General features: G+C 67.2%; 43 protein-coding genes and 1 tRNA gene (1 of these 44 running past the window's edge). 21 read left to right on the top strand and 23 right to left on the bottom strand.

Going from position 1 to position 57,671, the window contains the following annotated elements:
* The 3 genes in view from flgK to fliW are tightly spaced (at most 2 nt apart) and all read left to right on the top strand, a layout consistent with a single transcriptional unit that may run on beyond the window.
* Positions 1-893 carry the 3' portion of a flagellar hook-associated protein FlgK gene (flgK, locus tag HNO80_RS06200; RefSeq protein WP_175321970.1) on the top strand. 523 nt of this gene lie to the left of the window's left edge, so the window shows 893 of its 1,416 coding nt (coding positions 524-1,416); the start codon falls outside the window, past its left edge; its stop codon occupies positions 891-893.
* 2 nt (positions 894-895) lie between these two features.
* Positions 896-1,792, top strand: a complete 897-nt coding sequence (gene flgL / locus HNO80_RS06195) for a flagellar hook-associated protein FlgL (protein ID WP_175321969.1) — start codon at positions 896-898, stop codon at positions 1,790-1,792.
* Positions 1,789-2,178, top strand: a complete 390-nt coding sequence (gene fliW / locus HNO80_RS06190) for a flagellar assembly protein FliW (RefSeq protein ID WP_349627244.1) — start codon at positions 1,789-1,791, stop codon at positions 2,176-2,178. The genes flgL and fliW overlap by 4 nt, the downstream gene beginning before the upstream one ends.
* Before the next feature lie 57 nt (positions 2,179-2,235).
* On the opposite strand, the gene HNO80_RS06185 is transcribed toward fliW, so the two are convergent.
* Both HNO80_RS06185 and HNO80_RS06180 read right to left on the bottom strand, forming a co-directional pair.
* Entirely contained in the window at positions 2,236-2,745 is a 510-nt protein-coding gene (locus HNO80_RS06185) for an AMIN-like domain-containing (lipo)protein (RefSeq protein ID WP_175322102.1), read from the bottom strand.
* A gap of 319 nt (positions 2,746-3,064) precedes the next feature.
* A complete protein-coding gene (locus HNO80_RS06180) occupies positions 3,065-3,367 on the bottom strand; it encodes a DUF4193 domain-containing protein (RefSeq protein WP_056741192.1) in 303 nt (100 codons plus the stop codon).
* Positions 3,368-3,507: 140 nt separating this feature from the next.
* On the opposite strand from HNO80_RS06180, the gene HNO80_RS06175 reads away from it, so the two are divergent.
* On the top strand, positions 3,508-3,855 hold the full coding sequence (locus tag HNO80_RS06175) for a hypothetical protein (protein WP_175321968.1): 348 nt from the start codon (positions 3,508-3,510) through the stop codon (positions 3,853-3,855).
* Between the two features lie 18 nt (positions 3,856-3,873).
* Here the strand turns inward: HNO80_RS06175 and HNO80_RS06170 are convergent, their stop codons facing one another.
* From HNO80_RS06170 to HNO80_RS06150, 5 genes are all read right to left on the bottom strand, one after another.
* Positions 3,874-4,374 carry a GyrI-like domain-containing protein gene (locus HNO80_RS06170; protein WP_175321967.1) on the bottom strand — a complete coding sequence of 167 codons (501 nt, stop codon included), beginning with the start codon at positions 4,372-4,374 and terminating at the stop codon, positions 3,874-3,876.
* 116 nt (positions 4,375-4,490) lie between these two features.
* Positions 4,491-4,781: a hypothetical protein gene (locus tag HNO80_RS06165; protein ID WP_175321966.1), complete on the bottom strand. Its 291-nt coding sequence runs from the start codon at positions 4,779-4,781 to the stop codon at positions 4,491-4,493.
* Positions 4,782-4,821: 40 nt separating this feature from the next.
* On the bottom strand, positions 4,822-5,457 hold the full coding sequence (locus HNO80_RS06160; protein WP_175321965.1) for a LutC/YkgG family protein: 636 nt from the start codon (positions 5,455-5,457) through the stop codon (positions 4,822-4,824).
* Positions 5,454-7,028, bottom strand: a complete 1,575-nt coding sequence (locus HNO80_RS06155; protein ID WP_249777194.1) for a LutB/LldF family L-lactate oxidation iron-sulfur protein — start codon at positions 7,026-7,028, stop codon at positions 5,454-5,456. Before HNO80_RS06155 ends, HNO80_RS06160 begins: the two co-directional genes overlap by 4 nt.
* On the bottom strand, positions 7,025-7,828 hold the full coding sequence (locus HNO80_RS06150) for a (Fe-S)-binding protein (RefSeq protein WP_175321964.1): 804 nt from the start codon (positions 7,826-7,828) through the stop codon (positions 7,025-7,027). Before HNO80_RS06150 ends, HNO80_RS06155 begins: the two co-directional genes overlap by 4 nt.
* A gap of 189 nt (positions 7,829-8,017) precedes the next feature.
* Here HNO80_RS06150 and HNO80_RS06145 point away from each other — a divergent pair, with 189 nt between their 5' ends.
* The 6 genes from HNO80_RS06145 (at position 8,018) to HNO80_RS06120 (ending at position 15,213) form a co-directional block, all read left to right on the top strand.
* A complete protein-coding gene (locus tag HNO80_RS06145; RefSeq protein ID WP_175321963.1) occupies positions 8,018-9,763 on the top strand; it encodes an L-lactate permease in 1,746 nt (581 codons plus the stop codon).
* A 71-nt stretch (positions 9,764-9,834) separates the two neighbouring features.
* Positions 9,835-10,587 carry a FadR/GntR family transcriptional regulator gene (locus HNO80_RS06140; RefSeq protein ID WP_175321962.1) on the top strand — a complete coding sequence of 251 codons (753 nt, stop codon included), beginning with the start codon at positions 9,835-9,837 and terminating at the stop codon, positions 10,585-10,587.
* Positions 10,588-10,603: 16 nt separating this feature from the next.
* Positions 10,604-13,462 (top strand): FAD-binding and (Fe-S)-binding domain-containing protein, encoded by a 2,859-nt coding sequence (locus tag HNO80_RS06135; RefSeq protein WP_175321961.1) that lies wholly within the window; start codon positions 10,604-10,606, stop codon positions 13,460-13,462.
* A gap of 82 nt (positions 13,463-13,544) precedes the next feature.
* Positions 13,545-14,120 carry a hypothetical protein gene (locus HNO80_RS06130; protein ID WP_175321960.1) on the top strand — a complete coding sequence of 192 codons (576 nt, stop codon included), beginning with the start codon at positions 13,545-13,547 and terminating at the stop codon, positions 14,118-14,120.
* A gap of 97 nt (positions 14,121-14,217) precedes the next feature.
* A complete protein-coding gene (locus HNO80_RS06125) occupies positions 14,218-14,760 on the top strand; it encodes a hypothetical protein (RefSeq protein ID WP_249777193.1) in 543 nt (180 codons plus the stop codon).
* A gap of 93 nt (positions 14,761-14,853) precedes the next feature.
* Entirely contained in the window at positions 14,854-15,213 is a 360-nt protein-coding gene (locus HNO80_RS06120) for a hypothetical protein (protein WP_175321959.1), read from the top strand.
* A 24-nt stretch (positions 15,214-15,237) separates the two neighbouring features.
* Here the strand turns inward: HNO80_RS06120 and HNO80_RS06115 are convergent, their stop codons facing one another.
* A complete protein-coding gene (locus tag HNO80_RS06115; protein ID WP_175321958.1) occupies positions 15,238-15,603 on the bottom strand; it encodes a hypothetical protein in 366 nt (121 codons plus the stop codon).
* A 158-nt stretch (positions 15,604-15,761) separates the two neighbouring features.
* Between HNO80_RS06115 and HNO80_RS06110 the strand changes: the two genes are divergently transcribed.
* Positions 15,762-17,240, top strand: coding sequence for a hypothetical protein (locus HNO80_RS06110; RefSeq protein ID WP_217500664.1), 1,479 nt, complete (start codon positions 15,762-15,764; stop codon positions 17,238-17,240).
* A gap of 302 nt (positions 17,241-17,542) precedes the next feature.
* Here HNO80_RS06110 and HNO80_RS06105 read toward each other — a convergent pair whose 3' ends face one another.
* The 4 genes from HNO80_RS06105 to HNO80_RS06090 all read right to left on the bottom strand — a co-directional run bounded on the left by HNO80_RS06105 (position 17,543) and on the right by HNO80_RS06090 (position 21,029).
* Positions 17,543-18,586 carry a hypothetical protein gene (locus HNO80_RS06105; protein WP_217500663.1) on the bottom strand — a complete coding sequence of 348 codons (1,044 nt, stop codon included), beginning with the start codon at positions 18,584-18,586 and terminating at the stop codon, positions 17,543-17,545.
* 302 nt (positions 18,587-18,888) lie between these two features.
* Positions 18,889-19,620: a PspA/IM30 family protein gene (locus HNO80_RS06100; protein WP_175321955.1), complete on the bottom strand. Its 732-nt coding sequence runs from the start codon at positions 19,618-19,620 to the stop codon at positions 18,889-18,891.
* Between the two features lie 279 nt (positions 19,621-19,899).
* Positions 19,900-19,976, bottom strand: a tRNA-Thr gene (locus HNO80_RS06095).
* A gap of 162 nt (positions 19,977-20,138) precedes the next feature.
* Positions 20,139-21,029, bottom strand: a complete 891-nt coding sequence (locus HNO80_RS06090; protein ID WP_175321954.1) for a DsbA family protein — start codon at positions 21,027-21,029, stop codon at positions 20,139-20,141.
* A 179-nt stretch (positions 21,030-21,208) separates the two neighbouring features.
* Between HNO80_RS06090 and HNO80_RS06085 the strand changes: the two genes are divergently transcribed.
* The 4 genes from HNO80_RS06085 to HNO80_RS06070 all read left to right on the top strand — a co-directional run bounded on the left by HNO80_RS06085 (position 21,209) and on the right by HNO80_RS06070 (position 26,428).
* A complete protein-coding gene (locus tag HNO80_RS06085; RefSeq protein ID WP_175321953.1) occupies positions 21,209-22,759 on the top strand; it encodes a trehalose-6-phosphate synthase in 1,551 nt (516 codons plus the stop codon).
* Positions 22,749-23,561: a trehalose-phosphatase gene (gene otsB / locus HNO80_RS06080; protein WP_175321952.1), complete on the top strand. Its 813-nt coding sequence runs from the start codon at positions 22,749-22,751 to the stop codon at positions 23,559-23,561. Before HNO80_RS06085 ends, otsB begins: the two co-directional genes overlap by 11 nt.
* Positions 23,562-23,814: 253 nt before the next feature.
* Complete coding sequence (locus tag HNO80_RS06075) at positions 23,815-24,897, top strand: ABC transporter ATP-binding protein (protein ID WP_175321951.1); 1,083 nt, start codon at positions 23,815-23,817, stop codon at positions 24,895-24,897.
* A 118-nt stretch (positions 24,898-25,015) separates the two neighbouring features.
* Complete coding sequence (locus HNO80_RS06070) at positions 25,016-26,428, top strand: DUF4032 domain-containing protein (protein ID WP_175321950.1); 1,413 nt, start codon at positions 25,016-25,018, stop codon at positions 26,426-26,428.
* A 112-nt stretch (positions 26,429-26,540) separates the two neighbouring features.
* Here the strand turns inward: HNO80_RS06070 and HNO80_RS06065 are convergent, their stop codons facing one another.
* From HNO80_RS06065 to HNO80_RS06045, 5 genes are all read right to left on the bottom strand, one after another.
* The gene (locus HNO80_RS06065) at positions 26,541-27,911 is read right to left on the bottom strand and encodes an FAD-binding oxidoreductase (protein ID WP_175321949.1); all 1,371 of its coding nucleotides are present in this window, start codon (positions 27,909-27,911) and stop codon (positions 26,541-26,543) included.
* A 49-nt stretch (positions 27,912-27,960) separates the two neighbouring features.
* Positions 27,961-29,835: a glycoside hydrolase family 13 protein gene (locus tag HNO80_RS06060; protein WP_175321948.1), complete on the bottom strand. Its 1,875-nt coding sequence runs from the start codon at positions 29,833-29,835 to the stop codon at positions 27,961-27,963.
* Positions 29,836-29,837: 2 nt separating this feature from the next.
* A complete protein-coding gene (locus HNO80_RS06055; RefSeq protein ID WP_249777192.1) occupies positions 29,838-30,800 on the bottom strand; it encodes a sugar ABC transporter permease in 963 nt (320 codons plus the stop codon).
* Positions 30,797-32,449 carry an ABC transporter permease subunit gene (locus HNO80_RS06050; protein ID WP_175321947.1) on the bottom strand — a complete coding sequence of 551 codons (1,653 nt, stop codon included), beginning with the start codon at positions 32,447-32,449 and terminating at the stop codon, positions 30,797-30,799. Before HNO80_RS06050 ends, HNO80_RS06055 begins: the two co-directional genes overlap by 4 nt.
* 124 nt (positions 32,450-32,573) lie before the next feature.
* Positions 32,574-33,878, bottom strand: coding sequence for a sugar ABC transporter substrate-binding protein (locus tag HNO80_RS06045; RefSeq protein WP_175321946.1), 1,305 nt, complete (start codon positions 33,876-33,878; stop codon positions 32,574-32,576).
* A gap of 324 nt (positions 33,879-34,202) precedes the next feature.
* Here HNO80_RS06045 and HNO80_RS06040 point away from each other — a divergent pair, with 324 nt between their 5' ends.
* Together HNO80_RS06040 and HNO80_RS06035 are read left to right on the top strand one after the other, a co-directional pair.
* Positions 34,203-35,948: a glycoside hydrolase family 13 protein gene (locus tag HNO80_RS06040; protein ID WP_175321945.1), complete on the top strand. Its 1,746-nt coding sequence runs from the start codon at positions 34,203-34,205 to the stop codon at positions 35,946-35,948.
* Positions 35,949-35,950: 2 nt separating this feature from the next.
* Positions 35,951-36,985, top strand: coding sequence for a LacI family DNA-binding transcriptional regulator (locus HNO80_RS06035; protein ID WP_175321944.1), 1,035 nt, complete (start codon positions 35,951-35,953; stop codon positions 36,983-36,985).
* Positions 36,986-37,045: 60 nt separating this feature from the next.
* Here HNO80_RS06035 and HNO80_RS06030 read toward each other — a convergent pair whose 3' ends face one another.
* The 5 genes from HNO80_RS06030 to HNO80_RS06010 all read right to left on the bottom strand — a co-directional run bounded on the left by HNO80_RS06030 (position 37,046) and on the right by HNO80_RS06010 (position 45,857).
* Positions 37,046-37,351, bottom strand: coding sequence for a hypothetical protein (locus HNO80_RS06030; protein WP_175321943.1), 306 nt, complete (start codon positions 37,349-37,351; stop codon positions 37,046-37,048).
* An 854-nt stretch (positions 37,352-38,205) separates the two neighbouring features.
* On the bottom strand, positions 38,206-38,994 hold the full coding sequence (locus tag HNO80_RS06025) for a hypothetical protein (protein ID WP_175321942.1): 789 nt from the start codon (positions 38,992-38,994) through the stop codon (positions 38,206-38,208).
* 244 nt (positions 38,995-39,238) lie between these two features.
* Positions 39,239-39,667: a hypothetical protein gene (locus HNO80_RS06020; RefSeq protein WP_175321941.1), complete on the bottom strand. Its 429-nt coding sequence runs from the start codon at positions 39,665-39,667 to the stop codon at positions 39,239-39,241.
* Positions 39,661-45,279: a DUF6531 domain-containing protein gene (locus HNO80_RS06015; RefSeq protein WP_175321940.1), complete on the bottom strand. Its 5,619-nt coding sequence runs from the start codon at positions 45,277-45,279 to the stop codon at positions 39,661-39,663. Before HNO80_RS06015 ends, HNO80_RS06020 begins: the two co-directional genes overlap by 7 nt.
* Positions 45,280-45,575: 296 nt before the next feature.
* Entirely contained in the window at positions 45,576-45,857 is a 282-nt protein-coding gene (locus tag HNO80_RS06010) for a pyrophosphorylase (RefSeq protein ID WP_175321939.1), read from the bottom strand.
* A 255-nt stretch (positions 45,858-46,112) separates the two neighbouring features.
* Between HNO80_RS06010 and HNO80_RS06005 the strand changes: the two genes are divergently transcribed.
* From HNO80_RS06005 to HNO80_RS05990, 4 genes are all read left to right on the top strand, one after another.
* Complete coding sequence (locus tag HNO80_RS06005; protein ID WP_175321938.1) at positions 46,113-48,971, top strand: hypothetical protein; 2,859 nt, start codon at positions 46,113-46,115, stop codon at positions 48,969-48,971.
* The gene (locus HNO80_RS06000; protein ID WP_175321937.1) at positions 48,968-50,311 is read left to right on the top strand and encodes a type 1 periplasmic-binding domain-containing protein; all 1,344 of its coding nucleotides are present in this window, start codon (positions 48,968-48,970) and stop codon (positions 50,309-50,311) included. Before HNO80_RS06005 ends, HNO80_RS06000 begins: the two co-directional genes overlap by 4 nt.
* A 63-nt stretch (positions 50,312-50,374) precedes the next feature.
* Positions 50,375-54,691, top strand: a complete 4,317-nt coding sequence (locus HNO80_RS05995) for a type VII secretion EssC family protein (RefSeq protein ID WP_175321936.1) — start codon at positions 50,375-50,377, stop codon at positions 54,689-54,691.
* Positions 54,692-54,768: 77 nt separating this feature from the next.
* A complete protein-coding gene (locus tag HNO80_RS05990) occupies positions 54,769-56,748 on the top strand; it encodes a serine/threonine-protein kinase (RefSeq protein WP_175321935.1) in 1,980 nt (659 codons plus the stop codon).
* A gap of 89 nt (positions 56,749-56,837) precedes the next feature.
* On the opposite strand, the gene HNO80_RS05985 is transcribed toward HNO80_RS05990, so the two are convergent.
* Positions 56,838-57,323, bottom strand: coding sequence for an SRPBCC domain-containing protein (locus HNO80_RS05985; protein WP_175321934.1), 486 nt, complete (start codon positions 57,321-57,323; stop codon positions 56,838-56,840).
* Positions 57,324-57,671: the final 348 nt, after the last annotated feature.

The following is a 57,671-nucleotide window of genomic DNA, read 5'->3' as shown; positions in this document are numbered from 1 at the left end:
ACGCCGTGAATTCGGCCGCCGCCCAGGTGGCCGCCCTCAATGCGACCATCCGCACCACCACCGCTGCCGGCGGTTCGGCCAACGAACTCATCGACGCGCGGGCGAAGCTCACGGAAACTATCTCCCGGCTGGCCGGCGGCACCGTCCGGGAACAGGCTGATGGCACCGTGGACGTCCACGTCGGCGGCAACGCGCTCGTCATGGGCACGTCAGTGAGGGCCCTGGCCCTCTCCGGCACCGCAGCCGGGGATTCGCTCGGATCCACGGTCCAGCTCGAATGGGCTGACCGGCCGGGGCAGGCCGTACCGGTCAGCGACGGCGCAATCGCCGGCGCACTGTCCGTCCTGGCGCCCGCCAACGCCGGGGGCAGCGGCGGCGCGATCGCGGAGGCGGCGGCGTCGTACAACGCGTTTGCCGGGAAGCTCCGCGACGACGTCAACGCCCTCCACAATGGCGCTCAAACCTCCACCGGGGCCGTGGCCGACGATTTCTTCGGCGCCGCCGGCGCCAATCCGGCACTGACCCTGGCCGTGCTGCCTCGCAGTGTCGGGGAGATCGGCATCGGTGCCGGCGCCGGCAGACTGGACAACAGCATCGCTGACAAGATCTCCCAACTAGGCACGGGCACCGAATCCCCGGACAGCCTCTGGGCGAGCATCGTGACGGGGATCGGCGTCGAATCCCGCGGCGCCCAACAGCGCGAAGCCCTCGCATCCACGGCCGAGGCTTCGGCCCTGGCCAACCGTGCTTCGCAGGCCTCCGTGAGCCTGGACGAAGAGAACGTCAGCCTGCTCACCAACCAGCATGCCTACCAGGCCGCGGCCCGGGTCATGACGGCCGTGGATGAGGCGCTGGATGTTTTGATCAACCGCACCGGACTGGTAGGAAGGTAGACATGCTGAACCGGGTAACAAACCTGACCATGAGCACCTCGGCGCAGCGGACGCTACAGGCCCAGCAGGCCAAACTCGCCGGGCTGCAGGACAAGGCTTCCACGCTGGACAAGATCTCCCGGCCCTCGGACGATCCTGCAGCCACGGCCCAGGCCCTGCAGACCCGCTCTCGGATCGCCGCCGCCGCCCAGTATGGCAGGAACATCGACGACGGTGACCGCTGGCTGACCGCCGCGGATTCCGCCTTGGAACAGGCCACCAACGTTGTCCACAAGATGCAGGACCTTACCGTCCAGGCCGGCAATGGCACACTCAGCCAGGCCGGCCGGGACGCGATCGCCCTGGAGCTGGAGGGCCTGAACGCAGACCTGCTCTCCATTGCCAACAGGAAGCACCTGGGCCGCAACATCTTCGCCGGCAGCTCTGACGCCGCCAACGCGTTCACCGCCGGAGCGGCCGGCACTCCGACCACGTTCAATGGCGTTCCTAACAGCTCGGTGGAACGCCGCATCAGCGAAAACCAGACAGTCAGGGTAGATGCCGACGGCGCCGCGATTTTCGGTAACGGCCCAACCTCGATCTTCGACACGGTCAGCGGCATCGTCAACGGGCTGCGCAACAATCAGGACGTGACCGCACTTGCCGGGCAGCTTGAGGCGGGCGTCAAGAACGTCATCAACGGACGTTCGGACATCGGAACGCGCCAAGCGCAGCTGGAACGTGCCGCCAACGTCAACACAGAATTGGAGGCCACCTTGGATGCACAGAAGATGGGCATTGAGAAGGCAGATCTCGGCAGCGTGATCATGGACCTGAAGCTTCAGGAAACCAACTACCAGGTAGCCCTGGCCGCGACGGCGAAGGTCCTGCAGCCCACGCTGATGGACTTCCTGCGGTGAGCGCCCTCCTCAGCAGCACTCCCGTAACGTTCACCGCTCCGATGCCGGGCCTGGAAAACGTGCACGACTTTGCCCTGCGGAACATCGACAGCGCCCCTGGCCTGTTCGCGCTCGAATCCGGCTCCACGCCGGTGCGGCTGTTCCTTGCGGACGCCGCAGTGTTCGTTCCCGGCTACGCGCCGCCGCTTCCGGCCGCCGCAATGGAAGCCCTGGGACTCGGCGACGGCGATTCGCCCCGGGTGCTGGTGGTGGTCAACCACTCCCCCGCGTCCACCACGGTGAACCTGATGGCACCGATCGTGTTCAACCCCGCCACCGGGCGTTGCACCCAGCTCGTGCTAGACGGCACGGAATACCCGCTTCGGGCGGAGCTCGGCGCGCTGTAGCCGCTACCGCCGTCGGGCGCGCCTCAGGAGTTCTGGCGCGGCCTCACCCGCGCCAGCTCACCAGAAGTGCGCGACGTCGATGACCAGGCGGGAGCCCGAGCCGGGTCCGGCCAAGGTGAAGACCCGGAACGGCAGCCTCGCGCGGACGCCCAGTCCCAGGCTGGTGTACCCCTCGAAGCTTCCGGCCCACGCCACTTGCCGGAAGGTCTGGTACCCGCCCACGTTGCTCAGCTCGGCCTTGTTGGCCGGGTTGTAGGTGGATTTCCCGCCCGCGTCGTAGGCCGGCGCGTTGGCGGTGAGTTGGATGAAGGCCTGGCCCCGCAGCGGGATCGGCAAGCCGGAACCGTCCTGCACCACCTGGGGCACATACCGCACCGAGTAGCCGGCCGCCGGTCCGTTGAGATCGATGACAAGGCGGTCGAAGCAGTAGTGCTGGCCGGTCCGGACGTTGACCACCTTCGCCTGGCTCATCGCGGCGTCGGCCTTGGCCAGCGATCCCCAGACGAGTCCGCAATAGGGTGACGCCGCGGCCGGCCCGGGCGCCAGGAGTCCCAGCCCAGCCGCCATCAGCAAGGCCACAAACCAGACGGTGAGCCTGTTCGCTCGGGATCTTGTCACGATAGCCGCCCCCTCAAATCATCCGGACATCCACCTCACCCGGATACCTCAAGAGTAGAACCGCCCGTCTGGGTTGACGAGAGGTCGTTAGCCCCAACTAACTGGCAGCAGGGGTCGTTTTGAGGGTCGAAAACGGCACTTACTGCGAGTCAGTTGGGTTCGGCGTTGCCGGATACGGCAAAGCGCCGGGCCCTTGCGGGCGTCCGGCGCTTTGCTTTGGGTAAATCAAAATTCTCGAAACGAGCCCGGGGGTCCGGGCGGGAGGGCTTTAGCCTTCGCAGTCGCGGCAGTACTTCAGGCCGTTCTTTTCCTTGGCAACCTGGGACCGGTGGCGGACCAGGAAGCAGGAGGAACAGGTGAATTCGTCGGACTGCTCGGGAACAACAATGACGGTCAGTTCTTCGCCGGAGAGGTCGGCGCCGGGAAGGTCGATGCCTTCAGCGGTGTCGTTCTCGTCGACGTCGATAACAGCAGTCTGGGCACCGCCGCCACGGGATGCCTGAAGGGCCTCCAGCGATTCAGCGGGAGACTCTTCTTCTGTCTTGCGTGGGGCGTCGTAATCGGTAGCCATAGCGGGGTTCACTTTCGTTGCTGCACAGCGCCATTTCAGGCACCTCAGTGAAGCAGTTTAGGGCATCATCCTTGGAGATGAAGAATAGTGTGGTGAAAGCGACATTAAGCGTCGCCGGACAGGGTCACTTGGAGGCAATGATGGCTACGAAACTGAACAAACAAGCACTCTCACTCGCCCGACGCCTGGTCAAGGACGGGAAGGTCCAGCGCGACACCCGGGACGACTGGAGCGAGCACGCACCGTCAGCCGAGCAGGAGAACAAGTTCATCGAAAAGAACGGATTCGCCGAGTTCTCGCACTGGCATCTGGGGCTGGACACGGACGCCTCCGAGGGAACCAAGGGCAGCGTGACGTTTCCTTTCGGCGACTTCAAGAAAATCCACCGCTGCGCCGTCATTTCGCTAGAGAGCCGGGCCGCGCAACATGGTCACGACGACATTGCCGAGGCAGCCAGGAAGCTCCTCGAAGAGATCGACGCCGACTAGCGCCGGCTGCGTCCGGACTCAGGCCACCGGCCAGACGATGAGGGTCTTCCAGGCCGCAGGGTCCGGTTCCGTGGCGGGATCGCTGAGGTAGTACTCCCACATGGCGTCGCCCGGCGTCAGGCCCTCCGCCTGCATCCTGGCCATCACGGCACTGTAGGTCTCCGGCAGGGTGTCGTACGGCCCCACGTGCATCGCCTCGAGGGCCCTGCCTGCGGGAAGCACGCCCGCCGTCACGCCGGATTCCCCTCCCTGAGCTCCCCCGCCCGGGTACGGCGCCGCCAGCGGGAAGCCTGCTTCGACGTCGACGACGTCGGTGGGCATGCCGCGATAGAGCGCAAACGGCGGCCCGGCCAGCTGGACGTTTTGCTGCTGCACGGCCGTCATCACGGAACGGTAGGCGCGGTCGAAGAATTCGCGCAGCGCATTCATGGGCACGGTTTCCCGCAGCACCGCCGTCGGCTTTTCCTGCAGGTCGGTGGACTTGATGTCGGGGCTTGTTTCCGGATTCTTTTCACTCATAGGGCAAGACTCCGCCGCCGGACATGGAGGGTCAAGGGCCCAACGTCCCGGCGGCGCTCATCGCGTTCAGGCAGGAAACGCAGGGGGGGGGGCACCTCCCGGCGGGCCTTCTTCAGCTACTTCCCCACCAAGGAAGATGCCATCCGGGGCCTCCGGGGAGCCTGCCAGCTCTGAGCCAGCCGATATGCGAACTTCCCGTCCAGCGGACGGGGTTCCAGCCACACCTCGTAGCCCTCTGCAGCTTCGATCAGTACCCGGTCCTGGAATCCGTCGGCAGCGATCCAGAGGGCGGAGGAATCCGCCATGGCGGCATCGACCAGTCCTTCGCGGACCACCGCGCCTTCCCTGCGGACCTCCACGACGAGACCGACCAGGTCGTGCCAAGCGTGATGGCAATAGTAGGCCACGAACGCTCCCTTCCTCCGGCATTGCTGAGGACCGCCGCGGCTACCGCGCGATGATCACGTCCAGGTTGCGGGGGCCATGGACGCCTTCGACGCGTTCAAGTTCAATGTCGCTGGTGGCGCTCGGTCCGCTGATCATGGTGAGCGGCCGGGTGCCGTCGATCCGCCGCAGCGCCTCGGGGAGGATGCCGGCGATGTCGGCGGCGTTCACGACGCAGATGTGGTGGTCCGGGACGAGGCTGATGGCGCGGCGGCCCTGGTTGGGACTGCCGTCCAGGATGATCGTTCCCGTTTCGGCGACGGCGACGGCGCTGCCGGTCACGACGGCGTCGACGCCGTCCAGCTCGGCGACGGTCAGCGGCGCAGACACGGAATCCTCGCGGCGGCGGTCGCCGTCCGGGGCGGAGTGCGGGCCGGCGGTCCAGCCGGCGTCCAGCCCTGCCGGCACGACATAGCTGCGGGCGTCCGCGAGCAGCTCGGCGATCCGTTCGGGCACCTCGGCCGCATCCACTACGCAGACCCTGGCCTTGTAGTCGACCAAGCGGTCCACCAACAGATGGATCAGCGCATCCTGGTCCAGCTCGGATGTTGCGCGGTATTCCCGCGGAATCTGCGGTGCTACGGGTGCGTCCCGCAGCGCGGAGCGGATCCGGCCGAGGATATCTTCGCGTGCGCTCATGCTCCGTCTTCCTTGTCCTGGGCCTTGGCCTGGGCGTTGTTGTGGGCATCCGCGGGGGCGTTGCCCTGGGCCGGCGCGTTGGTGCCGCCGGATTCCGGGCCGTGGTGTTCCTTGGCCCACCAGTCGCGGAAGGATTTCTGCGGGGGCGCCGGAATGTCGCGGCTTTGGGTCCAGCCGGCGGCGATGCCGGGCAGCTTGGTGATCTTTTGATCCGGGCCGGCCGCCAGGCGGCCCAGGGGAAGGCCCTTTTCGAGCAGCCCGAGCCGCTTCCCGGAGGACAGCGCCCAGGATGCGGCCTTCATGCCGACGTCCATCTGGCTGGGCAGCTTCTTCTTTCCGCGCTTGCTGTCCACGTCGACGCTGCGCAGGTGCACCAGGATGTCCGGAATGTTGATTTTCACCGGGCAGGCGTCGTAGCAGGCCCCGCACAGTGAGGAGGCGTACGGCAGGGAGCTGTTTTCCTCCGATTCGATCCCGGTCAGCAGCGGGGAAAGGATGGCGCCGATCGGGCCGGGGTAGGTGGAGCCGTAGGCGTGGCCGCCGGTCCGCTCGTACACCGGGCAGACGTTCATGCAGGCGCTGCAGCGGATGCAGTGCAGCGCGGAGCGGCCCAGCTCGTCCGCGAGGGCGGCGCTGCGTCCGTTGTCGAGCAGCACCAGGTGCACGTTTTGCGGCCCGTCGCCCTCGGTGACGCCGGTCCACAGCGAGGTGTAGGGGTTCATCCGTTCCCCGGTGGAGGAGCGCGGGAGCAGCTGCATGAACACCTCGAGGTCCTGCCAGCTCGGCAGCAGTTTCTCCACGCCCATCACGGTGATCAGGGTCTCCGGCAGCGTCAGGCACATCCGGCCGTTGCCTTCGGATTCGACGACGGCCAGGGTGCCGGAATCGGCGAGCGCGAAGTTGGCCCCGGACACAGCCACCTTGGCCGTGAGGAACTTGCGGCGCAGGTGGGCGCGGGCCGCCATGGCCAGCACCGCGGGGTTATCGGTCAGCTCCGGGTCCGCGCCGGGCATTTCGCGCAGGAAGATGTCGCGGATTTCGGTGCGGTTCTTGTGGATGGCGGGGACCAGGATGTGGCTGGGCTTGTCGTGGTCCAGCTGCACGATCAGCTCGGCCAGGTCCGTTTCGAACGCCGTGATCCCCTGCTCTTCGAGGTATTCGTTGAGCCCGATTTCCTGGGTGGCCATGGACTTGACCTTGACCACTTCGGTTTCGCCGGTGTCCCGGATCAGTCCCGCGACGATTGCGTTAGCCTCGTCGGCGTCGCGCGCCCAGTGGATGACTCCGCCATGGGCGGTGAAGTTCTGCTCGAACTGTTCGAGGAGTTCGGGGAGCCTGGCCATCACGGATTCCTTGATGGCGGACCCGGCGTCGCGCAGCTGTTCCCAATCGGGCAGTTCAGAGACCACCTGGAGGCGCTTGTCTCGGATGGTGTGGGTGGCGTGGCCGAGGTTGGCGCGCAGCTGGGCGTTGCCCAGCTCGCGGTGCGCCGCCGTCGGGAACGATTCGGCGGCGTGCAGGTTGCCGGTGCCGAAGACGGGAAGGGAGGGCATGCCCAGGAAGGTGCTCATCGTGTTGCCTTTCCGGTGGAAACGCGTACGTCGCCGGTGACGGACGCCGGCGCTTCCGCGGTGCTGGCGAGGATTTCGGCCAGGTGCAGGGTGGTCACGTCGCTGCCCTGGCGGGACAGGCCGCCGCCGATGTGCATCAGGCAGGAGGCGTCCCCGCCCGTGCACAGCTCGGCACCGGTGGAGCGGACGTTGGCCGTCTTGTCCTCGAGCATGGCCGAGGACACGTCGGCGTTTTTCATCGAGAAGGTGCCGCCGAAGCCGCAGCACTGGTCCGCTTCCGGCAGCTCGGCCAGCTCGATTCCCTGGACGCTGCGCAGCAGCCGGGCCTGGCGGTCGCCGAGGCGGAGCAGGCGCATGCCGTGGCAGCTGGGGTGGTAGGTGACCCGGTGCGGGAAGTATGAGCCCAGCTGAGCGCCGGCGTCGGTCACGCCCAGCACGTCCACCAACAGCTCGGACAGCTCGTAGGTTCTGGCGCCGACGGCGGCGGCCCGGGCTTCCAGCGCGGTGTCGCCGCACGAGCGGGCCACCATCGGGTGCTGGTGCTTGACCGAGGCGACGCACGATCCGGACGGCGCGACGGCGACGTCGTAGTCCTCGGTGTCGAAGGCGCGCACATGGTTGGCGACGACCGGGACGGCTTCCTTGAGGTATCCGCTGTTGACGTGCATCTGCCCGCAGCAGGCCTGGCCGGACGGGAACACGACCTCGTGCCCCAGCCGCTCCAGGATGCTCACGGTGGCCTGCGCGGTGCGCGGATACATCGCATCCACGATGCAGGTGGCGAACAAAGCGATTCTCATGACAGCCTTTCGAGCAGCGCCGGACGTATGTGGTCTGACCATAGTAAAGCACGTGATGCCCGCCACTCCCAACGCAAACCGGGAAGTGAAGCCCCTCACACGTCGAATGAGATCTGCGCTACACTCTCATGGTCCGACCACAGTGGTCTGACCAAAGAACTCGTCGTCTCTCAACGCAGAGGAACTTCCGTGGACCACTTCACCCCCACCACCGACCCAGTGCTGAACAGCGTGGCCTGGTCGGCCATCGTCGGCCTACTGCCACTGCTCACCTTCTTCATCCTGCTGGCCGTGGTGAAGACCAAGGCCCACGTGGCCGGCGCCTTCGCCCTGCTGGTCGCCCTCGTGGTCGGCATCGCCGCCTTCCACATGCCGGCCGGCCTGGCGATCCTTTCGGCAACACAGGGCGGGGTCTTCGGCGCCTTCCCGGTGCTCTGGATCGTGGTGATGGCCGTCTGGCTTTACCAGGTGACCGTCCTCAGCGGCCGGTTCGAGGACCTGCGCCGCGTCTTTGACGTGATCGGCGGCGGCGACGTACGCCTGCAGGCCGTCCTGGTGGCCTTCTGCTTCGGCGGCCTGCTTGAGGCCCTCGCCGGCTTCGGCGCCCCGGTGGCCATCACGGCCACCATGCTGCTGGCCCTGGGGCTCCCGCCGCTGCGCGCAGCGGCCGCCGTGCTGGTGGCAAACACCGCACCGGTCGCGTTCGGCGCGATGGCCATCCCGATCACTACCGCCGCCGGACTGACCGGCCTGCACGCGACGGACATCGCCTCCATCGTGGGCCGCCAAGCTCCCCTGCTGGCCACCTTCGTGCCGCTGATCCTGCTCTTCATCATCGACGGCCGCCGCGGCCTGAAGGACTGCTGGCCCGCCGCGCTGGTGGTCGGCGGCTCCTTCGCCGTCGCCCAGTTCCTGTGCTCCAACTTCTTCTCCTACGAACTCACCGACATCCTGGCCTCGCTGGTCGGCCTCGGCGCCGCCGTCGTGTTCTTCCGGATGTGGAAGCCGAAGGGCAGCGCTGCCGCCCGCGAGCGCCTTGGCGTGGCCGCTGACGCTGTTGCCGGCGGCACCGCCGCACAGAGCCGCGGCTCGCGGGATGCCGGTAAGGCCGGCGTCGTGACCGCCGAAAAGGCCACCGACGGCGGCCTCACCCCGACGCGCACGTGGCTGGCCCTCTTTCCGTACTTCCTCGTGATCGTCGTTTTCGGCATCGCCAAGCTGTGGAAGCTCGGGGTCGACCTGCCCGCGTTCCTCGCCTCCACGGACATCAAGATCCCCTGGCCGATCCTGCACGACGCCCTGGTCAACGCCGAGGGCAAGCCCGTCTCCTCCACCGTGTACACCTTCCAGTGGCTGTCCAGCCCGGGCACGCTGCTGCTGATCACCGGGCTGCTGGTGGCGCTGGTGTACTCCAAGTACGACGACGGCGGCCGCTTCCGCCTCTCGGTCGGCGACGCGGTCCAGGAGATCGGACGGACCATCTTCAAGATGCGCTGGGCAGGGCTGACCATCATCACGGTGCTCGCCCTGGCGTACGTCATGAACAACTCCGGCCAGACGGTCTCGATCGGAACCTGGCTGGCCGGCACCGGCAGCTTCTTCGCCTTCCTGTCGCCCGTGCTCGGCTGGCTGGGCACCGCCGTGACCGGCTCGGACACCTCCGCCAACGCGCTGTTCGCCAAGCTGCAGCAGACCGCGGGCCTGAAGGCCGGCATCGATCCGAACCTGCTGGTGGCCGCCAACACCTCCGGCGGCGTCGTGGGCAAGCTGATCAGTCCGCAAAACCTCGCCATCGCGGCGACAGCCGTCAACCTTGACGGCCAGGAGTCGGTGATCCTGCGTAAGGTGGTCGGGTGGAGCGTGGCTCTCCTGCTGGTCCTGTGCACCCTTGCCTTCCTGCAGTCCACCCCCGTCCTGGGCTGGATGCTGCCTTAGCCGCCAGCCCCCACGCAATCAAGAGTGCGGGCCGCGCCACGGCCCGCACTCCCGCCCGGAAGGAAAAGCCCGTGACAGCCGCCGAAGCAGGAGCAGCCCCCCGCCGTCGTACCTATGACGCGCTCCTGCAGGACATCGAGGCCGATCTGCGCTCCGGCAAGATCAAGCTCGGCGACCGCCTCCCCGGCGAACGGACCCTGGCGGAAAGCTACGGAATCTCCCGGGCCTCGGTCCGCGAAGCCATCCGGATCCTGGACGCCATGGGCGTGCTGCGCAGCTCCGTCGGCTCCGGGCCCACCTCCGGGGCCATCGTCATCTCCGATCCGTCCGCGGGCCTGTCCTCCGCCCTGCGCCTGCATGTGGCCAGCAACCGGCTGCCCGTCGAGGACATCGTGCAGACCCGCATCCTGCTCGAGACCTGGTCGGCCCAGGCCGGGGCTGCCCGCGGCGGCACGGAGGAAGAGCTGGAGCGGGCCGCCGCGCTGCTGGACGCCATGGACAATCCCGGGATTGACCGGGCGACTTTCCACGAACTCGATGCCCGGTTCCATGTCGCGCTGAGCTCGCTCGCCGGGAACGCCGTCGTCGCCACGATGATGGAGTCCCTCAGCGGGTCCATCGTCGGCTACGTCAAGGGCGCCATGGACGCGATGGAGTCCTGGCCGGATGTCCTGTGCGAGCTGCGGAGCCAGCACCACGGCATCTTTGACGCCGTCCGGGCGCGCGACGGCGAGCTTGCGGCCCGCCTGCTGCGCGAACACATCGAGTGGTTCTACCTTCGGGCGCAGGAAGCCACCCCGCCGCAATCCCCTCCCACCCCGTAACACCTTGGAGCACCGCATGACCGCCACGGCCGCCGCCGCACCCCTGATCGACCAGCTGGACCTCGACACGGTCAGCACAAGGGACCTGGACCGTCGGGCCATGGCGCACGACGCGTCCCACTACCTGCTGATACCCCAGGGCGTCGCCACCCCGCGCAACGCCGACGACGTCGGGCTGCTGCTGCGCCGCAGCCGCGAGCTCAGGCTGCCCGCCACTTTCCGTTCCGGCGGCACGAGCCTCTCCGGCCAGGCGCTCAGCGACAGCCTGCTCATCAACACCCGCCAGCATTTCCGCGGCATCGAGGTCCTCGACGGCGGCGCCCGCGTCCGCGTTCAGCCCGGCGCCACCATCCGCAGCGTCAACGCCCGTCTGGCCGCGTTCGGCCGCAAACTCGGCCCCGACCCGGCCAGCGAAATCGCCTGCACCGTGGGCGGCGTGATCGCGAACAATTCTTCCGGGATGGCCTGCGGCACGGAGTTCAACACCTACCGCACCCTGGAATCCATGATCCTGGTGCTGCCCTCGGGCACGGTCATCAATACCGCCGACGCCGACGCGGACGCGCGCCTGCGGGAACTGGAACCGGACCTCCACGAGGGCCTGCTGCGGCTGCGCCGCCGGGTGGCCGAAAACGCGGAGTCTGTGCGGACCATCACCGCCCTGTTCTCGATGAAGAACACGATGGGCTACGGGGTGAACTCGTTCCTGGACTACGAACGCGCCGTCGACATCCTGATGCACCTCATGATCGGCAGCGAAGGCACCCTCGGCTTCGTGGCGGAAGCGGTCTTCCGCACCGTCGCGGTCAAGCCCGCCGTCGCCACCGGGCTGCTGGTCTTCAGCACGCTCGGCGCAGCCACGGCCGCCCTGCCCGAGCTGGTGGCCTCCGGCCTGGCAACCATCGAACTGATGGACGCCGCCGCGCTGAAGGTCGCGCAGCTCGCTGCCGACGCGCCCGCGGCCATCCGTTCGCTCCCGGTCGAGGGACACACCGCACTGCTGGTGGAACACCAGGGCGCCGACGCCGCGGAGCTGACCGACAAGCGGCAAAACTCGCAGCCGCTCTTCGCGTCCCTGGACCTGGCTTCGCCGTTCGCGCTGACCACGGACCCGAAAGAGCGCGCGGCACTCTGGCACGTGCGCAAGGGCCTCTACACGACGGTGGCCGGCGCCCGCCCCTCCGGTACCAATGCGCTGCTGGAAGACATCGTGGTTCCGGTTCCGGCCTTGGCGGACACCTGCGGCGAACTGACCCGGCTCTTCGCCGAACACCGGTACGAGGACTCCGTGATCTTCGGCCACGCGAAGGACGGAAACGTCCACTTCATGCTCAACGAGCGCTTCGACGACCCCGCCCAGCTGCTCCGCTACCAGGCCTTTACCGACGACATGGTGGACCTGGTCCTGGGCGCCGGCGGCTCGCTCAAGGCCGAGCACGGCACCGGGCGCATCATGGCCCCGTTCGTCCGCCGCCAATACGGGGACGAGCTCTATGAAGTCATGCAGGAGATCAAACGGCTGATCGACCCCGCCAATCTCCTCAACCCGGGCGTGCTGCTCGCGGAAGAGCCGCTGTCCTACGTTCAAAACCTCAAGGTGGCGCCGACCGTGGAGGAAGAGGTGGACCGCTGCGTCGAGTGCGGCTACTGCGAACCGGTCTGCCCGAGCAAAGACATCACCCTCACGCCCCGCCAGCGCATCGTGCTGCGGCGCGAGATGGCCGCCGCGGAACAGCGCGGCGACGACGCTCTGGCCGCCCGGCTGCGCAAGGACTACGAGTACGACGGCGTGCAGACCTGCGCGGCCGACGGCATGTGCGTCACCGCCTGCCCGGTGCTGATCAACACCGGGGACCTGGTGCGGCGGCTGCGGAAGGAAAACGCTAACGCCCTCGCGGAGGCCGGCTGGAGCGCCGCCGCGGACCACTGGGGCGCGGTCACGTCCGGCGGCGGCCTGGCCCTGACCGTGGCGAAGGCGATGCCAGCGCCGCTGGCCAAGGCAGCGACCGCCGTCGGCCGGGCGTTGCTGGGCGCGGAGACCGTTCCCGCCTACGACGCAGTGCTGCCCGGCGGCGGCTCCAAGCGCCGGCCGCGGCGGGACCCGGACAGCGTCGCCGTGTTCTTCCCCGCCTGCATCGGCACCATGTTCGGCCCCGCGGACACGCCCGGTGACGCTGCGGGCGGTGGTGCTGCGGGCGGCCCCGCGAAAGGCTCGGCCCAAGCGTTCTTGGACCTCTGCGAGCGCGCCGGCGTGGGGCTGACCGTCCCGGACGACATCGGCAGCCTGTGCTGCGGCACCCCGTGGAAATCCAAGGGCTTCTCGCAGGGCTACGCGGCAATGTCCGCCAAGGTCCTGGACGGCCTGTACGAGGCCAGCGGCCAGGGCCGGCTGCCGGTGGTGTGCGACGCCGCCTCCTGCACGGAAGGCTTGGACACCATGAAACGGCTCGCGGCCGAGGGCGGGGAACGGTACGCCGGGCTGCGGTTCGTGGACTCGGTGGAATTCGTGCACCAGCACGTGCTCGGGCAGCTGACCGTCACCGCGCCGGTGAGATCCATGGCTCTGCACCCCACCTGTTCTTCCACCCAACTGGGCACCAATAGCGCGCTGATGGACATCGCCCGGGCCGTGACCGGGGACGTGTTTGTGCCGTTGAACTGGGGCTGCTGCGCCTTCGCCGGCGACCGCGGCCTGCTGCACCCGGAACTGACCGACTCCGCCACGGACAAGCAGGCCCGCGAAATCAACGAACGCGAATTCGACGCCTACGCCTCAACGAACCGCACCTGCGAACTGGGCATGTCCAAGGCCACCGGCCACTCCTACCGGCACCTGCTGGAAATCCTGGAAGAGGCCACCCGGCCGGAGGGGTGAGGGGTCTGGCACAGCCGGCTTGGATGTCGGGGATTAGTCATAAGCTGGTCGCGCACACTTCAGTACGACAAATGGGGGAACCATGAACTCGATTATCCGCAACCTCGGTGCAGCGCTTTCGGCACTCGTGATCGTCGCCGGTACGGTCGCCTGCGGCGCGAACAGCTCCGGCCCGGCATACGCACCGCCTGCCGGATCCTCGGCCGCGGCCCCGGCGGCCGAAGTCGTCCAGCACAAGCCCGCGGAGGTGAAGAAGGTTCTCGACGCGTTCCTGCAGAGCGTTTCCAACGAGTCGGATGCCTACATGAAGGCTGCCATGGCTGGCGGTTCCACAAATGACACCCCCGAGGAGAAGGCGGCGAAGTTCAAGAGCGGGTTCCCTGAGTCTTACAAATACCTGGACCTGGACGACAAGAAGGCGGCCGGCCTGATCGGTATCTTCGCACTCGTCGCCATGCTGACCCCCGATACGGAGATGAGCGCCAACGAGTCAGGCATCGCCCTCGACGGCGAGACCGCAACAATCAGGGGAAGTGACATCAAGATCAAGGGCATTGAGAAGTCCGGGCAGGGCGGAAGCGGCGGCAAGCTCGGGAAAATCACCCTGACATTCCAAGAATCGACTTGGAAGATCACTGATCTGGAAATCCAGCAATAACCCCTCGTCGACCCGGGCCAGCCTCCGGATCCACACCCAACCGGCGCCCGGAACGCGGGCGGCTTGCCATCCGGCGGACAGTCCGTAGACTCGGCGCATGTCTGGTCTTGGGGGAACGAAGGCAGTCCGCTCCGCTGCGGCATTCACCATCAGCCTGCTGCTGGCCGCAGGCCTGGGCGCCTGCACTTACGAAGATCCGGGCGATCCGCAGCGTTCCGCTGGTGAAAGCCGCCGGCCGGCGCCCACCATTGCTGCGAAGGATCCCGATGTCCTGGCGGTGGAGGCGCGCAACTACGCCGAGCTGCACCAGCGCCTAGTGAAGGCACCCGGGACTGCACTCCTGGCCGACTCCGGCCCGGCGGACGGTCCGGGTGTGGGTTTCAGCAAGGCTGCGGCCGTCCTGGCGGCCGGTCAGCATACTGTCACCATGGCCTGCGTCGGCATTCCGCATGCCCAGATCTACCTCTCCCAGGACACGGAAAGCGGAACCGAGCATACGGTGTTCGAGGTCGACTGCTCCGGGTCGCAGACCCAGGCCGTCCAGTTGCGGAAAGGTTACGTCAGCGCCAAGCTGACGCGCCTCCACCCCGGTGGCCCCTGGACCGGGGCGGTCGCCGGGATCAGGATCACCACCGGATAGGCCGCCCTAAGGGCCCGTTTCGACGATTCCCTAGCCTGACACACAGGGTAGAGGCATCGAGTGGGCAGGGAAACGTCGAAAAGGCACCCCTTGGTGCGAGTTCCTCTGCTCGACAACTTGTGGCTGGGCCGTCCCCTGGACGTCGCGTCCTTGGCAGACTGGACCCGCGAAAAGGGAAACGTACTGGTCGTCAACGGCACCCGCAAAGTCGGCAGTACCCTGACCGTGCACCACAAGCTCGGCGGCGGAATGCGCGAATACGCCGACACCTTCCAGTGGAAGCGCGACGGCAAGCCGATCTCCGGCGCAACCGGAAAAAAGTACAAGCTCCGACCCGCGGACCGGGGGCATAAGATCACGGTGACCGGGACGGACGCGAAACCGACCGGGTTCGGCGGAATGTTCCGGTACATCCCCTATTCCCAGACAGCCCTGGTTACCACAAGGCTCTGAGGCGGCCCTGCTCTCGGGCGTGGTTTAGCGGTCGTGGGTGGCGACCCAGGCGTCCAGGGAGTCGTGCACGGGTGCGTCCATGGCCAGGTCGGCCGGGTTGTTGAAGCCGAGGCGTTCCCCGATGCGCATCATCTGGTTGGCGAACCCTTCCCGTTCCATGGTGATGAGGGCCCCTGCGCAGTGCTTCGAGTCCGGGGTGACTTCCCCGGTCCCGCCCTCCGCCTCGTAGGAGATCGTCTTGTAGCAGTGGAAGGACGCGTCCGCGTGCAGGGAATCGGCGATCTCCCGGCCGCGGTCGCGGTCCAGGAACGGGGTCCGGTCGGACCGGAACGGGCAGCCACCGCAAGGGCGCTTCAAGGCGAACGGGCGGAAAGGGGCGTCGGCTGTCATGGACCCCATGTGTGCGGAGGACCGCGGAGCCGTCATCGGCGGGGCAAAAGCGGGACAAAACTCCCGGTTCGCAGTTAGAGTCTGCACTGGGGGAAACATTCGCCGGCCGGGTCCCGGTCACGGCCCATCCCCCGCGTCTTTCGAACTAGGTGGGGGAATTGAACAACAGAGGACTTCTGCGCCGGTCTGTTGCGGCCATGGCCGCGGTACTGGCGGTCACCGCGGGGCTGCTGACACCGGCCGGACCGGCCCTGGCCACGGAGGCCACGCAAGCCGGGGCCATCGCCAACGAATCCACCGCGGAGCCTGCGATCGAGCTGGAACCCGAGCACGGGCGCGGGAACACCGTCACCATCACGATGACCAACGGCATAGGCCTGACCGCCCGGCTGAACATCACGATCGACGGCAAGGACAGCGTCTGGACCGCGCCGGCACCGGCGACGACCGCCAAGTACACGATCGTGGCCTCGTACGGCGCCACAGTCACGGGTATCGTCCGGCTCCAGGCCGTGGCCCTGAAAAGTGGGACCGAAGTCGCCTGGGGCGGCAACTGGACGGTGTGGGGACAGCCCGCTCCCCCGCCGGCCCCGCCCGCGGCGCCGGTAGCCCAGACGATCTACGTTTCTGACAACTGGGATTCCGGGTCAGCAGCCAAGACCCTGATCTTCAGCGGCTGGGACACCGGCCGCTCCGGATCGACCATCGCCCTGCAGCGCAAGGACGCCGGCGGATGGAAGACAGTCTGGACGTCGCCGCAGCTGGCCTCAACCCAGCCGGAGGCGCGATTCACCGCCTACACCTTCAAGTCTGAAGGTTCCGCGTCCTTCCGGGCGCTGCTGATCAATGCGGGCAAGACACTCGCCACATCTTCCCCGCTGACGCTCTCGTACCGGCGGCAGCCGACCTATGTTGTCGCTCTCCCCGGCGGCAGCCTGGGGAAGCCGTTCAGCACGGCCAACGGGCGGGTGGCCGCCCGGACGCAGTGGTCCCAGGCGTACGCCCTCAACTACGACCTGACGAACCGGTCCGGGCACCTGCAAGAATACCGCGGCGGTAAGTGGGTCAACCTGCAGACGCTCACCTTCACCAAGGCGAACAAATACACTGCCGTTGCAAAGACCCCGCTAACGGTCGGAACGGTGACGCGCAAATATCGAGTCACTGTCGACACCACGGCCCGGCAAAAGTCCTGGACCTCCCCCACCTCCACGATTGAGCACGTGGACCCGGCCCGGTACACCGGCTACAAGAAAGCCTCCTACGACTACATGAAGCGCTACTGCCCGAACCAGGTCATCACCTTGATCCCGGGCACCTGGAGCTATGCCTGGAGCCCGAGCCGCCAGATCCAGATAGCCACCGGCCTTCCCGACCAGACGTCGCTCAAGTTCGTCTCGCTGCACGAGTGCGCGCACATCCTCTCCTACAAGGTGTACGCCGACAACTACTCCCAGCTGGCCAACCGGATGAACGCCATCTACGGGACACGGACCGCCCCCGGCGTCGAGCAGCTGGCCGACTGCATGGCCTCGGCGATGGGCGGGGACCTCCGCCGCAGCGGCTACCGGACGACGAACTGCACCGGGGCCCGTGCGGACGCGGCCCGGAAGATCCTCGCCGGCAAGAAACCATAGATGGGCGGCATCGAATCAGTGAAGGAGAACGCCGACGTCGTCGACCTCACCGAGGAGATCTGACCGAAACCCGTCTGGCACAGAGCAGCCCGGCCGCCCATTGGTGGGTGGCCGGGCTATTCTGTCGGTTCAGTGGCTAAGAGGCCGAAGCGGCGTCTCCCTCCGGCACAAGCTCCCATTCGCCGGGTCGTGGATGAGCCGCCGGACGAGGCCGTACTCCCCGGATGCCTTCAGAACGGGAAGCTCCTCCAGGCGCCAGGTGCGTCGCCAAGGGGCAGCGCAGTTGCGTAGCGGACGCCAGATCAGACGGGATCGGTGAAGCGTCCCAAGCCCACGTAAATCTTGTTTTCCCCATTGACGCTGCTCACGGTAACGGAGAGGACGTTGTAGCTAGGGTCGTAGAGCTGAGGGAAGCCCCGGTCCAACAGCTGGGAGACCACGCTCGCGGCACTCCCGGCGCTACTGCCTTCGACGCCAGTGGTCGTCGACGAACGCATCCTGGTCGGCCATTCCATCGGGTCGATGCTGGATCCGCCGGCAGCAACGTACGTGTTGAAGGCGGGGACGCTCGGGAGCGCTGAAAGCCCTTTCTTCAGCCGCAGGGCGTTGAGCCTGCTGAAAACATCAGCAGCTGTCAGAGGACTCGGCTTGACCGTCGATACGGGTACAGGGACGGGAGCAGGCCCAGGAGCAGCGATGCGCGCGAAAGAGACGAAAACATACTTTTCGCCTTTGGTGGTACGGGTGACAACAGAGAGGGTGTTGTAGTCAGGGTCGTAAAGGTCTGCGCGAAGCCATGACTGGTCCAGCAGCAGGTCGACCACGATCTTAGCAATGCCGACGTAACTACCCCCGACTGCGCCGCCCGTTGACAGTCGATCCGCGCCGGTCGGCCACGGCACGTTGCGTACGCCAGAGGCCTCGGCGGTGAGGAAGGCCTCGAAGGCGGGACTGGCCTTGAACGCAGGGAGCCCCTTGTTCACGCGAAGGGCATTGAGCCTGTTGAACACGTCGGCGTCTACGCTCTTGACAGGGGCTGGTTTGACCACCCCAATCACCAGATTCTGGGCCTTGGAAACGGTCTTGGCTACCGTCTTGCCGTTCTGCTTGTAGGTGTAGCGGATCGTCGTCGTCACCCGGTACGAGCCCGGCAGGACGTTTACGCTTGTCGCGCTCGGGGTAATGACCTTCCCGGCGGCCGTGCGGACGGCCAGGCGCGTGCTGACCAGGGTGGCGCCCTTGCCGATCTTGTAGGAGGGCCGAAGCAGGCGCTTCGTGGTCTTGTTCGCAGCCGTTGAGTTGGGCAGGACATTGATTGTCACGACCGGGGCAACAGACGACTTCACGGTAGATGCGCTGGCAGTCACCGGGACGGCAACGGCCGGTGACATCCCGGCCAACGAAATGCAGGCTGCTATGCCTGTTGCCATCAAGGATTTCAGTCGGCCGCGTTTCATTACTCCCCCAATGTCGATCAAATAAGTGGAGCCTAGCAGCCCATTGGAGCTACTTGTGATGCGATGTGCTTCCCGTGGCGGAAGCTCGGGTCATTAGGGGGCGCCGAGTGCTGTTCACGCCCTTCCGAGTGCGGCAAATGCGCCGGAGGGCAAACGGCCCCCGACGGGCAACCTCCGGGGCCTTCTGGGGGTTAGTAGTCGATGGCCTTCTGCTGGCTGCCGGCTTTGAGGGCCGCGAGCCGCGCCTCGATCTCTGTCTGTTCCCCAAGATCCTCCAGGGAGGCGAACTGGGCGTCCAGGGAGGACGCGGCCAGTTCCTGCTGCCCGCGGACTTTGGCTTCGTCGCGGCGAATGCGTTCTTCGAAGCGGCCCAGCGCGGATGTCGGGTCGGCCGCGTTGAGTCCGCGGAGGGCTTCGTTCACTTGGGACTGCGCGGCCGCGGTCCGTGAGCGGGCGATCAGTTCGTTGCGTTTGGCGGCGAGCTCGCGGAGCTTGCCCTGCATCTGGGTCAGACCCGACTTGAGCTGCTCGACAATGGCGTTCTGGGAGGCGATGCCCGGCTCCATCGCCTTCGCGGACGTCTCGGCGGCCATCTGCCGCTGGATCGCGACCTTGGCCAGGTTGTCGAACTTCTCCGCGTCGGCGGCGTTGCCCGTGGCCCGGTACTCGTCGGCCTTGCGCGACGCGGCCAAGGCTTTGCCGCCCCAGTGCTGCGTGTCTGCGACCGCCTTGCGGTAATCGTCCTCGGCCAGGCGGAGGTTACCGATCGTCTGGGCGACAGCCGCTTCGGCTTCGCGGATGTTCTCAGAGTAGTCCCGGACCATCTGGTCGAGCATCTTCTGCGGATCCTCGGCCTGGTCGAGGAGGGCGTTGATGTTGGCCTTCGCAAGCTGGGCTATCCGGCCGAAGATGTTTTGCTTCACGGTGTTCTTTCTGTCGTGCGGGTCGGAAAACGGCGGCCCGGGCGGGTGGTTGCATCGAGGAGCCGGTTCCAGGGCTCATTGCCATTCTGCCGTTGCTCCGGCGTGGACTCCAGTTCTGCGTGGGGCGGTAACTGGGCGCTCAAGCGAGAGTCGCCTGGCGTGCTGGCCGACGGGTGGCGTCCCTGCGCCTTCAAGCCAGGATGTAAACCTGTTGTGCCGAGATCCTATGCACAAGAAACCCCTCCATCCCGGGCAAAATCACCGGAACGGAAGGGTTCGTGGGGCCCCCTGTCGGATTCGAACCGACGACCCCCGCTTTACAAGAGCGGTGCTCTGGCCAACTGAGCTAAGGAGGCAATCCGCCGTCGTCGTCTCCCCGCAAAAGGGCCGGACGCTAACCGCTAGATAAGGGTAGCCCACGCACGCCCGCCGGTAAAAAATGCCGGCACGTGGCCGGCAAAAAAGCAGCCCGGCCCGGGGAACTCCGGGGCCGGGCTGCTTCCGCGTGCCAGCGGTTGTTACTTCTTGGCGTCCACCGCGGCCTGCAGGAACTGCTCGAACGGGGTCTGGGCGCTGGCGCCCTTGCCCCACTGCTTGCCCTCGACGAAGACGGTCGGAGTCCCCGTGACACCGATCGCCGCCGCCTCCTGGGTGGTGTACTTCACGTACGGGCGATACGTCTTGTCATCCACGCACTTGTCGATGCTCTTGGCCCCGACGTCGGTTGCCATCGTCTTGAGCTCCGCGTCGGAGAGGCCCGCGCCGCCCTCGGCCGGCTGTTTGGCGAACAGCGCGTCAACGAAGTCCGAGTACTTCTCCGGCGATTCGTTCACGACGCAGGCCGCGGCGTTGGCGGCCCGGGAGGAGTAGTTGGTGCTGGAGCGGCTGTCCAGGAAGCCCAGCGGACGGTACTCGACCGTAATCTTGCCCTCGTTGCGCAGCTTGGTCAGGGTCGGGTTGTACTGAGCCTCAAAGTTCTTGCAGACCGGGCAGATGAAGTCGATGTACAGGACCACCTTGACCGGCTTGCCCGCCTCGGCCTCGGCGCCCGGCGCCTTGATGTCGGCGGGGGGCGTCGCAGCGGGCGAGGGAATGTCCGCGACATTGACGGTGGCCGGGTCCGTCTTCGCCACTGCGGTGTTGGCCAGCAGGGTGACACCGCCGTGGACGTTGCCGTTCGCCGGCGTCGGGCCGGAGTCGGCCACCGGGGCGTTGTTCTTGATGTTCGAGGTGACCACCAGGGCCACAATCACGATGATGGCGACGACGGCGGCCACGATGCCCCAGCCGATGAGCAGCTTGTTGCGTTTTTCCTTCTTCAGCTGCGCTTCGCGGATCTCACGGGCTTTCTCGCGGGCCGCGGCGGTGCGCTCCGCTTTGGACTGACGGGGTTCGTTTGCGGCGCTCATTAGTTCCTCGTGTCGATCGGCCTGGGATGGTCCACTGGGTGGCAACTTCATCATTTTAGGGGAGAAACCCGGGAGCTTGCGCTTTCAAGTTTCCTTCCGTGTGCCCAACGGACGAATAGCACAGAAGATTCCGCCCGGCTAGGGTGGATAGGAGCCACAAGCGACCCCAGGGGGCACCAATGCAAGCAACCGAGCGCGCCGAGAAGAGCGTTGAGCAGAGCGCCGAGCAGGAACCTGCACGGACAGCCGAAGGTGGGCAACACACCAAGCCCGCCGAAAAGCAGCCGGAGGCGTCGGAGCCAGGCGCCACCTTCGATTTCATGGTGGTGTCCAACCGCATGCCGGTCGACCGGTGCTCCCCGGATGAGCCCGGCTGCGAGGACGGCTGGCGCCGGTCCCCCGGCGGCCTGGTGACCGCGCTGGCGCCGATGATGACCAAGACCGACGGCGCGTGGGTGGGCTGGCACGGCGCCCCCGATGAGCACCTCGAGCCGTTCAGCCACGGCGGCATCGACCTCATCCCGGTCCAGCTCAGCACGCGGGACATCGAGCTCTTCTATGAGGGCTTCTCCAACGCCACGCTTTGGCCGCTCTACCACGACGTGATCGCACCTCCCGAGTTCCACCGCGCCTGGTGGGACTCATACCGCAAGGTCAACAAGCGGTTCGCCGACGCCGTCGTCCGCCACGCCGCCAAGGGCGCCACTGTGTGGGTGCAGGACTACCAGCTGCAGCTGGTCCCCAAGATGCTCCGCGAGGCGCGCCCGGACCTTAAGATCGGCTTCTTCAACCACATCCCCTTCCCGCCGCCGGAGATCTTCGCGCAGCTGCCGTGGCGGCGCGCAATCATTGACGGACTCCTGGGCGCGGACCTGGTGGGCTTCCAGCGCAGCAGCGACGCCGGAAACTTCATGCGCTCCGCCCGCCGCTTCCTCGGGGCCAGCGTCAAACAGCAGCAGGTCCACGTCAAGGGCGCCGACGGCGAAACCACGCACATTGCCCGCGCCCAGGCCTTCCCGATCTCCATCGATGTCAAGCAGATCAGCGAACTGGCGCGGAAGCCGGAGATCATCGAGCGCGCCAAGCAGATCCGGCGCGACCTCGGCAACCCCAAGACCATCCTGCTGGGCGTCGACCGGCTGGACTACACCAAGGGCATCCGTCACCGGCTCAAGGCCTACGAGGAGCTCCTGCAGGACGGAAAGGTCACGGTGGAGGACGCCTCCCTGATCCAGGTGGCCAGCCCCAGCCGCGAGCGCGTGGAACAGTACCGGCTGCTGCGCGAGGAAGTCGAAGGCACCGTCGGCCACATCAACGGCACCTACGACACGATGCAGAACACCGCCGTCCGCTACCTGCACCACAGCTACCCGATCGAGGAGATGGTGGCCCTCTACCTGGCCGCCGACGTCATGCTCGTCACCGCCCTGCGCGACGGCATGAACCTGGTCGCCAAGGAATACGTCACGGCCCGCACGAACAACGACGGCGCCCTGGTGCTCAGCGAATTCGCGGGAGCCGCGGACCAGCTCAAGCAGGCGCTCCTGATGAACCCGCACGACATCGACGGCCTCAAGGACACCATCATGCGCGCGGTCAACATGCAGCCCGCCGAGGCCGCGCGCCGGATGCGCGCGATGCGCAAGCAGATCCTGGACCATGACGTCGACCTCTGGTCCGCCGACTTCCTTAGCGCGCTCCAGGAAAAGGTGGTCCGTGATGACTCCTGAGCCCGACGCCGCCCGGAGCGTGCTCTCGCTCTCCCCCGAACTGCTGGAGGCCGTGCACCGCGTGGCGGGCACGGAACAGCTGTTGGTGGCCATGGACTTCGACGGCACCATGGCCCCGCTGGTGGACCATGCGGCGGACTCCCGGGCGCTGCCGCGCTCGGCCGCCGCCTTCGCCGCCCTCGCGGAGCTCCCGCGGACGACGACGGCGCTCATCTCCGGCCGGGCCCTGGCCAGCCTGCGGGAGGTCGCCTCGCCGCCGGAGAAGACCCTGCTGATCGGCAGCCACGGCGCGGAAGTCTGGATGGGCCCCGGCTCCACCGAACTCCAGCTCGACGACGCGCAGCGGGAACTGCTCGCCGACGTCCGGCGGATCCTTGCCGAGATCGTGGACGTAGCGCCCGGCACCCTGCTCGAAGACAAGCCCGCCGGCGTCGTGCTGCATACCCGGCTGGCCGCCGATGATGTCGCCGAGGATGCCGTGGCGGCCGCCAAGGCCGCCCTCCAGGACCGCGCGGGGGTCTTCCTCAAGACCGGCAACCGGGTGCTGGAAACCGCCGTCGTGCACGCCTCCAAGGGCGAGGGGATCTCGTTTCTCCGCCAGGCCACCGGGGCAACCGCGGTGGTCTTCGCCGGCGATGACACCACGGATGAAGATGCCCTGGGCAGCCTCATCCGCGGGGACCTGGGCGTCAAGGTGGGACTGGACTTCACCCAGGCCGAGTTTCGGGTGGAGGCGCCTGTGCATGTCTCCGAACTGCTGGAGGCGCTGCTGCGCGAACGGACGAAAGCCGTCGGCGCCTAAGCGGGCTGGGCGCCGCGATCGGGCCGGAGTTAGGAAGCTCACCTGTGACATCCGTAACTTTTTAGCCCGCTGACCAAAAATCTGACATACTCTGTATGTGATGTGGCGCACAACTACCGTGCGGCGTCATTGGATGCTCCTCGGCCTCGGCCGGGGAGCATGCGCATCCACCTCCGGATGCCGCAACTGAATACAAAGAACCATTCACTACGGATCGTCCGGCACGTACCTGCCGGTGAAGGGATTGATAACTGTGGCTACAGTTACTTTTGACAACGCTACGCGTCTGTACCCGGGCACAGAGAAGCCCGCTGTTGACAAGCTCAACATTGAAATCGCCGACGGCGAGTTCCTGGTCCTCGTTGGACCCTCCGGCTGCGGAAAGTCCACCTCGCTGCGCATGCTCGCAGGCCTCGAAGACGTGAACTCCGGCCGGATCCTGATCGGTGACCGCGACGTCACCGACGTTCCGCCGAAGGACCGCGACATCGCCATGGTCTTCCAGAACTACGCCCTGTACCCGCACATGACGGTCGCGGACAACATGGGCTTCGCACTCAAGATTGCCGGCGTCAGCAAGGAAGAACGCGCCGAGCGTGTCCGCGAAGCCGCCAAGCTCCTGGACCTCGAGCCGTACCTGGACCGCAAGCCGAAGGCCCTCTCCGGCGGCCAGCGCCAGCGCGTCGCCATGGGCCGAGCCATCGTGCGTAACCCGCAGGTGTTCCTGATGGACGAGCCGCTGTCCAACCTGGATGCCAAGCTCCGCGTGCAGACCCGCACCCAGATCGCGTCGCTGACCCGCCGCCTGGGCGTCACCACCGTCTACGTCACCCACGACCAGGTCGAGGCCATGACCATGGGCGACCGCGTCGCCGTCCTGAAGGACGGCCTGTTGATGCAGGTGGACACCCCGCGCAACCTCTACGACAAGCCGAAGAACGTCTTCGTCGCCGGCTTCATCGGCTCCCCGGCCATGAACCTGCTCGAACTTCCCGTTGTCGACGGCGGCGTGCAGTTTGGCGGCACCGTCTACCCGGTCCCGCACGACGTCCTCGAAGAGGCCAGCGGCAAGACCGTCACGCTCGGCTCCCGTCCGGAAGACCTCGAGCAGGTTGCGCAGGGCGAGGGACTGCAGGTCGAGGTCGACGTCGTCGAAGAACTCGGCGCCGATGCCTACGTCTACGGCCACACCACGCTGGACGGCAAGGACCACGACATCGTGGCCCGCGTCGACGGCCGCCGTCCCCCGATGAAGGGCGAGACCGTCTGGGTCCGTCCGCAGTCGGGCCACGTGCACCTGTTCGACACCAAGACCGGCCTGCGCCTCGGCGACTAGTCCCCACCCACCGGGTCCAGTCTTGATAACGACGGCGGTCCTCCTTCGGGAGGGCCGCCGTCGGCCGTTAACCGGCAGATTTTAGGCGAGGCCCGCCCTCGTACGGGAGAATTGCGTTATGACCGAGGACAACGGTGCCCAGTGGCACGACGAACCCACTGACTACGGCCAGATCGGCAAGCTGCCCCGGTACGAGGCCGCCAGCGCCAACGACGACAAGGCCGTCTCCAGTTCGCTGAGCATCACCGCCGCGGCCACGGAGCCCGAACTGCTGGACCTGCCTTGGCACATCGCCCTGGAGGACTGGCCGGCGGAATACCTCGCCGCCCTCCCCCGCGGCATCTCCCGGCACATCGTGCGGTTCGCCCACTTGGGCGGCTCGGTGATCGCCATCAAGGAAACCTCGGAGCACATCGCCCGGCACGAGTACCACATGCTCCGCAAGCTCGCCCGGCTGGATGTCCCCTGCGTGGAGCCGGTCGCGGTCATCACCGGACGCACCACCCCGGAGGGCCGGCCGCTGAATCCCGTGCTGGTCACCCGGCACTTGAAGTTCTCCATGCCGTACCGCGCGCTGTTCTCGCAGATGCTGCGCAAAGACACACTGACCCGCCTGATCGACGCCCAGGCCCTGCTGCTGGTCCGGCTGCACCTGATCGGTTTCTACTGGGGCGACGTCTCGCTCTCCAACACCCTCTTCCGCCGCGACGCCGGCGCCTTCGCGGCCTACCTCGTGGACGCCGAAACCGGCGAGCTGTACCCGGACCTGTCCACCGGCCAGCGCGAGTACGACCTGGAAATCGCCCGGGTCAACATCGCCGGCGAACTGATGGACCTGCTCGACGGCGGCCTGATCGAGGAAAAGGTGGATCCGGTCGCCACCAGCGAGCTCATCATGGAGAGCTACCGGCGGCTCTGGACCGAGCTGACGGAAAAGGAATCCTTCGAGATTGGTGAGCGCTGGCGGGTGGCCGCGCGTATCCGGCGGCTCAACGAACTGGGCTTCGACGTCGAGGAATACGCCATCAAGACCACGCAGAACGGTTCCACGATCCAGCTTCAGCCCAAGGTGGTGGACGCGGGGCACCACCAGCGCCGGCTGCTGCGCCTGACCGGCCTCGATGCCCAGGAAAACCAGGCGCGGCGGCTGCTGAACGACATGGACTCCTTCCGGGCGGACAACAACCCCGGCATGGACGAGGAATACAGCGCGCACCTCTGGGTGAGCCAGATCTTCGAGCCGATCGTCCGTTCGATCCCCCGCGACCTCTCTGGGAAGCTCGAACCGGCGGAGGCCGTGCACGAGATCCTGGAGCACCGCTGGTACATGTCCGAGAAGGAGAACCGGCACATTCCGCTGGCCGAGGCCGTACAGTCCTACATCGATTCCGAACTCCGGCACCGCCGGGACGAGGCCGCGATCATGCTGAACCCGGACACCGAACTGCTCAAGATCCTGGAAGTCGAGACCGAGGAATCCCGCTACGGCGAGGACGAGGCGATCGAAGAATACCCGGACTCGGACGACTAGGGCACCCCGCGCCCGCACGCACCCAACTAGCTAGCATTTAAGGCCGATTTGAGCAACCAAAACGGCCTTAGCTGCGAGTCAGTTGGGTGGAACCGGTTCCAGCACAGCCGGGCTAAATCGCCTTGCCGGGGTTCAGGATGCCGGCCGGGTCGAAGAGCTCCTTGATCCTGCGCTGCAGTTCGCGCACCGGCTCCTTCTGCTCCAGGCTCAGCCAGCGCAGCTTGTACTGGCCCACGCCGTGCTCCCCGGTGATGGTGCCGCCCATCGCGAGGGCGACGGTGACGGAGTTGTCCAAGGCCGCGCCCAGCCGTGCCATGGCCGCGGCGTCCACGGCATCGCCGCTCCGGTCCACCCAGAAGGTGGGGTGCAGGTTGCCGTCGCCGGCGTGGGCCACCACCTTGAGCTTGACCTCGTGCCGCACGGCCATGGCCTCCAGCTCCGCGACGTAGTCCACCAGCCGGGACCGCGGCACGGCGACGTCCTCGCCCACCCGGTATTCGTCGTCGACCTCGACGCCGCGGCTGTTGCGGCGGAGTTCCACCAGCTGTTCGGCCTCGGCACTGGCTTCCATGGTCACCACGGCGCCGCCGGCGGCCAGCAGCGGCCGGATCGCGGCGGCCTCCGCCGCGGCGCCGAAGCCGTCGGTCTGGATCAGCAGCAGCGAGGCGCCCCGGGAGGCCAGGTCCGAGCCGTGGGCGTCGTCGAGCTGGGCGAGCGAGCCGCCGTCGAGCAGTTCCATGATGGCCGGCTGCACGCGCGCCTTGCCCACCGCGAGGACGCCCGCCGCGGCGCTGCGGAAGTCGGGGTAGAACGCGGCGATGGTGTGGACTTCCCGCGGCAGGTACTTCAGCCGCACCGTGATCCCGACGACGATCCCGAGGGTGCCCTCGGAGCCCACGAACAGGCCCGTGAGGTCGTAGCCGGCCACGCCCTTGAAGGTCTGGTGCCCGGTGTGGATCAGCGTGCCGTCCGCGAGCACGACGTCGAGCGCCAGCACGGAGTCCCGCGTCACCCCGTACTTCGCGCAGCGCAGGCCGCCGGCGTTCGTTGCGACGTTCCCGCCGATGGTGGAGATCTTGTAGCTGGCCGGGTCCGGCGCATACATCAGGCCGTGCACCGCCGCCGCGGCGTTCAGTGCGGCGTTGATGACGCCGGGTTCGACGACGGCGGTCTCGTCGTCCGGGTTGAGGTCGAGGATGCGGTTCATCCGTTCCAGGCTGAGCACCACGCAGCCTTCGCTGGCGTGGGCGCCGCCGGACACCCCGGTGCCCGCGCCGCGGGGCACCAGTGGAACCCGGTGGGCGGCACAGGCGCGGACGGCGGCTTGGACGTCCGCCACGGATTCGGCCAGGACCACGGCCTGCGGGAGCTGGTAGTCCAGCACAGGCGCCTGGTCCACCGCGTACGCCGCCAGGGCCGCCTCATCCACGGTGACCTTCGCCCCGCCCAGGGCGGACGTCAGCTCCTCAACAATGCCGCGCATGCGCTCTCCAGTTCTCCGTCGAATCCGGCCGTCAGTCTTGGCCTTCAGTCTAGGGTGCCGGCAGCGCCACTCCCGGCAGCACCCAGACGGCGGCTGCGGGGCCGCCACTGTCGAAGAGCGCGCCTGCGGGATCAGGGCCCACCGCGAGGTCGCCGGCGGCAAAGGCGGGTGGTTGCGCGAGCGCGGCGAGTTGCCGGGCGGAGAGCAGGCCCGCGGCGAGTTCGAAGTCTGTGGCGGCCCTGGCCACGACCACCAGCACCGTGCTGTCCGCGGTTTCCCGCACAAAGGCCAGCGCGTCCCCCCGCGCGTGCAGCCAGCGGAGTCCGCCGCCGGTGAGGGCGGGCTGTTCCCGGCGCAGCGCGGTGAGCGAGGCATACGTGCCACGGAGGTCAGTCAGGATCCGCCCCGGATCGGTCCACGGCATGGGCGTGCGGGAAAACTCCCCGTTGTCGCCCTTGAGCCCGAACTCGTCCCCGGCAAACACCACCGGCACGCCGGGCAGGGTGAACATCAGCACGGCGCCCAGCTGCTGGCCGCCGTCGATCATGACCGTGGAGGCCCGGGCGGTGTCGTGGCTGTTCAGGGCATTCATGTTCTGCTGCCGGACATCCCAGCTGAAGGCGGCGGCCAGGTCCTGGTGCGTGGCGAGGAAATCCTCCGCGTCCATCCGGTTGGGCCCGGGCAACGGCGTGCCGAAGAAATTGACGTGCCCGGCGTCGCCGGAAAGCCAGGCCCACAGCGGGCGGGTGAAGTTGGAGTACGTCATCGCACCGTGCCAGTGCTCGCCGCTGAAGTCCGGAGCGGCGTCGTTGGTTGCCTCGGCCAGCAGCGCCGCGTCCTGGTTGATTCCGCGGACCCGGTCCGCGATCAGCCTGGCCACTTCCTGGTTGAGGTCGGTCGCCCCGAGCCGTCCTGTCATATTGCCGACGTCGATCCGCCAGCCGTCCAGGCTGAACGGCGGCCGGAGCCACCGGGCCACCGGGGATTCGTCGTCCAGGACGAACTTGTCCCGCAGTCCGGCCGAGGCCCAGTTCAGCTTGGGCAGCGACGGCACGCCGTACCAGGCTTCGTAGGAGCTGTGGTCCTCGTTGAAGTAGTAGTAGCCGGCTTCCTCGGAGTCTGGTTCGGCCAGGGCGCGCTGGAACCATTCGTGCGCGTCGCCGGAGTGGTTGGCGGTGAGGTCACCCATCACCTTCAGGCCGCGGGCGTGGGCCGCTTCCACGAGTTCCACCAGTGCCGCGTCGCCGCCCAGCAGCGGGTCCACCATGGAAAAGGTCGAGGCGTCATAGCGGTGGTTGGACCGAGCGGGAAAGAACGGCGTCAGGTAGATGATGTCCGCCCCGAGCCCCTGGATATGGTCCAGGTGTTCCGTGACACCGTGCAGGTCGCCGCCGTAGAACTGGAAGGGTGTCTCGGCGGACGCGCCCTGCACTTCGGTGCCGTCCCAGTCGCAGGGCACGGCCCAGTCCGGGACGGGGTGCGTCGATGCCCGGGCCGAGCGTGCGAAACGGTCCGGGAAGACCTGGTACAGGGTGCCCCGGCGCAGCCACGGCGGCGCGGCCGGGAACGTCGTGAGCCGGAAGTCCGCGTAGTCGGAGACATCCCGGCCGAAGAGGCCCTGCGCGTTGAGGGTCCAGTAGCGCGATCCGACCTCGATCAGAAACCGGTAGCGGGTCACGGGGTTGGTGACCGTCAGGTCCGCTTCCCACCACACCCAGCCCTCGGTCTCACCGATGTTCACGCAGCTCGTGTACCGGGGTTCGCCGTCGTGCACCGAGCGGAGCCAGACCCGGCTGGCCCGGCCCCACGCGCCGGGGACGCGGATCCGGAGCCGCGCCGCGGCCCCGGCCTCCACCGTTTGCGGTGCGTGCAGGCCGGACCCGTCGTGGTGCGGCAGCAGCCCGGCCGTGCCAGCGCCGGACATGCTTAGCCCTTCACCGAGCCCTGCGTGAGCCCGCTGACGATGTAGCGCTGCAGGAACAGGAACAGGGCCATGACCGGGATGGCGCTGATGACCGCGCCGGCGGCAAAGACACCCCAGTTCTCGGAGCGCTGCTGTGCCACGAAGGAGTAGAGGCCGACGGCGAGGGTCTGGCTGTCCGGGTCCGTGAGCACAACGGACGCGATCACAAATTCGCCGGAGATGCCGATGAAGGACAGCAGCCCCACGACGGCCAGGATCGGCGTGACCAGGCGCATGATGATCCCGAAGAAGATCTGCGTGTGGCTCGCCCCGTCAATCTTGGCGGCCTCGTCCAGGGACTGCGGCACGGTGTTGAAGAAGCCGTACATCAGGTAGGTGTTCACGCCCAGGGCGCCGCCCAGGTAGACCATGATCAGGCCCAGCTGGCTGCCCAGGCCCAGCGCGGGGATGACCTCGGAGATGCCGCTGAGCAGCAGGAAGATGGCGACGACGGCCAGCAGCTGCGGGAACATCTGCAGCAGCAGCAGGCTCAGCAGGCCGAACCGGCGGCCAGTGAAGCGCATCCGGGAGAAGGCATACGCCGCCATCGCCCCGAGGAACACCGTGGCCGCGGAGGTTACGCCGCCCACCACCATGGTGTTCAGGAACCACTGGGCAAAGGGCCGCGAGGGCATGTCGAACAGGGCGGTGAAGTTCCCGAAGTCGATCTTGCTGAACAGCGCGTTGGAACCCACCAGGGTACCGGTGGAGTTCAGCGCCGCGGAGAGCACGTAGAGCAGCGGGAAGACGGCGAAGATCGTCACGATGACGCCCACCAGGTGACGCCAGCCCTTGTCCTTGAACCAGACGCCGAAGGGGCGCCGGCGCTGCAGCGACTTGAGGTATTCGACGTCCGTGGTGCCGGTGGTGATGCCCTGCTCGGCCTGGTGCGCCGGAGCGGCGGTGCGCGGTGCTGACCCGTTCATGAGTTCACGTCCTCGAGTGCCTTGGTCTGCTTGAAACTGATGGCCGAGACAGTGGCCACGATGATGAAGATGATGATGGCGAGGGCGCTGGCGAGGCCGTAGTCACGGCCGGTGCCCTGTCCGAACGCCACCTTGTACACCAGGGTGATCAGGATGTCCGTGGCTCCGATGTCCCGGTCGGTGTCGGCGAACCGGGGCCCGCCGCCGGTGAGCATGAAGATCACGTTGAAGTTGTTGAAGTTGAAGGCGAAGGAGGAGATCAGCAGCGGTGCGATCGAGACCAGCAGCAGCGGCAGCTTGATGGAGCGAAACACCCGCCACGGGCCGGCGCCGTCCATCCGGGCGGCCTCGTCCAGCTCGTTGGGCAGCGACTGCAGCGCGCCGGTGCAGACCAGGAACATGTAGGGGAAGCCGAGCCAGAGGTTGACCACCAGGACGCTGATCTTGGCCAGGACCGGATCCGTAAGCCAGCCGATCGAGGCCCCGCCGAGCAGGGTCTGGTTGAGCCAGCCGAACTCCGGGTTGAGGATGCCGGACCAGACCAGGCCGGTGAGGAACGCGGGGAAGGCGTACGGCAGGATCATCAGGATCCGGTACACCTTCTTGCCCTTGAGGTCTTCCCGGTTGAAGGTGATGGCCAGGAACAGGCCCAAGGCGAAGGTCAGCGCGACGGAGGCCACGGCGAAGGTGAAGGTCCAGAGGATGACGCCCAGCAGGGGTCCGCGCAGGCTGGGGTCGGTGAAGGCGCGGGCGAAGTTTTCCATCCCGACGTCGATCTTCCAGCCGGTGGAGAGGGTCTCGCCGTTGTCCGCGGCGAAGGCGCCCTTGCCGTTGTCGCGGTAGACCGCCCCGGTAGTGGTGTCCGTGAAGGTGTCCGCGGCGGCGTCGTACTTCAGCGCCGGCTTGAACTGGTAGGCGTTGCTGCCGTCCGCCGTGCGGAGCGTGCCGTCCGCCGGGTTGGCCGACACCGGGACGGTGATGTCCAGGATGCTTTGCTGGTTGGCCACGATTTCCTGGAAGTTCAGGGTTTGGTAGCCGTCCAGCGTCTTGGCCTTGCCGGTGGAGTCCTTGCCGGCCCCGGACACTTCCTCGAGCGGCTTGTCGGTGCTGCCCAGCGAGACCTTGCCCTGTGGGTCCGTGAAGAGCAGGTAGAAGGAGTTGTCCTTGGCCAGCACGGAAGTCTTGTACGCCGGTGAATCCGGTACGCGCTTCTGGGCGGTGAGCTGGATGGCGGCGATCGCGTCATCCTTGGTGCTGTTGTGCCCGTCGCCGTAGTTGGTGAAGGCGATGTAGCCGCTAAACATGACCACGAAGACCTGGAACACCAGCAGGAACAGCACGCCCGGGGCCAGGTACTTGGCGGGCAGGCCGCCCTTGCGCAGGTAGATCCAGTTGATCACCAGTACGACGGCGGCGGAGACGCCCAGCGCCAGCCAGGACTGGCTCAGGAAGAGCATGATCAGGACGTAGACAGCGAGGGCATCGACGAGGCCCAGCAGCACGATCTTGGCGATGGTGCCCTTCACCCCCTCGGGGCCGGTCCGGCGTTGGCGGAGGGTTCTGGCCTGGCGGCCGGGGCTTGTGGTGGCGGTGTCCGGGGCGGACGACGCTGCGGGGTCGGTGTCCTCGCGGAGTTCGGTTTCTGACATGGCTGTCTACAGTCCTTGGGAGAAGCTGGGGTGATGCAGGAACGGGCCGGGCAGCCTGGTGGCCGCCCGGCCCGGTGCTGCCGGTTCCTGGCGCTTGGGAAAGCGTCAGGAACCGGCGCGGGGACTAACCCTTGATTTTCGCCTTGATGCTGGCGGCCATCTTGGCCCAGTCAGCGGCCGGGTCGCCCTGGCCCTTGATCAGGGCCAGTTCGGTGGCGCCCCAGTCGGCCCAGACCGCGCTCATTTCCGGGATGGCCGGCATCGGCACACCGGTGGCGCCGATCTTGCCGAAGGCAGCGACAACCGGGTCGCTGGCTGCCTTGTCGAAGGAGGCCTTCAGTGCCGGCGGGCGGCCGCCGGCCTTGTACATGGAGTCCTGGGCTGCCTCGGAGGTCAGGTAGTTGGTGACGAACTCGTTGGTGGCGAGGGCGTTGGCGCTCTTGGCGCTGATGAAGAAGCCGTTGACGCCGATGAACGGCTGGGCCGGCTGGTCGCCGGCGGCCGGCAGTTCGTCAACCGCGAACTTGATGCCCTTCTTCTGCACGTCCGGAACGTTCCACGGGCCGGTCAGGTAGTACGGGGACTCGCCGGCAAGGAACTTCTCCTTGGCGATGTCACCGGTGATGTTGGAGTTGATGATCTTTTCGCCCTTGTCGCCCCAGGCGGCAAGCTTCTTCGCGAACTCGACGCCGGCGGCGTCGCCGATCAGCAGCTGCTTCGGGTCGTAGCCGCCGTCGGCCGCCTTGCCGAAGACCTGCGAGCCCATGGAGGACTGCAGCGGGTACAGGTGGTACGGGTCGCCCTGCTTCGGATCCATGCCCACCAGGAACGGGAACTTGGCCTTGCCGTCCGCGACGGCCTTCTTGCCGTTGGCGATGACCTCGTCCATGGTCTTGGCCGCGTCCGGGACGATGGCCGTGTTGCGCAGGAGGGCGATGTTCTCAACAGCGTAGGGAACACCGTAGACAGAGCCGTTGTAGGTCATGGCCTTGACCGAGGACTCCTGGAAGGCGTCCTTCTTGTCGCCGAGCTCGACCGGGGCGATCACGCCGTTCTGGACGAACTTGCCTACCCAGTCGTGCGGGCCGACGATGAGGTCGGGGCCCTTGCCGGTCGGGACCTGGGTGATGAAGTCGTCGCGCACGGCGGCGAAGTCCTTGACGACGAGCTTGACGTCGATGCCGGTGTCGGCCTTGAACTTCGCGGTGATGTCCTTCAGGGCGGGCGAGCGCTCGGCGTCGACCCACATGGTGATGGTGCCGGCGCCGCCGGACTTGAGATCCGGCTTGGCGGTGGCCGTTGCCGTGGCCGGGCCGGTTGCCGCAGCCCCGCCGCAGGCGCTGAGTGCCAGCGCTGCAACAACGGAGATCGCGCCGGCCGTGAAGACCCGGCGGCTGGTTCCGGTCGTGAGGGTGTTCTGCACCTTCATTGGTGTCCCTTTCATAAAATCCTGCATCCACGCGGAGGGCTCTTCGGAAGTCTCCTGGGCCCGGTGGCATCGTCGGTGATGTGGCTCACAGCTGCAAGCGCTTCCAAGCTACACGGTGATGGGCGCTTTGGAAAGTCATTCTAGCGTGGCGTGTCGCGGGGCGGTGACCAGGGCGGGAGGCCGCGAGGCACCGTCAGGAGGCCTAGTGGCGCGGAACAGGTGGGTCCATGCCGCGGATCCACCGCAGGCTCTCCGAGCAGCCCAAAAAGATTTCTCGGCTGGAAGCGTTTTCAATTTCGACGTTGGGGACTTACGATTACCGGCATGTCCGTTGATTCAGTACTCACAGCCCCCGCCGCACTGGCCGGCCCGCTGACCCTGGTGCACGCCGCAGATGACACCCCCGGCTGGTGGCGTTCCGCCGTGATCTACCAGGTGTACCCGCGCTCGTTCCGGGACCTGAACGGTGACGGCGTCGGCGATCTGGCCGGCATCACCGCCGAACTCCCCCAGCTCGCCGAGTTGGAGATCGACGCGGTCTGGCTCTCGCCGTTCTACCGCTCCCCGCAGCGCGACGCCGGCTACGACGTCAGCGACTACTGCGACGTCGATCCCCTGTTCGGGACCCTGGCCGATTTCGACGCCATGATGGCCGAGGCCAACCGCCTCGGGCTACGGCTGATCGTGGATCTGGTGCCCAACCACTGCTCGGACCAGCACGCCGCTTTCCAGGCGGCGCTGGCAGCCCCCGCGGGCAGCCCGGAGCGGGACATGTTCATCTTCCGGGACGGCCGCGGCGATTCCGGCGAGCAGCCCCCGAACAATTGGCAGTCGCACTTCGGCGGACCGGCCTGGACCCGGATCACCGAACCCGACGGCACCCCCGGCCAGTGGTACCTGCACCTTTTCGACACCTCCCAGCCCGACTTCAACTGGGACAACGACGCCGTCCACGCCGAATTCGAACGCGTCCTGCGCTTCTGGCTGGACCGCGGCGTCTCCGGCTTCCGCGTCGACGTCGCCCACGCCCTGGTCAAGGCACCGGGCCTGCCCGAATGGGGCGGCCGCGCCGACGGCAACAGCTCGCACGGCTTCCCCGGACACGAAGCCCCGATGTTCGGCCAGCCGGCGCTGCATGACATCTACCGGACCTGGCGCCGGATCCTGGCCGAATACGGCCCCGACCGCATCCTCTGCGCGGAAGCCAACGTGGACCCGCTGCCCCGGCTGGCCGACTGGGTCCGCCCGGACGAGATGCACCAGGCCTTCAACTTTCCCTACCTACACGCCGGCCTGGACGTGCACCGGATGCGCCACGTCATTACGGAGTCACTGACCGCGCTGGACGCCGTCGGCGCGCCGAGCACCTGGGTGCTGTCCAACCACGACGTCGTCCGGCACGCCACCCGCTTCGGCTACAACGGACCGGCGCCCCGCGACGGCGACGGCATCGGCCCCGCCGACGTGCAGCCGGACGAGGCACTCGGACGCTCCCGGGCCGCGGCGGCCTCCATGTTCATGCTGGGCCTGCCCGGCGGCGCGTACCTCTACCAGGGCGAGGAACTCGGCCTCCCCGACGGAATCGACATTCCGGACAGCCAGCGCCAGGACCCCACCTTCGGGCGGACCGGCGGCGAGCGTCTGGGCCGGGACGGTTGCCGGGTTCCGCTGCCGTGGCGTTCCGGCGAGCCCCACGCGGGCTTCGGCGCCGGAGCGGATCCATGGCTGCCGCAGCCGGCGAGCTTCGCCGGCCTGGCCCGGGACGCGCAGGCCGCGTCGCCGTCGTCGCACCTGAACCTGTACAGGCGGATGCTGGCGCTCCGGCGCGAGCTCAGCCTCGGCCAGGGCTCGCTCACCTGGCTTGAGAACTGGTGCACGGACACCTCCCTGGCCTACCTCAACGGCACCACCGCGGTGCTGCTGAACGTCGGGCCGGAGCCGCTCGAACTGCCCGCCGGCCAGGTGCTGCTGCGCAGCTTCGTGTCCGCGGAACAGGGTGAAGACGCCCATCGGTTAAGCTCAGGTGAAACTGTTTGGCTGGAAATCTACATCGAGGACACGGAGAGCTGAAAATGCCCGGCATCAAGGACGTCGCGGAACGGGCCGGCCTCTCCATCGCCACCGTTTCGCGCGCCTTGAGCGGCAAGGGCAATGTCTCGGCCCAGAGCCGCGAACGGGCCCAAGCCGCCGCCACGGAACTTGGCTTCGTGCTGTCCTACCACGCCTCCAGCCTGGCGTCCGGGCGGAACCACAACGTCGGCGTCGTGGTTCCGTCCGTGCACCGCTGGTTCTTCTCCTCGGTGGTGGAGGGCGTCTCCGCGACCCTGCTCGACGCCGGCTACGACCTCACGCTGTACAACGTCAGCGAGGGCGAGGAGCGCCGGCACAGCGTGCTCAACGACTTCCTGCTGCGCAAGCGCGTGGACGCGGTCATTGCGGTGTCCCTGGAGCTCAGCGAGGCCGAGATCCAGCAACTTCTCGCCATCCACCGCCCGATCGTCGGGATTGGCGGTCCCCTTCCGGGCGCCTCGACGATCCGGATCAACGACTCGGGCATCGCCGAGGCGGCGGCCCGGCACCTCATCCAGCTTGGCCACAGCAGGATCGCGCACATGACCGGCGACGCCGCGTACGAGAAGGACTTCCGGCTGCCCGGAACCCGGCAGGGCGGCTTCACCAAAGCCATGCGCGACGCCGGGCTGACGGTCCGTCCGGATTGGCTGGTGTCCGCGGACTTCACCATCCAGGGCGCGTATGCCAGCGCCCGGCAACTACTCGGCAGTTCGATGGAGCGTCCGACGGCGGTCTTCGCGGCCTCGGATGAAATGGCGATCGGCACCATCCTCGCCGCCCGCGACTTCGGGCTGCGCGTACCCCAGGATCTGTCGGTCATCGGGATTGACGGCCACGAACTTGGCGAGCTCTTCGGCCTGACCACCATCGACCAGGATCCCCGGGGCCAGGGAGCCCTTGCGGTCCGGCGCCTGCTCGCCGGGCTGGAAGGCGGCGCGGAGACGGCGGCTGCAGACACCGAGTATCCGACCAAGTTCGTGATCCGCTCCAGCACGGCCGTGCCGCCGGTCGACGCCGTGCCCCTAAGGGGATAGCCGACCCAACAGGTCCTGCCCGGCAAGCGCTCCTAGCGGATCTTCATTCCCTGGGCCCCATCAGCCAGCGCTTCCCGTGGCAACATCGATGGCGACGGTCTTGAGTTCCCGCAGTAGCTTGTGGAGATGCCCATTCACCTGGCTATCAACTTTTCCATCAACCATGATTACCGAGTCGTTCGAGCTGCCCATTCCGCGGTAAGCAGACAAGATTTCCCTGGCTATATCCTTCTGCGCCTCGGGAAGGTTCTTGGTCTCACGTACAGCCGATACAATCCCTTCAAAAAATCTTGCTTCCGATTCGTAGGAGTAGCGTCCAAGAAGCGCCGCCAGTTCTGCAGGAATGTGTTCCAAGCCTGACGTCATTTGAGGCTCCATGACTCTTCGACGCTCACGTCGGAGAGGTCCATGGCTGCGCAATTACGATTTGGTCTGTTCCACCCATGTATAGGCCTCCTTGGTTTGCAACTCCGCCTTTGTGTACGACAGTGCCCGAGGGAAACTGCACGCGAACCCGTGTCCAGCGAGGCAGGCTTCCCTCCAGGCCAAGCCGCCAGTCAGCTCGGTGTTTCCTGGGAAACCGCCTTCTGGGATGCGGTGCGGCTGGCATCAAGACAGAGCGCTGACGCGGCCCGGCTCGAAGGGTGGTGGATTTGGATAACTGCCCAGAGGCCGCTACCGGGTGCTTAGCGCGTGGACAGCCGCGTGGCTTCAGCGTGGTAGCCCGTCACCCAAAGCGGTCCAAGAGGCACAGAGCCTGGATTCCTGAAAAATCATCCAGCGCCGACTCAACAAAGCCCAGATCATTGACGAATGGTGCGGATATAAAACCCGCCCTCACCCCTTCTGTGAGGGCTCTATCCAAACTGACCGGGAAGATACCCGCCCGCAACTAGAATTGATTGCGCCATTAACCACTGTCCAACAACAGCGGCAAAAACGATTCCGGGCCCCAGGATAAATAGCCCGATACGCGAGCCCTTCCGCATATGATGCGCATCAGGCTTTCTTCCTCCACGCCAGAATCCGAAGAGAACTACCAGGCAGGGGAGCACTGCGACCTGCATAGGAATTCCGTTTCCGCTCCGGTTGAAACCGGCGCCGGCCGCCCGGCCGTCGACGAGCGCTGCGGTTACACAATATCCTTAGCGTTCCCATGACATACCAGTCGGACGCCAACACCACCGGCCAGCTTAAAACGCGCCGACCCATACTCATACCTAGCCGAATTTTAGGTCAAGCACGGCATCTCCCGAGGTCCAGGCGAGCTCCGGGTCGGGGCCCCGGTAATGGAAAAAGCCGCGTAAGGCCCTACTTGCACTGTCGAGATCCACCACAGCATCGATGGGGACAAACGCTGTGCCTGACGGTATTCGAATCTCGGTTTCCTGCGTGCCGCCAGCCGAACCGAGCATCCGCCACTCGCTCTCGTCTTGGAATCTTGCTGCGCAATGCACGAGGAAGCCCGTCGATGGGTTTCCGACAGCCTCGAACAATCCCTCATTGCGCTCCACGACGAAACGTCCCGCCGCCGCACTGTCCCAAGATGCAAGCGATGCCAGAGACGTAGTCTTCGCCCCATCAGTCGACGGCATCTCAACACCATTAACGATCCAGACATCACGGATGATTTTCCGATGACTGTCAAGAATTCCGTGGCGGATCACATTACCGATCATCACACCAATTGCACTCGCAGGGACTAGCACAGGCCAGAGTCTGGACCACGGTTCGTCGGTGCGAAAGAAAGAAACCCCCAACGCAACAACAAGCACAAGTACTATCGTCGTCCAACGAGCCGGAATGAGACCCCGGATTAGGCCGCCCGCCAGTATCCCGGCCGCGAGCAGTATGCCGATCTCCCAAGCATGTGCCCCTCCGGTCAACGAAACAGTGGAAACAAATATCCCCGCCGCAAAAACCAGTCCCGCAACCCAGAGAACCCACGCGGCCCGGAGGAAAGTAAAAAACGACGACGAGTTTTGCATATTTTCCGTATCCTCAGTCACCCATAATTGGAACTTTTATGCAATCGAGACCGCCTTCGACCGAGGCCCCAATATTCGCCGATCGCCTCAGCGCTGTTCCCTTCATGCCACGTCGAAGTCCGGACATTAGTTCACGCCACCTGAGACAAAGTACTCGACCAGGAAGGACCGCCAGGCAGATGGGCTAAGCCTCCACCTATGGCAGCAGACTAGATAAATCTCGCGAGTCCAGAAGCCACTGCGCCGAAGGCACCGATAGCGAAGACTAGTCGCCGAAGAATCCCCCATTAGCCAGAATCGCCTGGCCCATGACCGCCTGGCCGACAACGCATGCCAAGATCATCGCCGTTCCGAAGACGTACACGCCGACACGCCCACCCTTACCCATATGATGCGCATCCGGCTTTCGACCTGAGCGCCACAGACTGATAAGAACCAGCAGACAGGGAACCATCGCAATCTGCATCGGGATCCCGCTCCCGCTTCGGTTGTACTTTCCCTCATAAGGCATCCGGGTGTTCCATGGAACATTCGTAAAGACGAAAATTGCAATGCCTACACATGCCACAACGGCAATCACACAAAGAGTGTCCATGAATTTCGACGCCTTTTTTCCCAGGAGCAATTCCTCCTCGGTGAATTCGCGCCGCGGCGGATCGCTTCCTGCGTCAGATTTCACACCGTCGGTTACCATGGCGCCACCCCTGTACCTGTCTCAAAAAGTTGGCCGCTAACAGATTTCACGCTTTCAACAATAGCCCCAACATGCGCTCCCCCGTACGCAGCGAAGGAATGGGTCATCCATCCAGGATTCGGGCTTAGGTCGGAAGCCCCCGGGAAGCGGGCGGTGGCCGCGCCGGCCGAGCCGTCGAAGATTATTTCGGCCACACCGTAGTCTTTCCCCGTAATTGCGTGGTCCAAGGCGCCTCCAGTCAGCGCGCCTCCCGACGCGACACCCAATTCGGTCAACCTTGAAAGACGGCCGCTCAGAGGGCTGGCGAGATGCCCGCCCTGCGAGCCCAAGGCTCCGCTGGCGAAACCGTTTACAGCTGCTCCGACGATGCCCTCCGGTGACCACTTTTTTTGAGGATTCGTCACAAAGTACATTCCGGTGTTCCCCGCACTGCCGGATATTCCGTTGGTGACTGCAGACCTGACCATATGTTGCACCGGCAATCTCGACACATAGCTCCCCGCCCCGGCGCTGACGCGAGAAATCCCCGACGTCACGGCAGATCCGACCCGTGAACCGGCGTTCGCTATTGCGGTACCGACCCTACTAGCGCCGAAAGCAGCCGCCACGTTACCAACCGGCGCCGACGAAGCTAACGCCCTAGCCGCAAAGGCCGCGCCACCGCCAACAGCACCAGCAGCCCCACCAATAAGCGCATCGCGGCCTACGTGCCCCCAGTCGACCTCTCCCGTCGAGGCCTTCTGCATCCCAATTGACGCACCTGCACTGACCAACGCCCCAGATGCTGCACCCATCAGAACCAGCCCTACCGGGCCACCCACCCCGGTGCACATCAACGCAACACCGGCCACGATCGCTGCCCCGGCAGCGACGTACTCCCAGTTGTTCTTCCACCAGTCCCCTGCCGCGGCGAACGCTCCGCGGTTGGATCCGTCGTAGGCCTTGAGTTCGTCATCGGTCAGGGGCCGCAGGCCGGTGGGGTCGGTGGTGTTGAGGGGGTTGTTGCCGGCGTAGGCGTAGGGGTTGCCGTCCCACCCCGCCCCGAGGACGGGGGTGAGGGGGTCGGTGGAGAGGAACCCACGCGTGGCCGGGTCGTAGGCGCGGGCGCCGAGCCATTCCAGGCCCGCGATGTCCAGGCCGCCATTGCCGGTGAGGGTGATCCCGGCAGGCAGAGCGCCGGCCAGCGCTGAGACGGCACCCAGACCGGCGGCACCGGGTTCCGGCGTGCTGGCCGCTGCCGCGCCGATGACGGCCCAAGGGTCGGTCTGGTCTGTCGGGCGGGCAGCACGCCAGCCCGGCGCGGTCCAGGCGTCGCCGATCCCGGTCACGCCGCCGGGCAACGAAAGGATCTGCCCGCCGCCGATGCCGGCCAGGGTGGGAATCGGGTTGGCGGTGTCCCACCACAGCTCCGAACCATCCACGGCGGCGAGTTCGCCCAGCGCGTCCACCCACAGCTCATACCGGGAAAGCTGCCCCCCGTCGGGGTACCGGTCGGCCATGCCCTTCAGCTGCCCGGTCTGGCCCCAGGCGTATTCGGTCCAGGACCCGTCCGGGCGGATCTGCCGGGTGCGCCTGCCCAGACCGTCGTGGATGTACTCCGTCCAGGACCCGTCGGGTTCGGTCACGGACAACAACTGCCCGGCTAAGTCGTACTGATACGCCCGAGACCCACCAGGGAAAGTTTCGCGCAGGAGGCGCCCGCCGGCGTCGTACTCCCATCCCGACACAGCAACGTCCGGAGAGCCGTCCCGCGTCGTGGCGGCCGCGACCATTTGCCCGGCCCCGTCATACCTGTACCGGGTCACGGCACCGGCGCGGGTCAGGCCGGTGATCCGGCCGTCCCCGTCGCGTCCGATCAACGTCACATCAGCCGAGCCCTGATCCGTGCGGTCCGTGCGGCTGTGTTCGGCCAAAGCACCGTTGCGGTAGAGCCATTCCTGCACCAACTCCCCGGCGATGGCCGCGGTAAGCCGCCCTGACGCGTCGTGGGTGAAGACCGCTTCGCCCAGCAGCGCGTTCCTCACGGCGGTAACCCGTCCGGCGGCGTCGCGGGTGTAGCGGGTGGTCGTCCCGTGCGCGTCGGTAAAGGCGGCACGGTTCCCATCGGCGTCGTACTCCCACGACATTCCCTGGCCGCCGCGGGTGCGGGAGGTCAGCCGCCCGCACCGGTCAAAGCCGAGTTCGTGCTCCACTGCCAGCCCGTCACCGCGGGTGTGGTCGGTGATGACCACGCGGCGTCGGAGCAAGTCCCGGCTGACGGAGGCCAGGAGCTGCCCGTCCACCGAGGTCGTGGCCTCCCGCCCGGCGGCGTCGTACGTCCAGGTGGTGGTGCGCCCGTCCGGATCGGTCTGGGACAGCTGGCGCCCGGCCGGGTCATACGTCGCGGTGCTCACCCGGCCGAGCGGGTCGGTCACCGCAGCCACTTGGTCCGTTTCCGTGTAGGTCCGGGTGGTCACCCCGCCGTTCGGGTCGGTGATCCGGACCAGGCGCCCGCGGACGTCGTACTCGAACCGGGTCCTGCCGCCGACGCCGTTGACCGTCTCGGTGAGCTCCCCGGCAACGTTGTATTTAAACCGGCGGGTCCCGTACCAGGTGTCTTGGGAAAAGCTCAGCCGCCCGGCCTTGTCGTAGCCGTACCGCGAGGGACCCTGGCCGGGAGCGCGGCGGGCCAGCAGCCGGCCACAGGCGTCGTATTCGAAAGTTTCGACCTCGCCGGTGGGCAGCGTCCGGGCAATAACCCGCTGGTCGGCGTCGTACGCCAGTTCCGTGACCGCGCCGAGCGGGTCCGTGGTCCGCCAGGGCCGGCCGCACGCGTCGTACTCGTATGCAGTTACCGCGCCGGCGGGCGAGGTGACCGAGGTGATTTTCCCGGCCATGTCCCGGCCCAGAGCCGTCAGGCCGCCTTCGCCGTCGAGGAGTTCCACCGGGTTCCCAGCCGCGTCATAGGTGACCAGGTCCGCGGAGCCGTCCGCACCCTGGACCCGCGTGGGCCGCCCGTACTCGTCGAAGCTGTAGGTCGAGGAGGCGAACGCGTCCGTCAGGGTGGCCGTTCCGGCCTTGCGGTCTGTGGTGGTGTCCGTGCGGACACCGGTCGGGTCGACGACTGCGGTCAGGGCGCCGACCTTGTCGTACTCGCGCACCCAGTCGTAGCCGGCGGGGTCCGTGATCCCGACCAGCCTGGACAGCGAGTCATGGGCGAAGCCCCAGCGGGCGCCGTCCGGCAGCACCGCAGCCGTGACATTGCCGAGCTCATCGAAAACCCGCTCGATGCTGCGGCCCAACGGATCTACCGTGCGGACCAGTTCACCGTTTGCGGCGTATTCGAGTTCGGTCCGTCCCCCGTCCGGAGCGATGAACGCCGTCGTCCGCCCCGCGGAGTCGTGTTCGAAGGCCCAGACGGCGCCGTCGGGGTCCTCACGCCGCACGAGCAGCCCCGCGACGTCGTAGCAGAAGCGGGTTTTCGCCCCGGACGGGCTGATCGCCGCAACGGGGCGGCCGGCCCGGTCGCGGACGATCCTCGCGACGTCCCCGGCCGCGTTCCGGGTCGCAACCAGATCCCCGAAGCCGTTATATTCGAACTCCACCGCGACGCCCGCCGGGTCCACGACCCGGGTCAGCTGCCCCTCGCGCCATTGGAGCTCGGTGCGCCCGCCCAGCGGGTCCCGGATGACCGAGGGGTCCCGCGACACCTCATCGGCGTACTCGTACGCCACGACCGACCCGGACTCCGTCACCAGGGTGGTGATGCGGTCCTGTTCGTCCCAACCGTAGGTGAGGTCTGCGCCCTCCGGGGTCACGGTCCGGGTCTTCCGGCCCCGCGCGTCGTAGGCGTGCACCGTCACCGCCCCGTCGCGCTCGGTGAAGGCGACCAGGTTGCCGTGGCCGTCGTAGGCCATCGACTGCCGCTGGTCGTGGGAGTCGAGCACACCGACCAGCCGCCCCTTGGCATCGGCGATCCACGAGTTGGAGCGGGTACCGTTCTCATCCGAGACCACGGTGACGCGGCCCGGCAGATACGCAAACCGGGTCCGGCGTCCGTGCTGGGTTAGCTGCAGGGTGACCCTGCCGTGCTCGTCGTAGGTGTTCTCCGCTTCCAGAACCCCCGCGGCGGAATAGACCGCCTCGATCAGGCCCTGTTCGTTCCACCGGTAGGTGCGCGCCCCCAGCTCCGTCGCCACGCTAGTCAACCGGCCGCCGCCGTCGTAGCCGTACTCGACCCGGCGCCCGTCCGAGGCCCGCACCACGGCAACCCGCCCGTCCACGAACTCGACGTCGAGGAAACGGCCCCGTGTGTGTTCGAGCCTGGTCACCGGGCCGGCGCTGGCACCGGATGCGACGTCGGCCAGCCCTTCCCGGCGGACGGACACCGTCCGCCCCGGCCCCGCCCCGGCGCCGAGCCACACCCCGGCGAGGCTGTAGGCCCACCATGCGCCCTGGTTGTCCCGGACCACCAAGAGCTCGGCCGTGCCGTCAGGCAGGGAGCTCAACTCAGCAAATACGGCGGCGGTGGCCCGCTGGCGGGTGAGCCAGTAGTTCTCCCCCACCGCCCTGGCCCACCCGGAGCCCTCGCGGGGGAAGTCCACCGCGCGGCCGTCGGCCAGCACCCACCGGCAGCCCTCGTCCGAAAGAGCAAGGTGTTGATCAAGGACGGAGGCCCATCCCCGGCCGAATACCCCCGTCGTCTCCAGTCCCGACGCCAGCGAGTTGTACATCCGCGTCAGCACCAACGTGGAGGCGGCCCCGGTGAAACCCAGGTCCGTTTCCGGCTCGATGAAGTTTCCTGTGGCGGTATTGACCGGGTCGTTTGCATACCCGCTGGTCGGCATGGCGCCAGCCGCCAGCGGCGGATCAATCACCAACCCGGACCGGTTCGCACTCACCCCTGCGGCCACCAGAGCCTCATTCACCGCCGCGTCCGAGAGCGTCGAGACGCTGCCCTCCCCGCCGGCGGCAGCAAAGGCATCCGCGATGGTCACCGCCCACTTCGCGTCGTTTTCGTTGGCTCTCAGGTACTCCCGGTAAGCCCTGACAACGCCCGACGCCTCGATGCGCCCCCAGTAGCAGTTGGAGGCGAACGAGGAAAGCTGCCCCTCCAAAGTGCCAGGAGCCGAGGACACCCCCTCGTCCAGGCCACGGGAGTTCGCCGCGAAGGACCGAAGGTTCGCCGGACGCGCAGAGGACGTCCCGCCGCCGTACCCGCCGCCGGGCGGCGGGGTATCCCGGGATCCGGTGGCGGCCGCAGCCGGGGCGAATGTCGGAGCCTTGCCCGGCTGGGCGTTCGGCCGCTCTCCCTCACCGAAGATCCAGTCACCGGCCTGCTCAAGCAGGTTGCGGTCATTGTGCCGACGAACCCACTCATTGTTCTTACGCCGCCGGGCGTCCTCCTCGTGCGCGGCCCCGATCATCTGGCCAACGTAGCCGGCCACCGTCCGCAATGCCGCCGCCAACGCGTCCGCGTCGCTCCTCGCCGTGGCAGCGTTGGTCTCGAAGACTTCCGAAAAGTGTCCTTTGAAGTCCTCCTTCGCCGAGGCAACAAAGGATGCCCGCGACCCGGAATGCTCCTCAAGCCGTGACGCCGCCGACTCGAACCCCGCCCTGACGGAGTCCGCCACTGCATAACTGAACCGCCCCCCGTCAGTTGCATCCGAAGCCGGCAACAACGGCACCTCAACGAAATCGGTCACAGCCAAAGCCCCCCACTGAACAAAACTGGAATATGAAAAGCCGCTACACAGATAGGCACCCGCCCGGGAATGATCACCAGCGGCGGAAACAGCCCGGAAAGAGGCATAAGCCGGGCACGGAGCGGACCCGAACCGGCAAAGAATGCAAGGCCGCGCAAAGGCCGGGCAACCACCCGTTCACCCGAACGGCGTGGCTACCCGGCCCTCACCCGCGAAAAACCGGCTCAGGCACCGCCGCCGGCTGAGAAAATATCCTGGGAGATCTTCTGCAGCTGTCCCCGCAGCTGCTCCAGCTCGTCCTTGGCCTTATCCAGGGCAGCCTTTGTCTCCGGCCACGTCGAACCCCGGAACTCCGCCGCCAGCGGACCATCCCAGACATTCGGATCCGACAAGACCTTGCCCTGCGAATCCAGCGCAGATATCTGATCAGTGAAACCACCATTGATGATCGACTGCACCTGCGCGATCGCAGCCTTCGCTTGCTCAGTAGACAACACACGCGACATAAGAAGTTCCTCCCCAAAAGACAACCATTCGCCGCCGGCCACATGCTGGCCGAGGCCCAGACCACGCTGACGCTACCAAGACTCCGCAATAAATCCAACAAAAGAAGAAACACGGCCGGCCGATAGTGTCAATTCTGGGACACGACCCCTGACTGCAGCGCGGCGTCGAGGAACTCAAAACCGTAGTTAGTCAATTTGCAGGAGCAACCCCGTATATCCTTCTCAAGGCACCATGAACGCATTAGGGGGACGATCATGCCCGTACCAACGTTTCTTCACCCGCCCAAAGGGAACCGACGCACGGCCACGGGCCGCGCGCTGGGCACCGTCATTCTCGCCGTGGGGCTGGTCGCGACGACGTCGTGCACCAAGGCCCCCGAGTCCGCAGCGGTGTCCGACCCGGTCAAGCTCCTTCAGAGCGTGCGCGTAGGCCTGTCCCCTGCGGCTGGTGTCCAGACGATCGAGGACACCACCATTTCCGTGTCCGCGGCCGGCGAATCCTCCTCTGCGTACACCAAGTACGACGCCGCCCAGGCGGTGGGGGATCTCCCGGTCCGGGTGAGCCTGCAGTACCGCGCCGGTGACAAGTCCGGCTCCGACCTCACCGACCTCAAGGGGCATTCAGGGCCGGTCGAGATCGACCTGACGTTGGAAAACCTCACGGTCAAGCCGCAGGTCATCAAATACGACGCGGCGGGCCAGTCCCGTTCCGACACTGCTCTGGTGGGCGCACCGCTGACCATCGCGGCAGCAACCAAACTTGCCGGGGTCCGGGCCGACGACGTCACCGCCGGCTCTGCGGATGGCAAGACCGGTACCAACGGCGTCCTCAGCAGCGCCGAGGACGGCGCCACCGTGGTGCAGTGGGCCACCGTCCTGGCCCCGCCGCGGTCCGGTGCGAGCACCACGCTGCGCCTGGTCGCTGACGTCAAAGACTTCCAGGTCCCCGCATTCGACGTAGCGGTCCAGCCCGGCCTCAACACCGACCTCAGCGCCGACGGCGTCCTCGCCGACGCGTTCTCCTCCGGCGCCGGATCAGAGATGGAGCTGCAACGACGCACAATCTCGCTGGTCTCCGACGTCAACACGGTGCTGACCAAGGCCGGTTCCACGATCACCGATGTCCGGCGGAACCTGCAGGCGACCTCCCAGACCTTGGGCGTGAAGACCGCTGGCGAGCTGCGCGATAACTCGAAGGCGCTGGGCTCCACCATGGTGGACCTGAGGGGACAGCTGAAGACCCTCGGCGCCGATCTGGAGGCCGCAACGAAGTCGACGCAGTCCTCAACGGCATCCCAGCTGAAGCTGACCGTGTCGACCGTGGATGCGATGCTGGGCGACACGACGACGGTGCCCGCGACGGCCCCCATCAGCGGCGACGGCTGCACGGCCGAGGTGGCCAAGTCGGGCAAGTCGGCCACGGTCTTCTCCAGCATCCAGACCATGGCTTCGCAGCTCGACGCCTACGCGAAGGTGAGCGCCGGCTGCCGCGATACCGTGGCAGGCGCGATCGAAGCCACCATGGGCCCCGAGAATCCCACGGCCAAAGACTGCGCCGAACAGGCCTCGATGACTTGCTCGCTCTACGGTTCCGCTGTGACCGTCACCGGCGCGTTGCTGGGTCTGGTCAAGAAGGGAGACGAGCTAGTGGCGGAGCTGCAGCCGCAACTGGTCGAGGGCGCGATCAAGGATCAAGCCGCCTCCGCCGCGACTCTGGCGAAGGTGCGCGCCGATTTCGCTGCTGTGCTCGACGGCGCCGAGACCACCGAGGACTACAAGAGTGCGCTCGCCAACGTGAACGAGGCGATAAAGTCCGCCAAGGCGTCCGTCGCTGCCACCCGTGACGCGGCTGCTGCGGTCAGCAGTAGTATCGACGGCCTCCGGCAAAAGCTGGCCGACATCAAGAAGACCGCCCAGACCGCGCGGAGCGAGGTCGGCGACGGCTCGCTGCTGAACGGCTCCATGACGCAGCAAACCCAGCGGCTTGCCGATGAGCTGTGCAAAGTGGCCGACGGCAGCTCCCCCAGTGCGGGCCGGCTCTCCGCCGAGCAGGCGAAGCAACTGCGTTCCTACCTGACGTCCGTTCCGTGCGAGGCCACAGACGAAAACGGACTCCCGGTGCCGGGACTCAGGCCGCCGCTGGGGTTCAAAGACCCGCTGGGCGACCGGCTGGTGGCCCAGTCGGCGGCCTGGGACACAGTTCTGGCCGCCACCGACACCAGTGCCCCCGACGCGGTGATCGGCCGGGCACTAACCACTCTGGGCACGAGGGTCGACGACCTCGACGCCAAATTGGACGCGATCACGACGGCGACGAAGGCGCTCGACGGCGCTGCGACCGGAGACGTCGACAGCACCAAGCGCGAACTCGATGCCCTCGACACCGCGCTTGGCGGAGCGATCGAGTCCTCCGGCAGGGTCGGTTCGACGCTCGGGAAGTTGAAGGAGCAGCAGGACGGCCTCGGCGACAAGATCAAGAAGTCCCTCAGCGAAGTCTCCGCCGACACCGCCGCGGAGGTCTACAAGGCCGTGGACGACCAGGTGCGCCAGGTCGCCGAAATCGGTGACGCCGGTTCCGAGTCCGTAGTCGCGGCCTTCAACCGCTCTATCTCCGGGTTGAAGGCCACCTCGGACGAAGTGGTAGAGGACGCTAAGGGCACCGTGAACCGGCAACGGGACGAACTGCACCAGCAGAGCGACGCGCTGGCCGCGTCCCTGGACAAGAGCACGCGGACCTCGCTTGCGACCATCGCCACCAGTACCTCCGGATCCACCCGCGACGTCGAGGGCGCCAGGGCCCTCCTGTCCTCCAGCCTGAACAAAGTAATGCTTGATCTCGGCGATCGCTCGGTGAACGGCTCCGGCCTGCTGGGCTCCATGGCGACAAGCGCCGCCAAAGCCGACACCGCTGATTATCAGCTGGCACTGGCATCGCAGAACGCTGAGGGCTACGCCAATATCCGCTCTCGGGATGTGGCGGGGCTGCTGCTGCGCCAAGCGCAGTTCAAAGCCTCACTCGCCGCGGTCGACGAACTGCCGCCGTTCCATCTCGCGGTACCAGCCGGCGCCACGGCGCAAACCCTGTACACCTTGAAGATCGGCGGCGAAGCATGAGCCCCCGTGCCCGGCTCACAACCCTGCTCGCTGCCGGTGCCGCCGTCGTCCTTATGGCGTCGCTCGCCGTCATCATCACTCTGAGCCGGACCAGTGACGCACCGCGGCCGGATCCGGTAGCCGCGACGGTCCCCGTGGCGCTGAAGGCGGAGGGCCTGCCGAAGGACTTCTCCCTCGGCGTCGTCCTCACGCTGGGCCGGTCCGGCGAACCGGGTTCCGCGTACAACCAGGCGGCACAGGGCACTGTCGTCGCCGCACAGCGCTTTTCCCGGGGAGGCGCTGACGTCGCCCTCTCCGCCCAGAACGACCAAGGCACGGACGGCGGCGCGCGCGCCGCCGTGCAGACCCTCGCCAAACAGGGAGTCTCCGGGATTATCGTCGCGACCACGGGTTCCCAGGCCCGGGCTGCGGCCAAGACCGCCGAGGATATTGGCCTGCCGGTGATCCTTCCCTACGCCGAACCGTCGAATCCCGGTCAGGCCACCTGGACGACGGGCCCCTCCGGCTCGTCCGTGCAAGCCGCCCTTCGAGCGGCGCTGAGCGGCAAGAAGAGGGTGTTGCTGGTCAACGACGGCGGCGGGAGCCACACCTCCGTCGGGATCTCGCAGACCCTGAACCTCGCCGACTTCAACGAGGTGCGCGATCTGGCCCAGGAAGCCGCCGTCCGGACCGGTGACCAGCTGCGCCCGCCGACGAAAGATGCCCCCGCGGGCACGGCATCCATAAAGGTAGCCAACCCCGCGGACGCCGTGGTGGTCTCAGCCGCCACCCCGCAGCGGTTAGCCCGGCTGGTCCAGGCCCTGCAGGCGCGCGACGTGTCCGTACCCGTGATCATGCCCGACGGCGCCACAGCCCCGGCTTTCGCTTCGACGCTCGCCGAACTCGACGGCGCCGCTTCCGGGCAGCTGGTCAGCATAGCCTCGGCCGGAGGAGACGCCACCGCTCTCCAGCAGGACGCCCAGGGGCGCGGAATGTCCGCGTTCCTGTCCGCCGTGCGGCTGGCGTCCGTGGACCCGGAGGTCATGAACTTGACTAACGACGCCCCGTTCTCCGTCGACGCCTGGGCCGCGGATGCACGCAGCCACGACGCCATCGTGGCTTTCGTCCGAGCGGCCGCATCGGCCCGAAGCGGCGACCCCGCCAAGGTCGGAGCGGCACTTCGCACCATGGCGTTCGGCCCTGCTGACGGCCTTGCGGGTCCGGCCCTGGACTTCTCCCGCCCCACTGCGCTCACGGCGGAAGCCATCCCGGTCTACGCGTCCCAGCAGGATCTGGGGCTCCGCCCGCAGAATGAGGATGCTCCTCGGCTCGTCTGGGTGCCGACGCCGGCGAATCCCTAACCACGCTGCCCCCGCCCACTACGGGCGAACGGGTCACCATCTCACCACAGAAGGAGCGCCGCGGTGCGTGTGCTGATCGACCTGGACGAACGCCGTTTTGAGTGCGAAGTGGCTCAGGCCGCGCCGGCTACCACACTGGCGGACTTCGTGGCGGCCGCGGGCGGCCCGCGGCTGGCCCCTGAGGAGACAGTGTTCCTCAACGAGGCCGAGGTGCGTGGATCGACGCCTTTCTCCGAGCTGATCATCTTGGAAGGCAGCCGGGTCTCGCGGGCGCCCTGGCAGACCCCGGAGAGGGTGCGCGGCTGGAGCCTGACGTTCGCCGGCGGCGAGCAAGCCGGCGCCGTGGTCGACATGCCGCAAGGCCGTGAGATGCTCATCGGCCGATCGCCGCACGCCGATTTGAGCCTTCCCACCGAGAGCGCGTCCTGGGACCACTGCCGCCTGCGCCGCGAGGAAGACGGGGTGCGGGTAATTGATAGCGGCTCCACCAACGGCACCCTCGTCAACGGCCAGCAAGTTGGCGAGGACGGGGTTGTGGTCACCGAAACCGCCACGATCACGGCCGGCGGCACGGTGCTTCTTTTGCGCCGGTCCCTGGAGGAGACGCCGGCTCCGGCGCCCGGCAGCTTGCACAACCTCACACCGGCGGGGACCGCACCCTTCAACCGGCCACCCCGCCCCGGACGGGCCCCGGCGGGCGAGCCTCTCGTTCCGCCGAGCCGGAAGGAAGTCCCGCCGGCCAGCAAGTTCAGCTACATTTCGGTGGTGGCGCCCCTGGTGATGGCGGCGGCGATGGTCCTGATCCTGCGGGACCTGCGCTTCGCGATGTTCGCCCTGCTGAGCCCCGTTATGGCCGTCGGCATGTGGTTCGAGCAAAAGCGCCGACATGCCCGCGGGCTCAAAGAAGAAGACGAACGCTTCGCCGGCGCACTCGAGGAGTTCGAACAGCAGGTCCGTGCCGCTGCCGCGGCGGAGACCGCCCGTCGGCATCGCATGATCCCGGATCCGGCGACGGTTGCACGACGCCCGGCTTTGCCTGCCACATCCTTGTGGCAGCGCCGCGCGGACGCGGATGACTTTCTGGCCCTGCACGCCGGCACAGGTGATGTCCCCTGGCAGCCTGAGGTGGACCGAGCGGCCGGCGCCCGACTGGACGAGAAGGTAAAGGACTCGCTTGCCGCAGCGCGGCTGCAGGCTGCCCCTGTGCTTGTGGACCTGACCGACGCCGGGGTGGTGGGCATTGTGGGCCCGAGGGAGGGGGCTCTGGCGCTTGCGCGATCCCTCCTGACCCAGGCCGCAGTGCACGTGGGTCCCGCGGATCTGACCGTCGGGGTATTCTGCGACGCAGGGCGCGCCGACGAGTGGGAGTGGGCCTCGTGGCTGCCGCACACCCGCCAGGCCGGCAGCAGTACCGGCGAGCGCTGGATGTCGGCGCACCGTGAGACCAGCGTTGCCATATTGCGTGCGCTCAAAGACGACGTGCAGGAGCTCCCCACACCCGCGCTGCTGGTTGTGCTGGATTCCGAGGTGCTCACGGAGGGCCGGGACGCACCGGCCCGCGCGCTGCTCGGGACGGGCCGCTCGACGCCCGGGGTCCACACCAGTGCGCAGCAGCGCCCGTCCCGGGTGGCCGGCATCGTCATTGCAACCTCCGAGGAGCAGTTGCCGGCAGCCTGTACGTCGATCATCACGGTGGGTACGGACGCTGCAGCCACGGTCTACCAGCCCGAGGACCTGACCCGCGTTGAGGACGTCATTCTGGCCGGCCTGGACCAGGAGGCGGCCCTGCGCTGCGCCATGCGGGTTGCACATTTCGAGGATCCGGAGCTGAGCGTTCCCGGCGCCTCGCTGCCCTCGCTGGTGCGGCTGCCCGGACTCCTTGGCTTCGACCTCCCCGATCCGGCCACAATCCGTCGCCTGTGGCAGTCCCCCACCGGCGTGTCCACGCCGATCGGCACCGGCGAGGCCGGCACCCTGACCTTGGACCTGGTCAAGGATGGACCGCACGGCCTGGTCGGCGGCACCACCGGTTCCGGCAAGTCCGAATTCCTCCGCTCGCTCGTGGCCGGCCTCGCGGCACGCAACGATCCGACCCGGTTGAACTTCATCCTCGTCGACTTCAAGGGCGGCGCCGCCTTCAAGGCCTGCGAACGCCTGCCGCACACGATCGGCACTATTTCCAACCTGGACGAACAGCTCGCGGACCGGGCCCTCCGTGCGCTGGAGGCGGAGATGGAGCGGCGCCAGCGGATCTTCGCCGCAGCCGGCGAGGGCATCGACAACCTGGACGCCTACCTGGCGACGAACCCGGCTGAGCCCATGCCGAGGCTGCTGCTGGTGATCGACGAGTTTGCCATGCTGGCCAAGGACTTTCCGGACGTGCTCAAGGCACTCGTGAGCGTAGGCGCCGTCGGCCGGACCTTGGGGGTGCACATGATCCTGGCAACACAGCGCCCGGCGGGAGTCGTCAGTGACGACATCCTCGCGAATACGAACCTCCGGGTGGCCTTGCGCGTGCAAAGCCGCGACGATTCCACCAATGTCATCGGTGTACCCGCCGCGTCGGCGATTGGCCGGGCCCAGATGGGCCGCGCCTTCGTGAAACTGGGCCAGGACGAGATCACTCCGGTGCAGACTGCCCTCGTGACCGGGCAGGCGCAGCTCGGCGGCGGGCCAGCCGTGGACGTGCGGGAGATACGCCAGTTCGGCGTCCCGGCGCCCGCCCCTAGGCCGCGTGCTGCGGCAGCGGACGGGAACGACCTGGACCTGCTCATCGATGCGATTGTCGTGGCCAATGCCGAGGCAGGCTACGCCCCGCCACGGCAGGTCTGGCCCGAGGCCTTGGGCGAACGGGTAGAGCTGGACGGGTTCCTGGCGCCAACGGACGCCGCCCACCGCGAAGCACCGGCCGATTCACCCCTGCAACGTGAACTCCCTGCTTTGCCGAAGGCGGGTGCCGTCCAAGGCTCCTCGGTTCTGGTGGCCGTCGTGGACGAACCGGAACTGCAGCGCCAGTCCGCGGCTGGGTGGGACCTATCCGTCGGGAACCTGATGCTCATGGGCGTGGCCGGCTCCGGCACAAGCACGGCGCTTGCATCGATCGCACTGACCCTCGCGAAGGACATCGATCCGTCCGAGCTGGACCTGATGATCCTCGACATGGGCTCCCGCGAATTGGAACCGCTGGCTGCGCTGCCGCACACGGCGGCTTATGTGGGAACCGGCGCCGGCGCCAAGGAACAGCAGGCCCGCTTCCTGCGGCACCTGAGTACCGAGTTGGAGAGCCGCCGCGCGAATCCGGGCCGGCACCGCCGCGCCGTGCTGCTGGTGGACGGGCTGGCCTCGCTGCGCGATGAGTTCCAGGACTTTGAGGGCCAGCAGCTGCTGGCGCTGTTGTTCCGCGCCTATGCGGACGGTCCGGCGTTGGGGCTGTCCTTCGCGGTCACCACCACACGCGCCAAGGCGGTGCCCTCGGCCATGAACGAGGTGACGCTGCAGAGGTGGCTCTTCCGGCTGGCGGACGCCTACGACTACTCCTCGCTGGGTGTCCGCGGCAAGGAAATCCCCGCTCCGCTTCCCGGCCGCTGCGTGGATCCGCGCACCTCGCTGCAGATGCACGTGGCGACTCCGGGCATCGGCGTCGAGGCCGCAGTGGAACTCGTACGGCACCGCTGGGCCGATGCGCCGGCTAAGTCGCAGGCCATCCGGCGTCTGCCCGCCAGCGTCACGTTGCCGGAGCTGGGCGTGGAACCCCGCCTGGATGCCGAGCCGTGGCACGTCCCGGTGGGGATGCAGGAGGCGGACCTCTCCCCGGCGTTCCTCGAGATCTACGAGGGTGAGCATGCTTTGGTCGCCGGGCCCGCCCGTTCGGGTAAGTCCACCCTCCTGCTCGCCATTGCGGCAGCCGTCCGCGGCGCCGCCACAGCTCGTGGCCCGGCGCAGGTGTGGGCCATCTGTGACCGCCGCTCGCCGCTGGCTTCTTCGGACTTCGACCGGGTCGCTGTGGGCGCTGACGAGGTACCCGCGCTGGTGGCCTCGCTCCGGCTGGAGCGGGGCGCGGTATTCCTGCTGATTGACGACGCCGAGCGCTTCGAGGACGCTGATCAATCCATCGCGGGCATTGTGTCATCCGGGCAGCCAGGCCTGTGCGTCATCGCCGCCGGACGGGCAGCAGACCTGCGCGGGCTCTACAGCCACTGGACCAAGACGGTCCGCAAGTCCCGGCTGGGCGTCCTTCTGCAGCCGGACGTGAATTACGACGGCGAACTGCTGGGTGCGACGCTCCCGCGGCGGTCCCCCGTTGCCATGACCGCCGGGCGCGGCTATCTGGGGGTGGGCGGCCAGATGTCCCTGATCCAGTCCATCAGCACCGGGGATTGACCCGGCGGGCGGCAGCCCGTGAACATGAACCAGCCGCCCGGAGCGGGAACCAGATCGACAGCGTTGGAGAATACGGAATGCAATTCGCACAGACGGGTCAGGCGCTGGGAGCGTCCTACCGATTCGGCGATCGGGTGGGCTCGGGTGCCGTCGGCGAAGTCTGGACGGTCACTTCGGCTGACGGCGCGACCTTTGCCGCCAAGGTCCTGCGTCCCGAGCACGCCGACGATCCCTCGCTCGTGGAACGCTTCGTCCGGGAGCGGTCCGTGCTCCTCGGGCTGCAGGACTCTCACATCGTCACGGTCCGGGACATGGTGGTGGAAGGCTCCCGCTTGGCCATCGTGATGGACTATGTAGCCGGCGGCTCGCTCCGGGACGTGGTGCAGGCGACCGGCCCCCTGCGCCCGGCGGACGCGCTCACGGTGGCGGCCGAGGTTTACGATGCGCTGGCCTTGGCACACTCCCGCGGCGTCACCCACCGGGATATCAAGCCGGACAACGTGCTCCTCGCCCGCCCCTGGGCCGAGTGGGGTCCGGGAGACGTGCGGGTCTCGGACTTCGGCATAGCCGACGTGGTGGGCGAGAGGATCCGACAGACCACAGGCTTGATCGGCACACCGCAGTACATGCCGCCCGAACTTATCAGCCAAGGCCGCTCAGGCCCGCCAGGCGATGTGTACTCCACCGGCGTGCTGCTCTACGAACTCCTCGCCGGGCGGACCCCCTTCGCTGGACCCGGGACAGACTTCAGCGTCGCCTACCGCCATGTGTCGTCTCGCCCGCCTCGGATTCCGGTGGCAGACCCGCTCTGGCAGATACTGGACGCATTACTCTCGAAGGAACCCGACCAACGCCCGACGGCGCGCGAGGCCGCCGCTACCCTTCGGCGACTCCTCCCCTCAGTAGACGGTGCAGAAGCCATGGCCCGCTCCGAGGCGCCGGAGGACTTCACCGACGTCGAACGCCCCGCCACTGTTGTCCGCGGCGCCTTCTCGGATTCGGAGCTCGAGGCCTTCGCCGCGGCACCGGCAGCGGACGCCGGCCAGGACGCCCCGGAGCTGGGCGAGGCGGGCAGCGCAACGATCGTCCGTTCCATTCCGCGCCGCGAAGTCCCAACGACACCGGACGTCAGGTCTGAAGACGGCACGGACACCGTTCCGTTCTGGCGGACCCGGAAGGCAATGATTCTTGCCGGTTCCGCAGCGCTCCTGCTGGTGGCCATGGTGGGAGGCTTCGCGGTGCTTGCCCCCGCGGACCAGCCACAGGCCAACGGCGGCGCCGGCGCCCAGCTGAGCACGCAACTTCAGGGCACAGCCCTGCCGACCGGCCTGACAATCTCGCGGGCCGCAAGCTACGAGCCGTCTTCCGGTCAGGTCCGCCTGACCATTACCTACTCCGCGCAGAAGGCGCCACTGTCGGGTGAGTTCCTTGAGATAGTCCCGGGTCTGGTCGCCGGCGAAGCGTGCCCGGCGGTCACTTGGAGCGGTGCCTCGGTGAGCCGGAACCAGGCCTCGCTGACCGGTCTCGACGTCGAGTGCGGCTGGCGGCTTTCCGGGTTGAAGATCCCGGCGGGAGGACGAGCCGAGGTGACCGCCACAGTGCCTGTCTCGCCCGGGGACCAGAAGTCGTTCGACGCATGGCTGCGTGCCGGTTCGGAGGCGACAACGGCCGCGACTCAGGACCCGGCCGTCAAGGGCACCTCCTATCCGGTCCAGCGCCTGACGGGGGTCGAAGTGCACACTCCTACGCGGGTCGTCACGCCGAGCCCGCTCCGGATCACGTTGGTGCCGGTGTGGGCCAGCGGCGCCGATGAGCTGAACCCGCTGTACGTCAGCCCCGCTTCGGGGAAACCGTCGCAGATGCTGGATTCCGTGTCCGACGGCGAAAAGGGTCTGAGATTCTCCGACGGCTGCGGCGGGGCCCTGGCAGTCGACAGCTCCGGGCTCACCGTAACGGCCCTTCAAATCACACCTCAGTGCACGGTGCGCGCCAGTGTCGGGAATTTCACCGAGCTTCAGTCCCCGAGCTTCGCAATCACGTCCCGCGAGAACTCGTAGGCTCTTTAGCCGGACGGGTCGGGTCGCGTTCACCGGCCGACAGCCGACTTACTCCCTGGGCGCGCCCGGACATAAGCCAGGGCCGACGACTACGCTGGCCCACCCATGAACCGCACAAAGCGATCGAGCACGTCCGGCCAACCGGCCGCATACTCGGCGCGGGTGGTTGCCGGCTCCTTAGCCCCTTCCCATCCCCCGTGGACGACGCGGACCTCAGTGCCATCCTCCACCGCACGGAAAGCAACCCTCAGTTCAGTGGACCACAGGGCTTGGGATCCCGGGTGCCAACTTGCGTGGAAGGACAGTGGTGGCTGCCAGTCATCGATGGACCCCCAGATGGCGGTCCGGCCGTCGTCTGCGGTCTCAAGAATGAGGTTCTCTTCGAACTCCACGTAGGAGCCCTGCCCGTAGACACTGTGACCCTCGAGCGGCCACCAGAGGTGCGTGTGCTCGGTAAAGCCCATAAAGGCCCTCGCGACGGCGCCCGGGACGACGACAGTACACACCACCGGTTCCAGGGCGTCCTCCCCGCCGGGCTCCGGGGCGGCTGCGGGGTGACTGAAGAGATTGTCCATGGTCATCAACTCTACAAGGGGCCGCACGCCAGGTATTCCCGCCCCTACCTGATGCTCCCTCACCTCTGACCGATTCCGACGGCCCTAATGCGGTGCGCGTGTGGCGCGGGTTGCGCGGGAGGATTCCCGCTATAGGCGCAGGTTGCGCGGGAGCGTTGGTGACGTCCCTGCCGGTGCTGCGGGAGGATCGGCGGTGCGCGGGCCGCTGCTGAGGGAGGGTACGTGGCGGGTGGTTTGGGGGTTAAAGGGGGAGAGCCTCCAACCTGGTGGTTGGAGGCTCTCGACCTAATGTATGTCCGGCGGTGACCTACTCTCCCACACCCTCCCGGGTGCAGTACCATCGGCGCT

Source organism: Arthrobacter sp. C9C5 (genome assembly GCF_013359735.1).
Taxonomy (GTDB): Bacteria; Actinomycetota; Actinomycetes; order Actinomycetales; family Micrococcaceae; genus Arthrobacter.
The sequence above is the reverse complement of the archived record's forward strand: the minus strand, read 5'-3'. Positions and strand labels throughout refer to the sequence as shown.

Excerpts from the sequence above, each read along its gene's own strand:
- HNO80_RS06180 (WP_056741192.1), bottom strand. The coding sequence starts at position 3,367 with ATGGCTACCGATTACGACGCCCCACGCAAGACAGAAGAAGAGTCTCCC.
- HNO80_RS06125 (WP_249777193.1), top strand. The coding sequence starts at position 14,218 with ATGTCTGGTCTTGGGGGAACGAAGGCAGTCCGCTCCGCTGCGGCATTC.
- HNO80_RS06035 (WP_175321944.1), top strand. The coding sequence starts at position 35,951 with ATGCCCGGCATCAAGGACGTCGCGGAACGGGCCGGCCTCTCCATCGCC.
- HNO80_RS05985 (WP_175321934.1), bottom strand. The coding sequence starts at position 57,323 with ATGGACAATCTCTTCAGTCACCCCGCAGCCGCCCCGGAGCCCGGCGGG.
- HNO80_RS06175 (WP_175321968.1), top strand. The coding sequence starts at position 3,508 with ATGGCTACGAAACTGAACAAACAAGCACTCTCACTCGCCCGACGCCTG.
- HNO80_RS06135 (WP_175321961.1), top strand. The coding sequence starts at position 10,604 with ATGACCGCCACGGCCGCCGCCGCACCCCTGATCGACCAGCTGGACCTC.
- HNO80_RS06000 (WP_175321937.1), top strand. The coding sequence starts at position 48,968 with ATGAGCCCCCGTGCCCGGCTCACAACCCTGCTCGCTGCCGGTGCCGCC.
- HNO80_RS06040 (WP_175321945.1), top strand. The coding sequence starts at position 34,203 with ATGTCCGTTGATTCAGTACTCACAGCCCCCGCCGCACTGGCCGGCCCG.
- HNO80_RS06020 (WP_175321941.1), bottom strand. The coding sequence starts at position 39,667 with ATGGTAACCGACGGTGTGAAATCTGACGCAGGAAGCGATCCGCCGCGG.
- HNO80_RS06185 (WP_175322102.1), bottom strand. The coding sequence starts at position 2,745 with ATGGCGGCTGGGCTGGGACTCCTGGCGCCCGGGCCGGCCGCGGCGTCA.
- HNO80_RS06060 (WP_175321948.1), bottom strand. The coding sequence starts at position 29,835 with ATGTCCGGCGCTGGCACGGCCGGGCTGCTGCCGCACCACGACGGGTCC.
- HNO80_RS06130 (WP_175321960.1), top strand. The coding sequence starts at position 13,545 with ATGAACTCGATTATCCGCAACCTCGGTGCAGCGCTTTCGGCACTCGTG.
- HNO80_RS06065 (WP_175321949.1), bottom strand. The coding sequence starts at position 27,911 with ATGCGCGGCATTGTTGAGGAGCTGACGTCCGCCCTGGGCGGGGCGAAG.
- HNO80_RS06085 (WP_175321953.1), top strand. The coding sequence starts at position 21,209 with ATGCAAGCAACCGAGCGCGCCGAGAAGAGCGTTGAGCAGAGCGCCGAG.
- otsB (WP_175321952.1), top strand. The coding sequence starts at position 22,749 with ATGACTCCTGAGCCCGACGCCGCCCGGAGCGTGCTCTCGCTCTCCCCC.
- HNO80_RS06170 (WP_175321967.1), bottom strand. The coding sequence starts at position 4,374 with ATGAGTGAAAAGAATCCGGAAACAAGCCCCGACATCAAGTCCACCGAC.
- HNO80_RS06030 (WP_175321943.1), bottom strand. The coding sequence starts at position 37,351 with ATGACGTCAGGCTTGGAACACATTCCTGCAGAACTGGCGGCGCTTCTT.
- HNO80_RS06050 (WP_175321947.1), bottom strand. The coding sequence starts at position 32,449 with ATGTCAGAAACCGAACTCCGCGAGGACACCGACCCCGCAGCGTCGTCC.
- HNO80_RS06160 (WP_175321965.1), bottom strand. The coding sequence starts at position 5,457 with ATGAGCGCACGCGAAGATATCCTCGGCCGGATCCGCTCCGCGCTGCGG.
- HNO80_RS06155 (WP_249777194.1), bottom strand. The coding sequence starts at position 7,028 with ATGAGCACCTTCCTGGGCATGCCCTCCCTTCCCGTCTTCGGCACCGGC.
- HNO80_RS06010 (WP_175321939.1), bottom strand. The coding sequence starts at position 45,857 with ATGTCGCGTGTGTTGTCTACTGAGCAAGCGAAGGCTGCGATCGCGCAG.
- flgL (WP_175321969.1), top strand. The coding sequence starts at position 896 with ATGCTGAACCGGGTAACAAACCTGACCATGAGCACCTCGGCGCAGCGG.
- HNO80_RS06055 (WP_249777192.1), bottom strand. The coding sequence starts at position 30,800 with ATGAACGGGTCAGCACCGCGCACCGCCGCTCCGGCGCACCAGGCCGAG.
- HNO80_RS06115 (WP_175321958.1), bottom strand. The coding sequence starts at position 15,603 with ATGACAGCCGACGCCCCTTTCCGCCCGTTCGCCTTGAAGCGCCCTTGC.
- HNO80_RS06150 (WP_175321964.1), bottom strand. The coding sequence starts at position 7,828 with ATGAGAATCGCTTTGTTCGCCACCTGCATCGTGGATGCGATGTATCCG.
- HNO80_RS06005 (WP_175321938.1), top strand. The coding sequence starts at position 46,113 with ATGCCCGTACCAACGTTTCTTCACCCGCCCAAAGGGAACCGACGCACG.
- HNO80_RS06090 (WP_175321954.1), bottom strand. The coding sequence starts at position 21,029 with ATGAGCGCCGCAAACGAACCCCGTCAGTCCAAAGCGGAGCGCACCGCC.
- HNO80_RS06070 (WP_175321950.1), top strand. The coding sequence starts at position 25,016 with ATGACCGAGGACAACGGTGCCCAGTGGCACGACGAACCCACTGACTAC.
- HNO80_RS06045 (WP_175321946.1), bottom strand. The coding sequence starts at position 33,878 with ATGAAGGTGCAGAACACCCTCACGACCGGAACCAGCCGCCGGGTCTTC.
- HNO80_RS05990 (WP_175321935.1), top strand. The coding sequence starts at position 54,769 with ATGCAATTCGCACAGACGGGTCAGGCGCTGGGAGCGTCCTACCGATTC.